The organism is Neiella marina (genome assembly GCF_002165625.1).
GTDB lineage: Bacteria > Pseudomonadota > Gammaproteobacteria > Enterobacterales > Neiellaceae > Neiella > Neiella marina.
On the sequence record NZ_NGNS01000005.1, the window covers coordinates 115,344 to 173,014 of the forward strand.

Sequence of the window (57,671 nt, forward strand, 5' to 3'; positions counted from 1 at the left end):
GTCAAACGGCTTTTAGCTTGGTCTTCGGTTGCCCAAATTGGCTACATTATTCTCGGAGCCAGCTTAGTGACTGTCGCGGGATTAAGTGCCAGTATTTTGCATATTTTCAATCACGCTCTGGCCAAAGGGACGTTGTTTTTGGTGGTTGCTTGCCTCGCACTACAGGTTAGCCAGTTGCGCTTGGGCAGCTTGGCCGGTATTGCCAAAGCGATGCCATGGACCTGCGGGGCGTTTGTTGTTGCCGGATTAAGTTTGATCGGAGTGCCCGGTACCGCTGGGTTTGTTAGCAAGTGGTACTTGATTTCAGCCGTGCTGAGCCTAGGACCATCAGGTATTGCCTTAGCCGCAGTGATTGTGGTCAGTTCGCTGATGGCCGTTGTTTATATCTGGCGTATCGTTGAGCAAATATATTTTCAACCAGCGACCGCAATGACAACCGTGAAAGAAACGCCGATATCATTGTTGGCACTGACATGGCTTGCTGCGCTGGCAAATATCTATTTTGGCCTCAACCCTGAGTTGCCGGTAACGCTCTCGAGCGCTGCTGCAACTGTGTTAATGGGGCACTTACAATGAGTTCATCAAGCTTAATTATTGCCGCGCTATTGATTCCTCTCGCTGGTGCTGTGGCGATTGTTGTCGCCGGTCGTTTGCATGACAACCTCAGAGAGGCCGTCACCCTAGTTACCGCTGGAGCCCTAGCTTGGGTCGTTTGGAGCCTATTGCCCGAGATTCAAGCTGGAAGCCGGCCCGCCGTTAGCATCAGCGAAGTGGTTCCGGGAATCGACATTGCGTTCCGGGTCGAACCCCTTGGAATGTTGTTTGCTGCACTGGCATCGACGTTATGGATTGTTAACTCGATCTACTCGATTGGCTACATGCGCGGCAACAAAGAGAAGAACCAAACGCGCTTTTTCACCTTCTTCGCTATTGCCCTGTCTGCCACCATGGGGATTGCATTCTCGGCCAATTTGTTCACTCTGTTTTTGTTCTATGAGGTACTCACGCTGTCCACTTACCCTTTGGTGTCTCATAAAGGAGATATCAACACGGTGCGCTCGGCACGGGTATATCTCGGAGTTTTGTTGGCGACCTCAATCGGTTTATTCCTCCCTGCAGTTATCTGGACCTATATCGCCGCAGGCTCAGGTGATTTCACCATGGGGGGAATACTGGCGAGCAAAGTTGAAGGTCCTGAAGTTGGCTTACTGTTAGGGTTGTTTGTGTTTGGTATTGGTAAAGCCGCGGTCATGCCGGTACACCGCTGGTTGCCTGCGGCGATGGTGGCGCCAACACCGGTTAGCGCATTACTGCATGCTGTAGCCGTGGTCAAAGCTGGTGTTTTCGCTATTACCAAGATTATTGTCTACATCTTTGGTGTTGATTATCTATTTGCCGAACCATCCAGCAGTTGGTTGGTTTATGTTGCCGCATTTACCATTGTGGCAGCGAGTTTGGTCGCATTAAGACAACAAAACCTCAAGCGTTTATTGGCTTACTCCACCATTGCGCAACTTTCTTATGTGGTGATGGCTGCAGCCATCCTCAAACCGCTGGCGGAAATTGGCGCGGCAGTGCACATGGTGGCCCACGCGTTCGGCAAAATTACCCTGTTCTTTGCCGCTGGGGCAATTTACGTCGCGTCGAAAAAAACCGAGTTACACCAATTGCATGGTATTGGCCGTCGTATGCCCTGGACCATGACTGCGTTTACCATTGGTGCGCTTAGTATGATCGGTGTCCCTCCGACCGGTGGATTTGTCTCCAAGTGGTACATTCTTGCCGGTGCATTCCAGGCTGATAACTACGTTGCTGTAGCAACAATTATTGCCAGTACAGTACTCAATGCAGCTTACTTTCTGCCCATTATTTATCTTGCTTGGTTTGCCGATGAACGGCCAGAAAACGATAACCAACACGGCGAGGCGCCTTTGCTAGCGGTGTTTGCGTTAACCGTTACCGCCTTGCTAACCATCGGCTTTTTCTTGTTTAACGCGACCGTCCTCGATCTTGAACGGCAATTGGTGAGCCAATGAAGGATTCTAAACATCGAGACGACCATTGGCTGGTCCGTCCCAAAACCATACGCCTACTTTGGCTTGCTTTTTCGGTGGTGTTGACATTGACAGTGTTGGCCCAGCTGGTGATTAGTATTAAAGGTTACGTTGGTGTCGATAGTTGGTTTGGTTTCGGCGCTGCCTTTGGCTTCCTGTCCTGTGTGGCAATGGTGTTGTTTGCCAAATTGTTAGGGAAGGTGTTGAAGCGTCGCGAAGACTATTACCGTGAGGGGGCAGACGATGTTTGATTCCCTTCCGCCAGCGTTAATCTTGCTGGCAGGTGCTCTTTTAATTGCGGTATTACGTGGCTACTGGCGAATTGGCGTGGTGCTACTTGCTCCTTTGGCGACCTTACTGGCTGTTTGGCAGGTGCCTGATGGTATCGTCGCCACGCTACCGTTTTTAGATTACACCCTGCAGATAGTGGAAGGCAGCCCGCTACGTCGGTTATTTGCCACTGTTTTTGCTGGTATGGCGCTCGTTGGTGGACTATATGCCTATCGCACTGCCCGCTGGTATGAGTTGAGCGCTGCATACGCTTACGCAGCTGGCGCCATCGGGGTTTGTTTCGCTGGTGATCTGATCACTTTGTTTTTGTATTGGGAACTGATGGCGCTGTTCTCTACCGTCGTTGTGTGGTGTGGCAATAGCGCTGCTGCCAGAGCCGCTGGTATTCGCTATGCCATCATGCATTTGCTCGGCGGCATCATCCTTAAAGTGGGCATCGAAGGGGTTGTCGTCCACACTGGCTCAATTGATATCCAGCCAATGTTGGCAACTAATTTCGATACTTGGATGATTCTGATTGGCATTTTAATCAATGCCGCAGCGCCGCCAGTCTCTGCTTGGCTGGCCGATTCTTATCCTGAATCGAGTCCCACCGGTTCGGTATTTTTGTCAGCCTTTACCACCAAAACCGCAGTGTTGGCGTTGATACTTATGTTCCCAGGCGAAAAAGTATTGATCGGCGTGGGCTTGTTTATGGTGATGTACGGCATTATTTTCGCGCTGCTGGAAAATGACGTCAGGCGAATACTGGCGTACTCCATTGTCAACCAAGTTGGTTTCATGGTGTGTGCAGTGGGAATAGGCACTCAAATGGCGCTAAATGGCGCCGCGGCACATGCTTTTGCCCATATCATCTACAAAGCTTTGTTGTTTATGAGTGCTGGTGTGGTGATTTATCGAACTGGCAAGAACAAGTGTACTGAAGTGGGGGGCTTGTTTCGAACCATGCCAGTCACTGCCTTTTGCGGCATTATTGGTGCGTTGGCTATTTCCGGATTTCCGCTTACGTCTGGCTTTACCACCAAGACCATGATTTCGCAGGCTGCGGCTGATGAGTCTTTGGTCACTGTCTATATGCTACTGGCGGCGGCATCGGCAGGAGTATTTCTCCATGCTGGTATCAAATTCCCATGGTTTGTTTTCTTCCAACGTGATTCTGGCTTACGGCCCAAAGATGCACCTTGGAATATGGCTGCTGCTATGTTTGTTTTGGTCGCGCTGTGTCTTGGTATTGGAGCCTTTCCTGGGTTGTTTTATCAGTTCTTGCCATATCCGGTGGAATACACTCCGTACACCGCTAGTAAGGTGCTGTTCTATCTGCAACTACTACTGTTCTCGGGGCTAGCGTTCTTCCTTCTTCTGCCTCTGATGCGGCGAACCGAAACCATCAGTCTGGATACCGATTGGCTGTGGCGGGTATTGCTCAACCGTGTTGCTTGCTCGATTGGCGCTTTCATTTCGGCCCTGTTAGCGGCGATTAGCCGAGTTACCGATAAGGTTCTGACGCGATCGAAGAAAGCTTGTGCGAAGCAAATGAACACCGACTTAGACGCGAACGATGACGAGGAACTAGGACTATTTGCTCGCTCTTGGCCCATTGGTCGGACGGCGATGTGGATTGCAGTGCTGCTAACTGGTTATGTTTTTGCTTACTACTTATAGCTGCGTTGTTTATTCACAGCTGAGATTAATGCTGGGGCGAACGATAAACCCTTCCGTTTGTAGGTAGTTAGAAAACCAATTATCGATATACTCTGGCGAAATTTTGATGAGGAGCAACTGATTGTTTGAAGGTAAGTTTGAACAGATGAATGTCAAAGGCGATCTGTTTGGCGGTGTGACGACTGCGATCGTTTCGCTGCCGATGGCGTTGGCCTTTGGTGTTGCCTCCGGAGCAGGTGCCGAAGCCGGCTTATGGGGCGCTATTCTGGTGGGCTTATTTGCTGCACTGTTTGGTGGTTCTCGAACGCTAATTTCTGAGCCAACAGGCCCCATGACGGTTGTCATGGCCGCTGTGCTTACCTCGATGATGGCCAAACACCCCGATGGTGGCTTGGCAATGGCTTTTACCGTGGTGATGATGGCGGGGGCGTTTCAAATCGCCTTGGGTGCGCTCAAGCTCGGCAAATACATTACGCTGATGCCTTACAGCGTTATCTCCGGTTTCATGTCCGGCGTTGGCGTTATTTTGGTGATTTTGCAACTCGGCCCCTTTCTGGGGCAACCGACGCCCGCCGGTGGCGCAATTGGCACCATTCAAGCCTTACCTGATCTCATTCGTAACATTGACTTCGGTGAGTTCCTACTTGGCTCATTGACCCTCGGCGTACTGTTCTTTATGCCGAAAAAATACAAAAAGCAGGTGCCGCCACAATTGGTCGCGCTGGTGGCAGTGACGCTGGTCTCGATGTTGCTGTTTAGTTCCGAAGGCATCCGCCGCATTGGTGAGATCCCAAGTGGTCTGCCATCCATCGTGTGGCCGACGTTCTCTTGGGGATTGCTCAGCGAAATGCTAGTTGATGCGTTAGTACTCGGTACCCTGGGTTGTATTGATACACTGTTGACCGCCGTGATTGCCGATAGCTTGACGCGCAAAGAGCACGATTCCAATCGAGAACTGATGGGGCAGGGGATTGCCAATACCGTATCGGGGTTATTCGGTGGTTTGCCCGGCGCTGGTGCCACCATGGGTACGGTGGTCAACGTTCAAGTTGGCGCTCGCTCGCCGCTTTCCGGCATTGTCCGAGCGGTGATCTTGCTACTCGTTGTGCTGTGGTTTGCGCCACTAATCCAACCTATTCCGCTAGCCGTTCTGGCTGGTATAGCGCTATTCGTTGGTCTTAATATTCTTGATTGGAGCTTTATCAAACGAGCCCACACGGTGTCTTTAGTTCCGACCTGCATCATGTATGGCGTTTTGTTTCTCACTGTGTTCGTCGATTTGATCTATGCCGTAGGCATCGGTGTGTTTTTGGCTAATGTGATTACCATTGAAAAACTCAGCCGAGTCCAAGAAAAGAACGTCAAGGCCATCTCTGATGCCGATGATGGCGTACCATTGAGTGCTGAAGAAAGAGCATTACTGGACCAAGCAAAAGGGCAATTGTTGTTGTTCTATTTGTCTGGGCCAATGATATTCGGCGTTTCTAAGGCCATTGCTCGCCAGCACGCCGCCATTGACCAATACAAAGTGATGGTGTTGGACTTAAGTGCGGTACCCATGATTGACGTTACCGTGGCTTTAGCGTTGGAAAATGCCATGCGTGATGCGAGGGATGCAGGTTGCCAGGTGTATTTGTTCAGCCCCAATGAGCAAACGATGGAACAACTGGAGAAAATGAAGATACGAGATTGGTTGGGTGACGACCATATCGTCAATTCTCGCTACGATGGCCTCAGTAAAGGTCTGGCAGAAGTCCAGAAGCAGGCAAACCCAGTGCAGATCTAACTCAGATTAGTGTTATGGCCTCTCGAAGGTAATCTCTTCAGGGGCCATGGTTCAATACCAATGACATTGCCAGTAACGAAAAAGGCCTGCTCAATGAGCAGGCCTTTTCGATTTGGCTCCCCAGGTTGGATTTGAACCAACGACACATGGATTAACAGTCCACCGCTCTAACCAACTGAGCTACTGGGGAATAAACTTGCTTTTTGATTCCGCCGGAGCCGAATCTGAAAATTTGGCTCCCCAGGTTGGATTTGAACCAACGACACATGGATTAACAGTCCACCGCTCTAACCAACTGAGCTACTGGGGAATTGCTTTTTGCCGACCTATTTCGTCGAAAGCGGGGCGAATCTTAAAGGCATGTCCGTTGGCTGTCAACACCTTCTATGACGATTTTGTTGCCTTCGCTTAAATCTTGTTCGGAGGCCCCATTTTTAGTGGTCAAAATGGCCAAAATGCAGCCACTTGGGCGTCATGACTTTTCTAATCGATTCAATCTGTGTAACGTGGCAGACGACAGTCAGATCACATAATACTTACAATTCAAAATAAATCAGGGAGTGTTCCGTTGGAAACTTTACGTCAATGGATCTTGGCACTGGATAGTGTGCTCGGTTCCGCCGCATATTTTCCGTACTTGTTACTAGGCACAGGTTTGTTCTTTACCTTGTATCTTGGATTTCCGCAGATCCGCTATTTCAACCATGCGTGGAAAGTGGTTCGCGGCAAAGGCAAGTACGATCACAGTAAACTAGAGGGTGATACCTCTCATTTTCAAGCATTATCAACAGCGCTGTCGGGTACGGTCGGCACCGGTAATATCGGCGGTGTCGCGTTTGCCATCTTTTTAGGCGGGCCTGCGGCATTGTTTTGGATGTGGATGACCGCATTCTTCGGTATGACGACCAAGTTTGTCGAAGTCACCTTGTCACACAAGTATCGAGTCAAAACGACTGATGGCACCATGGCTGGCGGCCCTATGTATTTCATGGACCGGCGTCTCAATATGCGATGGTTGGCGATTATCTTTGCCATTGCCACCGTCATTAGTTCGTTTGGTACCGGCAGTTTGCCGCAAATGAATAACATTGCTCAGGGGATGGAAGCGACGTTTGGCATTGACCCTTGGGTTACCGGTGGTGTCCTGGCTATTTTGCTGGCCCTAGTGATTCTTGGTGGCATTAAGCGTATTGCTGCCGTTACTTCTCGGGTTGTACCGTTGATGGCTGTGCTCTATGTCATCGGCGCACTCGCCGTTATTGCCTATAACATTGAAAATCTAGTGCCGTCTTTTGTGTCAGTGTTTAAAGATGCATTTACTGGCTCCGCCGCCGTTGGTGGCTTCTTAGGCGCATCTTTTGCTTATGCGTTTAACCGTGGGGTGAACCGTGGCTTGTTTTCAAACGAAGCCGGCCAAGGCTCTGCACCGATTGCTCACGCCTCCGCTAAGGCTGATGAGCCGGTATCAGAAGGTATGGTTTCGATCTTAGAACCATTCATCGATACCATCATCATCTGTACTCTCACTGGTATGGTCATTTTGTCATCCGGTGTATGGACCGATAAGCACAGCAACGTTTTTGACCGCTCGGATATGACCTTTGTGAGTGGCCAATACACTGACAGCGACCAAGCTGACCGAGAGCAGTTAGGTCGGTTCTTGAATGGTCAGGACAGCGAAGTAACAGCGTTTAACGGTACCTTGTTGATTAACAAGGGACGCAACATGTCGGGTGATGCAACCCTGCTGGCTGCTCGCTCTGTTGCCGAGAATGTTATGTATCGTGCTGGTGGTGTGCCTTATGACGGCGTGTTAGAGGTAAAAAATGGCCGTTTGATTACCCCAATGCAAGATGGTGAGCCGCTGGCGATCACTGTTCGCGGCGATTCTCTGGTGCATTCTGCCAGACTCACCACCATCGCCTTCAAACAAGGTTACTTTGGCGACTACGGCCAGTACATTGTGTCGATTGGTTTGCTGCTGTTTGCGTTTTCCACGGCGATTGCTTGGTCATATTATGGTGACCGAGCAATTATCTACCTCGTTGGTATTCGTGGTGTGATGCCATATCGGGTGTTTTATGTTGCTGGCTTTTTCTGGGCAGCAGTTGCCGATACGTCTTTAGTTTGGGACTTGGCAGCGGTTGCGATTGTATTAATGACGATACCAAACTTGTTTGGCTTGTTGATGCTATCAAAAGAAATGAAGCAAACAGTGAAAGACTACTGGCAAAAGCAAGAGCCGTAACAGCAACACTTTGCTGTCATTGCTTGCGTGACGATCATAGGGGCCGCTATTATGGCCCCTGTTTTTTATCGCTAAAGGTAGTTGTCATGGCATTAATTGAATGCCCCATGTGCGCCAAAAAAATTTCCAGTAAGGCCAAGTCTTGCCCTCACTGTAAAGCCGACTTTGAAAACCTCACCCAAGGCCAACTGGAAGCTCGCCGAGATATTGCCAACATTAAGCGGCAACAAGGGCTAATGACGCAGTCATTCATAGCCATGTTGGTGTTTTGTAGTGGTGTGCTGATGTACTTCTTAGGTGATCACGAAACTTATGTTTGGATGCCATTGGCCGGTCAAATCATCGGTGTGACGGGTTTGGTGTGGTATCTGTCGTTGCGCATTTTCATGGTTGCGCAAAAAGTAAAATCGAAACCCCGTCAAATAGGTTAGGAATCGCAATGAGTATGTCGGTTGAGCAATTAGTTAGTGCCATGACCCCTGATATCTACAATAACCTCAAAACAGCTGTCGAACTCGGCAAGTGGGCCGACGGCACGCCGTTGACCGCTGAACAAAAAGAGCACAGTTTGCAGGCTGTTATTGCCTATCAGGCATTACACATGGATCAGACCGATCACATGACAGTCGCCGCTGGCGGAGAACTTAATGTGAAGTCTAAAGCGGCGTTAAAAACCCAGTTTTCAGATCAGCCGATTGTCGGTGACGACGACATCGGCCGGTTCAAACCATAGCGCTTGTTAGAACGCGCTCAATTCACCGCGCAGGTTTCGTAGCATTTGCTCTTTGACCTGCTGCGGCGTCAAGTCTTGGCTAAGCAAGAAATGCAACTTGGTTAACGTTGCTTCAATGGTCATGTCTTGACCTGAGATTGCGCCGGTATTGGCTAGTTTGTTGCCCGATACATACCCCGCCATATTGACGTGCCCTTTGAGGCATTGGGTGGTATTCACGATCACGATGCCATCATCATCGGCTTTTTTCAGCAACTCCAGCATCTGTTGATTGCCCGGTCCATTACCGACACCATAACTCTGTAAAATTAGTGCCTTGACTGGCTGTCGTAAAATGTTCTCAATGAGTTCGGGCATGATGCCCGGGTAGAGCCGGACTAAGCCAATCGGTTGTGGCGATATCGGCTGGACATTGAGGGGCTCGTTGCTACTGGTTTTACTAATCTTGCCTGCGTTTACTCTGACATCAATACCGACGTTAATCAGTGACGGGTAGTTTGGCGAGGCAAATGCATCAAATGAGTCTGCATCGACCTTGCTACAACGGTTGCCACGATAGAGGGTATTGTTGAAGAACAGACAAACCTCAGCGACCGGATAATTGGCTGCTAGATATAGCGCATTGAGCAAATTTGTTTGGCCATCTGAGCGCAGCTCAGCCAACGGAATCTGCGAGCCGGTTACGATCACTGGTTTATCGAGGTTGGTGAGCATAAAAGACAACGCAGAGGCAGTAAATGCCATGGTGTCAGTGCCGTGCAGGACGATAAAGCCATCGTAACGGTGATAGTTCGTTTGAATGTCCTCTGCGATACGCTGCCAATCCGCAGGCTCCATCTCCGATGAGTCCAACAACGGCGAATACTCGCGAATGGTGAAGTTTGGCATCTCCTTGCGATGAAACTCGGGCATTGCTGCCACAGCGCCAACTAAGTGGCCGGGAGTTGGCACATAACCGCCAGCAGAGGGACACATACCGATGGTGCCGCCAGTATAGGCGACGTAGATATTCTTTTTCATTTAAATCCCAATGCGACTGAACAGTTGTAGCGTTGATTTTCTAGCATTGACTTTAACTTCAGCTGAATCGGTCGTCTACTAATTGTGACACTGGACAATAAAAAAGAGCCCGCGAGGGGCTCTTTCATCATTTGACTGTTGAACGGTTGATTAAAGGCTGCACTGCAGGCAGAGAGCATAGGTGTGGCCAGGGTCATCCCACTGAGCACTTAATGCTGGGTGCTGCAAAATGCGCTTGGCGAGGCTCATCAACGGCGCAGTGGAGTCGCTAAAGGCAGCATTTGCAGGCAGCATGGCTTGAGCTTGTCCGAAGATTGCCTGTAGCAGCTTATCGCGCTCGGATAGTGGCTTTTCGACAACGTTAACATCATATTTTTCCAAGCCGGCCAGTTCGGCAGCGGCACTAACTGCACTGTTCAAGTCACCTAGCTCATCAACTAAGCCTAGTTCTTGCGCCCGCATGCCACTCCAAACTCGGCCTTGGGCGACGGCATCAACTTCTTCGAGCGTCATGTCTCGATTATCAGCAACCAATTGTAAGAATTGTTGGTAGCCATGTTCGATACTCTGCTGAATGACCCGCTCGAATGACTCGTTCAACGGACGAGCAGGAGAGAAGCCTGCGAGTGGTGTGGTACCAACGCCATCGGCATGAACACCGATATGAGCCAAGCTGTTCTCGAACGTGGTTAACATGCCGAAAATACCAATAGAGCCAGTGATGGTAGCCGGAGAGGCGACAATCTTGTCTGCCGGGGCCGCAATCCAGTAGCCACCCGAGGCCGCTGAGCTGCTCATCGATGCCACAACCGGCTTGCCGGCTTTTTTCAGCTCATCGATTTCCTCGCGAATAACGTCAGAAGCGAATGCACTGCCACCAGGACTATCAATGCGCAGCACCACAGCTTTGATATCGTCATCAAAGCGAGCTTGACGGAGCAGACGGGCAGTGCTGTCGCCACCAATCTTGCCTGGTGGTTGATAACCATTGACGATGACGCCTTTAGCTACCACGATGCCAACTTGGTCTTGTGACGACGGGTGGACAATGTCTTGCCGCGTTAGGTCAAGATAAGATTTGAAGTGAATTTGCTTGAACGAATGATGGTCGTCATCGTAGCCAACAATATCACCTACGAAATTGCGCATTTGCTGGCGGCTAGTGAGTTCGTCGACCAAGCCCATGGTCATTGCCAAATCGGCTGAATTGCCGCCGTGCTGTTCCATTAAGTTGGCGTAATCATGAATTGATTCATTCAACTGTTCGCGAGTTAGGCCTCGTTGCTCTGACACATCCATCAAATAGAGCTGCCAAAGATCGTCAAGCCACTGCTGATTGGCGAGGCGGGCTGCGTCAGACATATCATCGCGAAGAAAGGGTTCTACGGCTGACTTGTAGGTGCCGACACGAAATACATGAGTGCTGACTTTGAGCTTCTCCAGCATTGATTTGAAGAATAATTGATAGGCACCGTAACCCTCGAGCATCAGCATGCCGTTTGGATTCATCAATACGGTATCAGCATGACTGGCTAAGTAATACTGGTCTTGCGAATACCAATCGCCAATGGCAATGACTGGCTTGTCGGCAGTTTTGAATTCCTCTAGTGCGGCACCAATTTCCTGCAATTTACTCAGTCCGCTTGGCATCATCTTGCCAGCATTGATAACCAGCGCTTTGACTCGACGGTCATGGCGGGCGTTATCAATCACGCGGATAACATCGGCGAGCAGTATTTCTGGCTCTTCGTCTTTTCCGCCCATGGCTTCTTTGAAGAATTGCGACATTGGATCGATGGCTCGGGTTTGTTCAACAATTCGGCCGTCGAGGGTTAGAACCAACGCGCCTTCTTCAAATTGTGAGCCTTTTTCTTGGGTGGAGAGGGCGACAATGACGGTCACCACGATGAGCAAGAAAACTAAGTTAATGAGTGCCTTGCGCGCCCAATTGAGGATGCGCCAACACCAACCGAAAAAACCTCGAATAAACTTCATCAATACTCTATCTCACGTCTGCTAATAACTAAATTTGTTAGCTTTTTTCATACGCCAACTTTAACGCGCACGATTGTCTACGGCCAATCTAAGTTGTAAATAAATGTAATCTGTCGCACACCCTTGAGTACTGGATGTTTTCATCTGGTAGGACCAGTGCTAGGTTTCAATGCAACTGACCTCCGCAATGATAATGAAACAGTTATGGCTGATCACAATAAACCTGCAATCGAAAAATACAGCAACATGCTGGCGCCATTGGACTTGGGTTTTACCGTTTTACGCAATCGCGTGTTGATGGGCTCAATGCACACGGGCTTAGAAGAGGAGCGCGGCGGCTTTGACAAGTTAGCCGAATTTTATCGTGCCCGCGCAGAAGGTGGGGTCGGCTTGATTGTGACAGGCGGAATAGCGCCCAATTTTCGCGGCCGACTGGCGCCCAATGGCTGCCAGTTGAGTTTTCCTTGGCAGCTTGGTAAGCACCGCAAAGTAACCACAGCAGTGCATCAGGGCGGTGGCAAAATCTGTCTTCAGATACTTCACGCAGGGCGATATGGCTATCATCCATTAAGCGTCTCAGCGAGTGCGATTAAAGCGCCTATTTCACCCTTCAAGCCGTCTGAATTATCAGTTCGAGGGATTAGCAAAACCATCAAAGACTTCGCCAATACAGCAAAGCTGGCTCAGCGCGCGGGTTACGATGGCGTCGAAATCATGGGATCAGAAGGCTATCTGATCAATCAGTTCATTTGCGCCAGAACCAACCAACGGCAAGATGAGTGGGGCGGAAGCTATCAAAATCGGATTCGCTTAGCTTTAGAAATAGTTGCAGCAACGCGTCGAAAAGTTGGTACTGATTTCATCATTATCTTCCGCCTAAGCATGTTGGATTTAGTCGAACAGGGCAGCTCATGGGATGAAGTTATCGAGCTTGCCAAAGCGCTTGAGCACGCTGGTGTCACTATTATCAACACAGGTATTGGCTGGCACGAAGCACGGATCCCAACAATTGCGACCAGCGTTCCTAGGGCTGCATTTAGCTGGGTCACTGAAAAACTTAAGCCCCATGTATCGATTCCTCTGGTGACCACTAATCGGATCAATGATCCACAGGTGGCAGAAGATATTCTGCGCCAAGGGCAGGCAGATATGGTGTCTATGGCAAGGCCTATGCTGGCAGATCCTGAGTTTGTTAACAAAGCAGCCCGTGATGAAGCTGACCTTATTAATACTTGTATAGCCTGCAACCAAGCTTGCCTAGATCACGTCTTCAAAGGCAAACGGGCCTCCTGTTTGGTCAACCCGTTGGCCTGTTATGAAACTGAATTGCTGATGACGCCAGCTACTAAGCGTAAGGCGATTGGTGTCATTGGGGCCGGGCCAGCAGGACTGGCAGTAAGCTGCTACGCCGCTGAGCGAGGGCATCAAGTAGTGTTAATGGACAAAGCCGATGATATTGGGGGCCAGTTTAATATTGCCAAGCAGATCCCCGGCAAAGAAGAATTCTATGAAACATTACGTTACTTTCGTAACCGGCTGCGGCAACTTGGTGTCGACGTGCGCTTGGGACAAGTTCAAAGCGTTGATTCGCTCAAAGCTCTGGGCTTAGACGAACTCGTTGTAGCGACCGGTATTGAGCCGCGGATGCCTGATATTGAAGGCATTGAACATGACTCGGTGTTGAGTTACTTGCAAGTGATTAGAGACAAATGTCCGGTAGGAGAGCGCGTTGCCATTATTGGTGCTGGCGGTATCGGTTTTGATGTTGCCGAATATCTTGTCCAGCACGGCGAGTCCAGCACTTTAAAGCCACAACAGTGGTTAGACGAATGGCAGATTGATCCAGCACTGGCACAACGCGGCGGACTGAAAAATGACAGTGGCAGCAGCATTCAAGCCGCCCGCAAAGTTTACCTATTGCAGCGTAAAACCTCCAAAGTAGGCGCTGGCTTGGGCAAAACCACAGGTTGGATTCACCGAGAATCGCTGAAAAAACATGGCGTCGAAATGATTGCCGGGGCGCAGTATCAACGTATCGACGAACAAGGTTTGCACTTGGCGATCAACGGCGAGCCGCGTTTATTGGAGGTCGATAGTGTGATTGTGTGTGCGGGTCAGAAGCCAGATCGCAATCTTTATCATGCCCTGCAGCAAGCTGGTTTTGCCCCGCACTTGATTGGCGGTGCAGATGAAGCGGCAGAGCTGGATGCCAAACGCGCTATTCGTCAGGGCGCAGAATTGGCGGCCAAGCTATAGCCAAATAGCGCAAAAACAGTGGGCCATAGTTATTGGCCCACTGTCGCTTGCTCATGAACAACAACGATAGGGAACCTTTTACGGTCCCCGAAGTCCATCTAAGGCCCAAACTTTCAACTTGTTCGCAATTCGTGCCAAACTTCGGCCTGATGGACTTATCTGAGGACTTTTTTCGATGAATTTTGCTGAGTCAGCGTGGTCGCTGTTACCGCCGTTTTTAGCGCTGAGTGCTGCGGTTGTGAGCCGACGCGTGGTGCCGTCGCTGGCTCTCGGTATCCTTGCCGGAGTTGGCTTGCTAGCTGGCGGTGATCTGTTGCGAAGCGTTGACCTGCTGTGGAGCAAAGTAACGGGGCTGGTTTGGGCTGACGGCGAACTGAATAGCTGGAATCTCTATATCGTTGGTTTTTTGCTGCTGCTCGGCATGCTCACCAGTTTGTTATCATTGAGTGGCGCGACTCAGGCGTTTGCCAATTGGGCCATCAAGCGGATTCAAACTGCCCGCGGCGCTCGCTTAACGACGGTGTTCCTAGGAATTGTGATCTTTATTGATGACTACTTTAATAGTTTAGCGGTTGGTAGCGTCAGCCGCCCAATCACAGACAAACTCCGAACTTCCCGGGCCAAGTTGGCCTACTTACTTGATTCGACGGCGGCGCCAATGTGTGTGCTAATGCCGATATCGAGCTGGGGAGCTTACATCATCGCTGTCATTGGCGGCATCCTGCTCACTCATAACGTTACAGATATCTCGCCATTGCATGCCTTTGTCGCCATGATCCCAATGAACTTCTATGCCATTTTTGCCATCGCTTTGGTGGTGGTTGTGGCGATTTGGCCGATTAACTTGGGGGCCATGAAGGCCTGTGAGCGCAAAGCACTAAGTGGCGATGTTGGTGGTATTCAGCAAACGCTCGCTGATGATCAGCTGCCGCCTTTAGCAAACGGTCATGTTGCAGGGCTACTGGTGCCGATTGCTGTGCTGGTCATGGCGACTGTCGTGGCATTGATTGCAACTGGCACTCAAACGGTGTTGGCTGATGGCGGTGAACTAACGGCGTTAACCGCGTTGGAGAACACTGACGTTGGTTTGTCGTTGATTATTGGTGGCGTGGTCGCACTTATTGTCGCTATTGCCATGCTGGTGCCCCAACAACCTAAACTGAGCCAGCTTGGTAACAGCTTGGTTGTTGGTGCTAATTCTATGCGTGGCGCCATTATCGTATTGTGTTTTGCTTGGTGTATTGGCTCGGTGATTAGCGACCTCAAAACCGGCGCCTACTTGGCGTCGTTTGTTGGTGATTCGATTGCTTCAAACTGGCTGCCAACATTGCTGTTTGTGCTCGCCGGTATCATGGCTTTTGCCACTGGTACTAGCTGGGGTACCTTCGGCATCATGTTGCCAATTGCCGGCGACATGGCGGCGGCCACAGACATTGCGATGATGCTGCCATTGTTAGCGGCGGTGCTGGCTGGTGCGGTGTTCGGCGACCATTGCTCTCCTATCTCGGATACTACTATCTTGTCGTCGACAGGCGCGGGCTGCGATCATATTGAACACGTTCGGACTCAGCTGCCTTATGCTGTTCTTGTCGCTATTGTTAGCGCCGTTGGTTATGCCGTGATGGGCACGAGTGGCTCGGTAACTGCTGGACTAATGACATCAAGCTTGGTTTTTGCCCTGCTCGTGTGGGGCTTAAAACGCGGGGTCCGAGAGGTTTAACGTGAATTTTTAATGGCGAGTGCGGTTGTAATCAAAACTATCCGTAAAACGCCAATAAATCACTACTGTCGCTGTTGTTTTTGCACAGGCAATGGTAGATGATTAGCGGTCGTAATTTTGCTTAGTAGTTAGTTAGAGGATATCCCATGTCAGAGGCGGCTCCTGCGCCAAAGCCAAGCAACTTCATCCGTCAAATCATTGATCGTGATTTGGCTGAAGGTAAGCATTCAAGCGTACACACACGCTTTCCTCCTGAGCCCAATGGCTATTTACACATCGGCCATGCTAAGTCGATTTGTTTAAACTTTGGCATTGCTGAAGATTATCAGGGCCAATGCAACCTGAGGTTCGATGACACCAATCCTGAGAAAGAAGAACAGCACTTTGTTGATAGTATCAAGCGCGACGTTAGCTGGTTGGGATACGAGTGGAGTGGTGATGTTTGCTACTCCTCCAACTACTTTGACCAATTGCATCAGTACGCCATTGAGCTAATTGAGAAAGGCTTAGCCTATGTCGACTTCCTGACGCCTGAGCAAATCCGTGAATATCGCGGCACGCTCAAAGAGCCCGGCAAGAACAGTCCTTATCGCGATACTCCAATTGAGGACAATTTGGCGGCATTTACTGGTATGCGCAATGGCGAATACAAAGAGGGTGAGTGCTGCTTGCGAGCCAAAATTGACATGTCGAGCCCGATTATCTGCATGCGCGATCCGGTGATCTATCGCATCCGCTTTGCTGACCATCATCAAACGGGCAGCAAGTGGTGCATCTATCCGATGTATGACTTTACCCACTGCATTTCGGATGCCTTGGAAGATATCACTCATTCGCTCTGTACTCTGGAATTTCAAGATAACCGGGCGTTGTATGATTGGGTGTTGGACAACATCACCATCGACAGTCGTCCGCGTCAGTACGAATTCTCAAGGCTAAACCTTGAATACACAGTGATGTCGAAGCGTCGACTCAGTGCCTTGGTCCAAGATGGTCACGTAGAGGGTTGGGATGATCCCCGAATGCCAACCATTGCTGGCTTACGCCGCCGAGGTTATACACCGGCTAGCCTGCGTGAATTTGCTGCTCGTATTGGTGTGACCAAGCAAGAGAATATGGTTGAAATGGCCATGCTTGAAGCCTGTATTCGCGAGGATCTCAATGACAATGCGCCCCGCGCTATGGCGGTTATCGATCCCATCAAGGTAGTGATTGAAAACTACCCTGAAGGGCAAACTGAAACCCTCCAAGCGCCAGTTCATCCAACCAAGGAAGAACTGGGTGAGCGGCAGCTACCTTTTGGCCGCGAGCTGTTTATTGATCGTGACGATTTCAGAGAATCGGCCAACAAGAAGTACAAGCGACTAGTACTGGGCAAAGAAGTGCGATTGCGCAATGCCTATGTGATCAAAGCTGAGCGCTTTGACACCGATGAATGCGGCCAAGTAACGACGGTTTATTGTACGTATGACCAAGATACTTTAGGCAAAAATCCTGCCGATGGTCGTAAGGTCAAAGGCGTCATTCATTGGGTTTCTGCCGAGCACGGCCTGCAAGCCGAAGTGCGTCTGTACGATCGCTTGTTTACCGTTCCAAACCCTGGCGCGGAAGATAATTTTTCATCGGTGTTGAACAGTGATTCATTGGTCATCAAACATGCTGTCATCGAACCGAGCTTAGCCGATGCAGGAGCTGAAATAGCCTATCAGTTTGAGCGCGAGGGCTATTTTTGTCGCGATAGTGCCAACATGGATCGGCTGGTGTTTAACCGTACCGTTGGTTTGCGCGATACTTGGGCCAAGATCGGTGGCTAATCACTAGCGCATAGGGGCGTTGTCTGCCCCTTTGCGATTTCGATAGCCAGCTTGCAAGGAAAGTCGATTATGGAATTGGAAAGCGACGTCAAACAACAAGACGAAGTTCAGTACGCTGGCTTTTGGCTCCGCCTGGTGGCGGTGCTGATTGACAGTGCCTTATTACTGTTAATCTTAGGGCCAGTGCTGGTTCTGCTATTCGGTGTTGAATACTTTGTTCCAGCGGATGTTGAAAAGACGCCGGACTTAACTACTTCAATATTGGATGCGCTGATTAACAACGTCGTGCCTGCGGTACTGACCATCTTCCTCTGGGTTAAGTTTGCTGGTACGCCTGGTAAGCTTTTGCTTGGTTTAGCGGTGGTCGATAAAGACAGTTTTGATTCGATCAGCATCAAACAAGCGGTGTTGCGCTATTTGGGCTACATTCCGTCAACGCTAGTGTTAATGCTTGGTTTTATCTGGGTGGCGTTTGAACAACGCAAACGCGGCTGGCATGATATGATAGGCGGGACAGTGGTGATAAAGCGGCGCAAGTAGCGAATAAAAGACGAAAAAAAAACGGCCATTTCGGCCGTTTTTTTATGCGTTCGATTTATTAGTCACAGTCGCCATGATCACACTGGCCATCAACGCTGCGGCCGTATAGATACAAGCTATGGTTGGTCAAGGTAATATTGTGCTTTTTGGCAATTTCATGCTGACGTTGCTCAATAACATCGTCGGAAAACTCAATCACTTTGCCACAGTCCAGACACACCAAATGGTCGTGGTGATCTTGGCTAGCCAGTTCAAACACTGATTTGCCGCCTTCAAAGTGGTGGCGGGTGACGATGCCTGCATCATCAAACTGGTTCAGCACTCGATACACTGTCGCCAAACCGATTTCTTCGCCTTGATCGATGAGTTTCTTGTATACATCTTCCGCGCTGATGTGCTGATTAGTTGGCACTTGCAGCATTTCCAAAATCTTAATGCGTGGCAGTGTCACTTTCAGGCCCGCTTTTTTAAGGGCCAAGTTTTCATCCGTCATGGTGTTGCCTTTGTGGGGCTCTTCAAGATTGAGCCATTATAGAGGGTGGCTAGCTAAAATAAACCGACAAGCGTTGCGTTTTCTGATTCAGAGCAAATAAAAATTTCTGAATTAGTGCAATAACTTGCGAACAATATGAAACATATTCAGGCGATTACTGTAATTCTTCTAAGCACATTTCTTGGTAAATCTGTGCTGCCCAAGTTTTCACTCGTTCATCAGTCAGTTCCGGCTGACGATCTTCGTCAATGCCAAGTCCGACAAAATGGTTGTCATCTGCTAGGCCTTTAGATGCCTCGAAATCATACCCTTCAGTTGGCCAAAGTCCAACCAGCGTAGCGCCGCGAGCTTCAACGATGTCGCGAATCATACCCATGGCGTCAAGGAAGTACTCGGCGTAGTCTTCCTGATCACCACAACCAAAAATACCAACCAATTTGTCTTCAAACGACAAAGCCTCCAGGTCAGGGAAAAAATCATCCCAGTCACATTGTGCTTCGCCGTAATACCAAGTTGGGATGCCAAACAGCAAAAAGCTGTATTGGTCGATATCTTCTTTTGTTGCCTTGGCGATATCATGGACATCGCAAATATTTTTACCTATTTCTTTTTGCAACATATTGGCGACGTTTTCTGTATTGCCGGTGTCGCTACCGAAAAAAATTCCCACCAGTGACATGGTTCATTCCTGCTTTGTTATCTAGGTACGATCAATATTCTATTTGCTATCGCTGTCATTCATGTTTTGACGCAGTAGCTGCTCTATATATGCCGCTCGACTTAGTCCTAGTGCTTTGGCTTGGTTGTCGAGTTGCTCTACCATATCGGCGTGAAGCTTTAGTTCAACGCGCTTCAGACCATTGTTCTTATCACGACGCAATTGATTGCGTTTATTGATTTTGATCTGCACTTCACGCGGTAGAGGATTCGTTTTCGGCCGGCCTGGCCGCTTTTCTTCACTAAACAGATCTATTGTAGTGCGATCTGCTAATTGTTTTGCCAAGGCTTTAACCTCCCGTTCCGGTCGCGGTGAAAAAAGCCTTAATCACGCCTTTGGCGATAAAACCAGCACAACCGAGAAACAGAACCAGCCAGACAATGGCACGACCAAAAGCAGGCACCTCACCCCGTTTCAGCACATCATAGATGGCCATGCCGATAAAAAAGAATAGTACGGCGAAAAACAGGTATAGGCCCAAAGTTTCGATTTGTTGCCAGTGTTCAATTAGCCAGTTTGACTGCATAGTAAACGATTCAAAAAATGAGAGGCGCGACTATATCACAAGCCCTTGGCTATCATCCATTGGCTGATAAGAAAGTCGCAACAATTCGATTAAAGGCGCCAGGCTTTTGGGCGTGCAACCAGTGGCCCGCGTGACTGATCAGCTTGGCTTTACTGTTGGGAAAATGTCGTCCAATAGCTGGCCGGTGTTCGGCCAAAATGTAGTCAGACTCAGTGCCTTTGATAAACAAGGTTGGGCCTGAGTAACTGTGCTCAGTAGACGGCCAGTCAATGACATCATGATAGCCAGCTAGTACTTGCTCGAGGCGCAGTTTCCAGTGGCATTCTCCATCACGCCAACTGAGGTTTTTCAACAAAAATTGGCGGACACCGACATCATCAACAAAGTCACTCAGCAACTGATCTGCTTGTTGTCGTGTTGAGGTTGGTTGTTGCCACAGTGATTTGAGCCCGGCAATCACCTGCTGATGATGGCTCTGGTATGGCACCGGGGCAATATCTGCGACCACTAATTGCTGCACTTGCTGTGGGTTTGCCAGGGCATAGGCCATGGCAATTTTACCACCCATCGAATGACCAACCAGACTGACGGATTGTAGCTCCAGAGTGGTAATTAACTCGGCCAGATCATCGGCCTGTTGCAGGTATGTCATACCTGCAATTGTTGGTGATAAGCCATGGTTTCTGGTATCCAACTGAATCACACGATAGTTGTTAGCGAGTAATTCACGCGCCAGATTGCCTAAGTTGTTGAGGTCACCGAACAGGCCATGAATGAGGATCACAGCAGGTCCCGAGCCGGAGTCTTTGAAGTGCAGCATTGATCATTAGCAGTGACATATTTGCCCAGTATTATGACGATTTATCACTTGGCAGCAATGATAATTGGTCAATGTCTAATTGTGTTTGGGGCTCGCATGCAACTATGTATAATTAGGAGCCATTCGACCGAACCCATTCGTAATCCAGAGTCCAACGTATGAAAACCATTGAAGTTGATGATGATTTGTATCAGTACATTGCCAGCCAAACCCAACAAATTGGCGAGAGCGCTTCGGATATCCTCCGTCGCTTACTGATGCCCACGACTTCGACTGAAACGGCTCCGCAACCACCGGTAGTAGAGACAGAGCAAGTTGAAACGCCTGCTGTCCACTTCGATTGCGCTGATCTTGATGAGCAAACTCTCGCTAGTCAGAAAGGTGTGGTTGGCCGATTCTTAATCATTTTGTCGCACCTGCATCAGCAATCCCCGGCCGCTTTTGCTGCCGTGTTATCGATTCGCGGGCGTGACCGACTATATTTTGCTGCAAGCAAAAATGAATTGTTAGCTGCTGGCAGCAGTACTAACCCCAAGGCGATTGAAGGTTCGCCATATTGGGTTGTCACTAATAACAATACCGATAAGAAAAAAGCGATTCTTTCAGAGGTGTGTCAAGTGCTTGGCCTGGATGCTACGCGACAATCACAGCTGATCAACTATTTGTAAAAAAATCCAAGGAAACTCCATGGCTATTCATCCAAGAGCAGGGCAAAAAGCTCAAACTCAAGATTTGTGTAGTATTCCCCGTTTGTTAACGGACTATTACCTGTCTAAACCTGATCCGAAAAATGGTGAACATAAAGTGGCATTCGGCACTTCTGGTCACCGTGGCACTAGTTTGAAGCAGTCGTTTACTGAAACTCACATCCTTGCCATCAGCCAAGCGATTGTTGACTATCGCAATGAGCAGGGTACTAAAGGCCCGCTGTACTTGGGGATGGACACTCACGCACTGTCTGAAGCCGCATTCTGTACTGCCATCGAAGTATTTGTCGGCAATGGTGTTGAAGTGCGGGTACAAGAAGGACGTGGTTACACGCCAACACCTGTGATTTCGCACGCCATTTTGACCTACAACGCCAATAAGCCAGAAGGGTTGGCTGACGGCGTGGTGATTACACCATCTCACAATCCGCCACAGGATGGCGGTTTCAAGTACAATCCACCAAATGGCGGCCCAGCCGACAGCACCGCAACCAAGTGGATTCAAGATCGCGCCAATGAGCTTATCGCTGCTGATCTTGAAGGCATTGGTTACACCCCATTTGATGAGGCTTGGGAATCACTTCAGTGTGTCGAGTACGACTATGTCACACCTTATGTGGCTGATTTAAAGAACGTCATTGATATGGAAGCGATTAAAAAAGCTGGCGTTAAAATTGGTGTTGATCCAATGGGTGGTTCAGGTATCGCGTTTTGGCCTGCTATTGCTGAAGCCTATGGCTTGGACATCCAAGTCGTCAACGATCGAGTCGACCCTACCTTTAGCTTTATGACACTCGACAAAGACGGCAAGATCCGGATGGATTGTTCATCGCCATATGCGATGGCCAGCTTGATTGACCTGAAAGATGATTTTGACGTCGCGGTATCAAACGACCCAGACTACGATCGCCACGGTATCGTGACTAAATCAGTCGGTTTGATGAACCCAAACCATTATCTTGCCGTTGCCATTCAGTACCTCTACACCAATCGTCCGCAATGGGCAGATGATCTAGCGATCGGCAAAACTTTGGTTTCCAGTTCGATGATTGACTACGTTGCCGATGCGTTGAACAAAAACCTTAAAGAAGTTCCTGTAGGCTTTAAGTGGTTTGTTGATGGCCTCTACACCGGCGACTTTGGTTTTGGCGGTGAAGAGAGTGCGGGTGCTTCGTTCTTACGCAAGGATGGCACGGTTTGGAGTACCGATAAAGACGGCATTATTTTAGCACTGTTGGCGGCCGAAATTACTGCGGTTACCGGTAAAGATCCTGGCCAACATTACCTTGATTTAGTAGAAAAATTTGGTGCGCCAGTCTATAAACGAATTGATGCCCCGGCGAGCTCTGCGCAAAAAGATGTGTTGTCAAACTTGTCCGCAGATATGGTTGAAGCAGATAGCCTTGCAGGTGATGCGATTACGGCTAAGCTTACCCATGCTCCTGGCAATGGTGCAGCGATAGGCGGCTTGAAAGTTGTGACAGAAAAAGGCTGGTTTGCCGCCCGTCCATCCGGTACTGAAGAAATCTACAAAATCTATGCAGAGAGTTTTGTTGGTGAAGAGCACTTGGCTCAAATCCAGCAGGAAGCCCAAGAAATCGTGGCTGCCGCTTTCGCCAAAGCAGGGTTGTAATCATTTGAACCCTTAGCTAAACCAAAAACAACCACTTCATCAATTGCTGTGGTTGTTTTTGGTTGTTGTAAGTTGATTTTTGAGTGATCAAAGTCACTTGCGGCGCCGGATATGCCGTCTATTATGTTGCCAGCAGTATTTAGATTGGAACTGGAACTGATGTTCCTCCTCTAAATCCCCAGTTTTAGGTAATCATCTATTAGGACGGTACTTGGTATGGCAACGAAAAAGGCTACTGGCACTACTACTGCCAGCAAGAAAACTACGACCACCAAAAAAACAACCACTGCAAAAAAAGCGGCCCCAGCTCCAGCAGCTGAAGGTTTCGCTCTTGATGTTTCTGTTGAACAATTTAAAGAAAGTATTGTTCGTAACCTCAACACCACTTTGGGTACTGATGCTGAAAAAGCATCTGACAAAGCATGGTGGGGTGCTACTGCAGCAGCGGTGAACGAACTTGTCTTTTCACGTCTAAGCCAAACTCAAAAAACTCACCTCAACAAAGATACTCGTGCGGTTCACTACCTGTCACTTGAGTTCTTAATGGGTCGTTTGATGGGTAACAACCTGCAAAGCCTTGGCCTGTTTGAAAATGCTGCGCAAGCATTGAAAGAACTGGGTCACGAAATTACTGATCTGGCTGAAGAAGAGCCAGATATGGCTTTGGGTAACGGTGGCTTGGGCCGTTTGGCTGCTTGCTTCATCGATTCTTTGGCAAGCTTGAACTACCCAGCAATTGGTTACGGCATCCATTACGAGCATGGTTTGTTCCGCCAAACTATCCAACAAGGCCGTCAGATTGAGCGCCCAGATTCTTGGCGTGAGTACGGTAACCCATGGGAAATCTGCCGCCCAGAATCAACTCAAGAAGTACCGCTATTCGGTTACGTTGAGACAGTATTTGAAAACGATGGTAGCCTGCGCAAAGTATGGCACCCAGGTAGCGTCATCAAAGGTGTGCCATGGGATATTCCAATCGTTGGCTACAAAGGCACGACCGTCAACATTCTGCGTTTGTGGGAAAGCCGCGCGTCAGAATTCTTTGACTGGGATGCATTCAACGCTGGTGCATACAAAGATGCACAAGGCGAGCAAAACCTGGCTGAAACTGTTTCTAAAGTTCTTTACCCGAACGATGAAACTGAAGCTGGTAAGCAATTGCGTTTGGTTCAGCAGTACTTCTTCTGTGCCTGTTCACTAAAAGACATCATGCGTCGCTACAAGCGTGCTCATGGCGATGACTTCAGCAAGTATGCTGAGCAAATCGTGATTCAGTTGAACGATACTCACCCAACAGTGGCGATTCCTGAACTGATGCGCGTCTTTATGGACGAAGAAGGTTTGAACTGGGAAGACGCTTGGGCAATTTGTCAGCAGTCGTTCGCTTACACCAACCACACTTTGCTGCCAGAAGCATTAGAGAAGTGGCCTGTGTACCTGTTCGAGCGCGTGTTGCCACGTCACTTGGAAATCATTTACGAAATCAACCGCCGCTTCTTGGACGAAGTAGAAGCTCAATGGCCAGGCGATGACGCCAAGAAGATCAAGTTGTCACTGATCGAAGAAGGCGCGCAACGCATGATCCGCATGGGTAACCTGTGTGTGGTTGGTTCTTACAAAGTTAACGGTGTTGCTGCGGTTCACTCAGAATTGGTTAAAGCTGACTTGTTCCCAGAGTTCTACGAAATGTGGCCTGAGAAATTCGTTAACGTAACTAATGGTGTAACTCCTCGTCGTTGGTTGAAAGCTTGTAACCCACGCTTGTCTTCGCTCATCAGCGACACAATCGGTAGCGACTGGCCTGGTCAGCTCGACAAACTGGTTGCGTTGAAGCCATATGCTGATAAAGCAGCATTCCAGAAAAAGTACATGCAAGCCAAGCGTGAGAACAAACTGGAATTGGTTAACACGATTCGTGAATTGACCGGTGTAGAAGTATCGCCAGATGCAATCTTTGACGTTCTGATTAAGCGTTTGCACGAGTACAAACGTCAGCACTTGAACCTGCTGCACATTTTGGCTTTGTACCGTCGCTTGTTGGAAAATCCAAACATGGACTTCCACCCAATGGTATTCCTGTTTGGTGCCAAGGCTGCTCCTGGTTACAAGTTAGCGAAAGAAATCATCTTCGCTATCAACAAAGTTGCTGACCGTATCAACAACGATCCACGCATCAAAGACAAGTTGAAAGTGGTATTCCTGCCGAACTACCGCGTCAGCTTGGCTGAGAAGCTGATCCCAGCGGCTGATTTGTCAGAGCAAATCTCAACTGCCGGTTACGAAGCATCTGGTACTGGTAACATGAAGATGGCGCTGAACGGTGCCCTGACTATGGGTACGATGGACGGTGCGAACATCGAAATCGCCGAAGAAGCTGGCGAAGAAAACATGTTCATCTTCGGTCTATCAGTTGATGAAGTGAAAGAAACCAAAGCCAAGGGCTACAACCCATGGGATTACTACTACGGTAACCCAGAAATCAAAGCCGTTCTGGACTGGTTGGATACCGACTACTTCACACCAGGTGAACCAGGCGCATTGTCTGCTATCAAGCGCAGCTTGCTAGACGGTGGCGACCCATACCTAGTATTGGCTGACTTTGAAAGCTACTCTGAAGCACACAAACGTGCCAACGAGATGTACAAAGATCAGAAAGCTTGGGCCAAGAGCGCGATTCTGAACACTGCGCAAATGGGTAAATTCACTTCAGACCGTTCGATTGAAGACTATGTCGATCGCATCTGGAGCTTGAAAAAGTGTGACGTCAAATAAGACGTCCCTGAATGACTAAAAAGCCACCTTCGGGTGGCTTTTTTTATGGTTACAGTTCCATCATGATTGCGAACTTAGAGTGAGCACTCAAATTTCAAGCAGCAACTGGTGTGACCGGCTTCTATAATAACGTCCTAAAGGTGTTGGAAAGTTGTGTTCGAGCGCCGAACATGGCAATTTCATCTATTGAATCATTTTCCTTATCGCAGCTCAGGGCCTAATGGAATTGAAAAACAGCGCGCCTCATCGAAGTAGTAACAAGCTTGGACGCAAAGTTCTGATTTATATCATTATCTGCAGCTCGATTCTGTCGCTGTTTTCGACTGCGGCGCAAATTTACCGCGATTATGTTTATGACCTTGAGAACATCAAATTGCGGTTTGAATCCATTGAATCGAGTCAGCTCGAATCGTTGATTCTCAACCTTTGGGACTTCAACGACGACATCGTGGCTCAGCACCTGATTGGCATCGTCAATCTGCCTGATATTAGTTACGCCAAAATTACCTCGCCATTGGGGCAAGTCTATGAAGCTGGTGATGGTACCTTGCGGACTGACGTCGCAAAGTCATTTGAGCTGCTGTACGAAGGCCAGCACATCGGTACCTTGCTGGTTGAAGCGCATTATGGCGACATTTATAACCAGTTGAAAACTAAAGCAGGTTTTATCCTGCTCAGCCAGTTTAGTACCACTTTGATTGTGGCGCTGTTTATTGGCGCATTGGTGTATTACCTGATCACTCGTCACGTCTACCGAATCGCCAGCTATAGTCGCGAATTGAGCATCGATAATCTCAGTAAACCATTGACCTTAGATCGGCGCCGGATCGGCACTGATGAACTCGATGAACTCGCCCAATCCATTAATCAGATGCGAGAAACACTGCGCCGAGATGTGGTGCGGCGGCAACAGGCTGAGGCACAAGTGCAACAAATGAATGTTCGACTTGAGGCCAAAGTTCAGGAGCGTACTCGCTTGCTCGAGGAGTCGATTGAAGAGCTCAAAATGGCCCAGGATAGCTTGATTCAATCTGAGAAAATGGCTTCGTTAGGTAGCTTGGTTGCCGGTGTTTCCCATGAAATTAATACGCCATTAGGGGTTTGTGTCACCGCTAATTCCAATGTCACTGCGCGATTGCAGAACATCGTTTCAGACATGGAGCAGGGCACGCTCACCAAAGGCAAGCTCAATAGTTTTCTGTCATTGCAAACTGAATCCTGCGACATGATCGATAACAGTTTGCGTCGGGCGGTGGAGTTAATCAGCAATTTCAAATCGGTTGCGGTCAATCAATCTAATGACACCTTGCTTGATTGCAACATGAAAGAGCTACTGCTCGAGAGTGTGGCGACTATTCGTACTGTGTTTAAGCGAGAGAATTACCATATCAGTGTCGATGTTGCCGACAATATTGAGCTCACCACATACCCAGGTGTTTGGCATCAAATACTGACTAATCTAATGGTCAATTCGCACAAGCATGGCTTTGAAGGTATCAGTGAAGGCCAAATCGATATGGCGTTGACGGTAAACGACGAAGGTATGTGTTTTACCTATCGCGATGATGGCCATGGCATTGCTCCGGAAATCATTGACCGGGTGTTTGATCCATTTGTCACTTCCAAACGCGGCCAAGGTGGTTCTGGATTGGGCATGAATATCTTGTTTAACTTGGTTCATGCCAAGCTAAATGGCCGGGTATCAGTGGCTAATTTGGACAAGGGCTGTCAGTTTGTCATTCAGTTTCCGGCGCAACACCGAGCGATTGACGAGTAATAGGACCAATAGGGCATTAAAAAGGGCGCCAATCGGCGCCCTTTTCAGTTGGTGGCAAGATTAGATGATTTCAGCCACTAAGCTTCGACTGACCGCTTTGATTTCACTGAGGCGGACTTTCACCGCATCGGCCAAGCGGTACTTCACTTCACCTTCAATCGATATCAAGCCTTCATCGGCATTGGCCTGAACTTGTTTTTTGTCCGAATGTAGCGTCGGGGCTGGAATGAATACCATGGCGCCATTGGCAATCAAGCGGGCTCTCATGCCACCGCGGTTGATATCAAAGATCTCAGCATCAAACTCGGTTTTGTCACTCAGCGCAGTGTGTAAGTATTGAGTGTACAAGAAGTCTGAGAGGTCGCGTTCCGCGAAACGGTTGCGCTTGCGGCGCTCTGTCAGATGCTCAGCATCAACTTCACTTGGCAAAGTTAACTCAGCGTCCTGACGCAGTACCGCTTTGATTAAACGGTGATTGATCATGTCGCCATACTTGCGAATCGGTGATGTCCAAGTGCCATAGCAGTTTAAGCCCATACCAAAGTGAGGCCCTGCTTGGATCGCCACTTCGCTGAAACTTTGGAACTTTCGTAAACGCGAGTCGAGGTAACCTGTCTCTTGCTCGTTTAACCAACGGCGTAAGCGGCAGAAACCATCCAATGACTTCAATGATTCGCTGGTTGCATCACCACCATTTTCGGTGATTAAGGTCACTGCAGTGTCCAGCTGTTCATCTTCAAAACCGAGATGAACATTGTAAATGCCGCCTTGTGCTTTTTGTTGCAGCCAAGTTGACACCGCAATATTGGCAACGATCATCGACTCTTCAATCATGCTGTTGGCGATACGGCGATGATCGGCATGAATTGCCTTCACCGTGGCATCGTCATTCAACTCAAAACGGTAGTCGGGGCGATCAGGGAAGGTGATGGCATGCTCATTGCGCCACGCCACCCGAGCCTTGGTCATCGCCTGCAAGGCCTCAAGTTGCGCTTTGATGTCGTCATTGGCCGGTTGCCAACTACCGCTTTGTTCGAGCCAATCTGATACCTCATCATAGGCTAGCTTGTAATGAGAGCGGACGGTGGCCAAACAGATTTGTGGTTCGCCGATAAGCGCACCATCGCTCGCAATATCGAGCGTTGCAACTACGGCAGGGCGATCTTCATTGGCTACCAGAGAGCACAGCTCCTCACTTAACCGAGAAGGAATCATGCTGATGTTGCGAGCGGGCAAATAAACGGTAAAAGCACGCTCTTTCGCCGCTTCATCAAGTGTTGAACCTGCCTCGATGTATGCGGTTGGATCGGCAATTGCGACGGTTAGCCGCCAGCCATTGTCGGTCGTTTCAATAGCGAGGGCGTCATCCATATCACGAGTTGACGCGCTATCAATGGTGAACATTTGCACAGCCGTGAGGTCTTGACGCGGCAAGCCTTCGTCAATGATATCCAATTGCTCTGGTAGTTCAGGCTCAACCACAGGTAAATCATGGCGTGCCAAGGTACATTGCCACGCGGCGTAAGGATCGTTTTTATCGGCCACTTTATGGACAATGTGGGCGTAAAAACTATTGTCGCCGTTAAGAGGGTGACGCTTTAACTCGGCCAGAACCCAATCGCCATCGGCCAATTTAGCAGGTACTTGAAGATCCGCTCTGGCGTTGATGTTGAGGTTAATGTTGTGATTTTCTGGGGTCACAAACCACTTGCCGTTGCGACTACCAAGTGTTGCCACAAAACGGGTTACTGATTGTTGCAGCAGTTTTTCAGGCTCAGCTTGAGTTTTACCATTTTCGGTGCGAATCACAGCACTGACTTTGTCGCCATGCATGACCTTTCGCATAAAAGGTGGAGCGATAAAGTGACTGGTTTTTCGGTCTACTTCCAAAAAGCCATAGCCTTTTGCTGTCGCTTTGATGGTACCTTCTGCGGTTGGCAGAGTTTCACGTATTTCTTGTTTCAGCTGCGCCAGCAGCGGATTGTCTTTAAACATGTGGCTATGGTTATCTGGCTATTGTTTTTGGTCAAAGGCGCAACTATACCGTTATGAGCTCGGGGCTGAAAGCACTGGCCAGTGAATTTTACTTGTCATTTGGTCGTTACATTAAAAACAGCAATCATTTGTCAAGATCCCGTACATACCGTGACTTTGTTGTAACATTAATATGGCTTGATAAAGCGATTGAGCAACGACGCTCCAGTATTGGCTACTTGTGGAAAGAGGAAGAACAAATCATGAAGGCATTTGATTTGTTGGAAGCCACCTTAGGTCATGAGATGACTCCGGGTGAATCATGGCAGGATGACATTAATCTATGGCAGTGGCTCGACGAAGGCGTGTTGCTGGTCGAACCGGCAAGATCGGCTGATAGTCGCAATTGTGACCGTGCCATTGTGCTGTCTTGTGGTATTCATGGCAATGAAACGGCGCCCATTGAATTGCTCGTGGCGATGATTAAGCAGCTATCGCAAGTCCCTCGTCGACTGCAATCTCGGGTGCTGTTTATCCTCGGAAACCCGAAAGCCGTGGCGCAAGGTAGCCGCTTTATTGATGAAAACTTAAATCGCTTGTTCAGCCCGCAACAAAAGCAATTGCAACCGGCCAACCCAGAGCAACGCAGAGCGGCCGAGTTGATGTGGATGGTGGACCAATTTTTTAGTCTGTCGGCGCCGCACCAACGTCGCGTTCACTATGATTTGCACACTGCCATTCGCGATTCCGAGCACCCTTTTTTTGCTGTCTACCCATACAGCGAAGAGGGCTTTAGTCTTAGCGCAGTTGCGCGCTTACAAGCAGCGGATGTGGATACTGTGCTGCTATCCCATGCGCCAGCCACAACATTCAGTCACTATAGTCACGCCTATCATCAAGCCGAAGCATTTACCATTGAGCTAGGGAAGGTAAAGCCATTTGGTGATAATGACATGAGCAAGCTAGAGCCGCTGAAGCAGCTGCTTGAACAAATGCTATTTGGCCAATGGCCGACGCCGGCGTTGAATGAACAGACCATCAAACTGTTTGGCGTCACTAGAGCCATTCATCGTCAACAGCAAGATTTCTCGCTGTGCTTTGCCGATGACTTGGCCAATTTCAGTCGTTTTAAAAAAGGCCAACAACTGGCACAAGACGGCAACGTCGTGATTGTTGCCGAGCATGATGGCGAAGCGATCGTGTTTCCAAACCGTAACGTGGCGGTGGGGCAACGTGCATTGCTAACGGTTATCCAATCTGATCCGTCGATATTGAAAGACTAACTTTGATCTACGCCGGTCTTGATCTACTCCGGCCTGTGGCCGTAACACTGGTGAAAAAGCGGCGTATTTGCTAGATTGTGCGCCTGATTTTTCGCCGGTGTTGACGTGAGCCGACGCCGCCATAGAACATGTTTCCAACATGACCGCTGGAGTGCTTTCGTGTCCGATCAAACCACTATTCCTTATTTGCCGCCTCAGGCATCTGTTGAGCCGCTTTACATTCGTTATCTGGACGAACTTAAACGGGCCGGATTTAGTGGTGACATAGAAACCAGTTATGGCGCTCGTCTTAGCCTTGCTACAGACAATAGTGTATACCAACAACTCCCTCAGGCTGCGGTGTTCCCGCGCTCAACTGCTGATGTGCAATTAGTCGGTCAAATCGCTTCGCGCGCGGAATTTGATGCAGTCCGCTTTGGTCCTCGTGGCGGCGGTACTGGTACCAATGGACAATCGTTGACGCCCGGATTGGTAGTCGATCTGTCGCGCCACATGAATCAAGTGCTCGAAGTGAACCCTGAGCAAAACTGGGTCACGGTGCAAGGTGGCTTGGTGAAAGACAAGCTTAATGATGCATTACGTCCTCATGGCTTCTTCTTTGCCCCAGATTTATCAACCTCAAACCGAGCAACCGTTGGCGGCATGATCAACACTGACGCATCCGGCCAAGGGTCGTTGGTTTACGGTAAAACTAGCGATCACTTGCTGGCGGTGAAAGCCGTACTTGCTGATGGTTCCTTACTCGAAACCCAAGCCATGTCACTGGCTGAAGCACGAGCTAAAGCGGCTGGCGAGGGCTCCGAAGCGCAGGTTTATCGGCAAGTGCTGGCAAGCTGCGAGCAGCAACGTGAGTTGATCGAGCAAACTTTTCCACCACTCAATCGCTTTTTGACCGGCTATGATCTCAAACACGCCATTGATTGGGAGCAAGAGCAGGTTGACGTTGGCCGTCTGATTGCAGGCTCCGAAGGTTCGCTGGCATTTGTTTGTGAAGCCAAGTTCAACATCACACCGTTACCCAAAATCCGCACCCTAGTGAACGTCAAATACTCAGACTTTGAAGCGGCACTGCGCAATGCACCGGCTATGGTCGAAGCCAACGCGACTAGCGTTGAGACCGTCGATTCAAAAGTGTTGAATCTGGCGCGGCAAGATGTGGTGTGGCATTCGGTCAGCGATCTCATTGAAGATGTCGCTGGTCATGATATGCAGGGACTCAACATGGTCGAGTATGCCGACCAAGATGAGCAAGCCCATCAACAGAAAGTTGCCGCACTGACAGCCAAGCTTGACGCCATGATCGCCAACCAGCAAGCCGGTGTCATCGGTTATCAGCTGACCAGTGATTTGGCGAGTATCAACCGTATTTATGGCATGCGCAAAAAGGCCGTGGGATTGCTGGGCAAAGCCAAAGGCAGTCGCAAGCCAATTGCTTTTGCCGAAGATACCTGTGTGCCGCCGGAAAATTTAGCCGATTTCATTATGGAGTTTCGTGCCTTGCTCGATTCTCATGATCTGCAATACGGCATGTTTGGTCACGTTGATGCCGGCGTACTGCATGTTCGCCCAGCAATGGATATGTGCGACCCAGAGCAAGAAGTGTTGCTGCGCCAGATCTCCGATCAGGTGGTGGCACTGACCGCCAAGTATCGCGGCTTGATGTGGGGCGAGCACGGCAAAGGGTATCGCTCAGAATACGGTCCAGAATTTTTTGGCGAGCAGTTGTTTAGCGAGCTTCGTAAAATCAAAGGCGCGTTCGATCCACTGAATCGAATGAACCCAGGCAAAATTGCGACACCGTTTGACTCCGATGAACAGTTAGTGTCGGTTGATGCCAAGAAACGCGGTGGTTATGACCGCCAGATCCCAGTGAATGTCCGCGATAGCTTTACCCAAAGCGTTGACTGCAACGGCAATGGCTTGTGCTTTAACTACGATGTCACTTCGCCAATGTGTCCGTCATACAAGGTCACCGCTGATCGCCGCCATAGCCCCAAAGGGCGCGCTGGTTTAATGCGCGAATGGCTGCGACAAGTGACGGAACTCGGTGCTGATCCAACAACCCTTGAGCAGCAGTCCAGCTCCTTAACGGCGCAAGCGAAAGCGACATTCGCCAAGTGGAAGCGGAGCTTTTTCGAGCCTGCCAGCGATGACTTTAATCATGAAGTGATGGACGCCATGAAGGGCTGCTTGGCCTGTAAGGCCTGTACTACGGCGTGTCCAATTAACGTTGATGTGCCAACCTTCCGGGCGCGCTTTATGAACCTTTATTATCAGCGTTACCAGCGGCCGGCGCGGGATTACGTGATTGCCACCTCAGAGTGGTACACGCCACTGATGGCCAAAGCGCCTCGGTTGGCCAACGCGGTGGTTGGTAATTCGCTCACCAGCTGGCTGAGTGAAAAGACCATTGGTATGGTGGATTTACCATTACTTTCGGTACCGACGTTGAAACAGCGTTTGCACCACAACGCCGCGCTGGCGTTTGAACTTGATGAAATCAAATCATTGTCAGCCGAGGTTCGCAAAGAGCTGGTATTAATCGTCCAAGATCCGTTTACCACTTATTACGATGCTCAAGTGGTCGAAGCGTTGGTGCAGTTTATTTCCGCGATGGGTAAGCAGCCGGTGTTGCTGCCATTCAAACCCAATGGCAAACCGCAGCATATCAAAGGCTTCTTGTCGGCGTTTGCTAAAACCGCCGCCGATGCAGCGGCGTTTCTCAATGAACTCCACGCACTCGATTTACCAATGATTGGACTCGATCCAGCTTTGGTGATGACCTATCGCGATGAATACAAGCATGCGTTGGGCGACGCCCGTGGTGAGTTTAACGTCATGCTGTTGCAAGAGTGGTTGTTGCCGCAATTGTCTGCATTGCCAACGCAAGCGCCATCGAACAAAAGCTATACCTTGTTCGCCCACTGTACCGAAAAATCTTATCTGCCGACCACCCATGGTGATTGGCAAAAAATCTTCAACCACTTTGGCGGTGAGGTGAAAACTCAGCCCGTTGGTTGTTGTGGCATGGCCGGTACCTATGGCCACGAAGCGCCAAATCAGCAAAACAGCAAAGAGCTGTATGCCATGAGCTGGGCCGAACCGATGGCGCAAACGCCGCAACATCAAGTGTTGTCGACCGGCTACAGCTGTCGTTCACAAGTGAAGCGGATGGAAGGCTTTAAACCCAAGCACCCAGTCGAAGCGTTGCTAGAGTTAGTACAAGCGTAACGACTCAATAAACAAGGAAGGGCAGATGAAAGGCGAATGTAATTGTGGCGCCGTCAGTTTCGAAATAACCGCTGAAACCAACGATGTGTACATTTGTCACTGCTCTATCTGTCGCAAAGCCACTGGCAGTGGTGGGATTGCGGTGATTGTGGTGGCCAATGGTAATTTCTATTGGCTCAGCGGCCAAACTGCCATCAAAACTTGGCACAAACCGGAGCATGATTGGCAAACCAGCTTTTGTTGTCACTGTGGTTCGTCATTACCTGGCGCCAATGACAATAAGCGAATGTATGTGCCAGTCGGTTTGCTGTCAGAAGGGGCTGATGATCTCAACGTCGCTCACCATATTTGGGTTGAGTCAAAGGCCAGTTGGGAGCAAATCGGCGATTCAGGACAACAACATCCAAGAGCATTTAAAGGTTAGTTAGTGGGTTGAGCTTCTAGCTCCTGACTCTCACTAATAGTATGGGGCAGGTGTATCGCAAATAGTGCACCTTGATCGGTCGGCAAACAGTTGATCGTGCCTTGCATTTTGTGGGTGACTAGGTTGAAGCAAATGTGCAGCCCCAAGCCAGTGCTACCAGCTTGCCGGTTGGTGGTAAAAAATGGCTCAAAAATTTCCTCTCGTATCTCTTCAGCAATACCTGAACCATTGTCAGCGTAGTGAATGGTAACGCCCAACTTGTCACAATTGGCCGAAATGGTAATGGCTGGCTCAGGTGTCTTACCAAAACCATGAACAGCAGAATTGATCGCTAAGCTAGTAAGGACCTGAGACAACAATCCGGGGTAACTAATCAGCTCAATATTGCCAGGTTCGCAGTGAACTTTTATGACCACTCGTTGTTGCTTAAATTGATGATGAAAATGCTTCACGGTCTGCTCGATAAAGGGAGCTAAAGCGAATTTAGTCGGCATCTCTTTAACTTGGGCAAGAGAAACTTGTTTAAAGGTATGCACCAGCTCTGCGGCTCTATTGAGACTACTGGTCGCCATTTCGGCTGCGGAAATCTGACCATCAAGCGCTTCTTTTAACGAAGAACGTTTTAGCGTATTCGAGTGAAAATCTGCTAGCAGTGCCTCGGTGGTTTGAGATAAATAGCTGGTGGCCGTTATAGCGACTCCCAGCGGTGTATTAATTTCGTGCGCAACACCGGCCACTAATTTTGCCAACGATGCCATTTTTTGCGCTTCGACTAACTGTTGTTGGGCGCTAACAAGTTGGGTATTTACTTCAGCTAGTTCGGCGTTTTTTTGCTCCAATAATCGATTCATCACTTGCTTGCGATTTGCTAAACGCCACAGCAAGGCGGCGACCGATGCAATCAGTAATAGCCCTGCAACGGCAAGCACTAGCGCAGTGGTCTGCCGCTCGAGCAAATCGCTTTGCAGATCCAAAGCGGTGCTCGATTCGATCACGGTTTGTTCAAGCTCGGTAAGTACCAGTTGCTGGTGCTCGATTTGCTGTTGATTGGCTTCAATCTGCTCCGATAAAGCTGATTTATCGATTGATATCTGCGCTACTTCGTTCTGTTTTGTTTCTAGCTCTTGTCGTTTACTGGCGAGAAGCTGAGTCGTTTCATCCAGTTGTCGGCGGTCATTTTGTAGCGCTTGGTTAAGATCGCTGACGGTTGTTTCTAGCCGCAAGAGTTTGCTCGAAGCGTTGTCATAATCTGCATTGATTTGTTCAAGCTGCTGGTTTTTGTCAGCTAGCAGACGTTCCTTAGTGTTTAATGCCCTTTGGCGTTGAACGACCGATTCATCCAGCTGCTGTACCCGTTGATTGAGTTTAGCGATCAAGTCGCTCGATTCGGATAACCTGAGAGCCATTTCTCGGACCATGGTCGCGACATCAATTTCTGAGCCGCCGAGTAACACAATTTGCTGATCGACCGATAACCCTTGGTACACCAGATTGTAGCGATTGAGGTTAAATGAGATGGTGTTCTGCTCCGTGGTGGTGAAATTAATCCCTATCTGGGTTTGATCAAGCAAATCTTCAGTGATCAGCAGGGTTGGTGACTGGCTGATGGTATGATTAATTCGGCCAACATCATTGTTGTGACTGCCTGCAACAACGAGTATGTGGGGCGAATCAATATCATTGATGCTACGGAGCCGGTTGAGACTAAATTGTTGTTGTCGAGATGATTTATTTGCCAATTTATTCAAACTCAGCCAAAGCGCTTCATCGTCACCAAGATAGCTAATTGCAAGAGGTTGTGGATTACCCGGCCAACTGACAAATTCAGTAAACTTAGCGACCAGCGCAGCTTTGACATCCGATTCGTTAACCGCGCCGAAAACGTCCCGGGCCGTCAATTGCATCAGCGCTATCAGTACTACCTGAAAGAAAATTCGCTTCATATCTGTTTGCTAATTAGTCAAATGATCGTGTGACTTCAACGACCCAGTGACGTCCTTTGTTAGGTACACCGTTCAAGTCATCGGCAATCGATGGGTTGGTGTGCTGTTTGTCCTCGAGATTATTTATAGCCAAACTTACGCCCCATTGAGAGGAGAACACGTACCGAAGTTGAGCGTTCCATGCCCAGTAGCTATCAATCTTGATAAAGTCACCGCTACTGGTCAGTGATTGGCGATCCGAACGGTATGTACCGCTGAGGCCGAGTTGCAAATCGCCGACTTGTTGGTTGATTTGCACACTCGCCAAGGTATCTGATTCGCGAAACGCTGAATCTGGCAAGTCATAGAAATGAGTTGCCGACAGGCGAATTCGACTATTGCGCCAGCCACTCCAAATCAACTCTGATTCAACGCCTTTACTTTGCTCATCATCACCATTTGTCAGGCTGGTGCGACCATCTATTTCGGCGCTAACGATGGGGTCCGAGTAGCGATTATAAAACCCATTGATGGTGACCATCATCGATGGGTCGACATATTGAGCGATGAGGTCAAAGGTCTTTATTTTCTCGCTGTCCAGATCTTTGTTGCCAGCGCGGCTGATCCCCGTGAACAAGCCCGTTTCACTCAATTCAGGCGCTCTGAATGCTTCGCCGTAGAGCGCTTTGAACTGCCATGTTGTTGACGGTACATAGACTGCACCAACACGCGGTGAAAATTGGTTGCCGAAATCGCGATAGTGATCTAATCGTCCTCCTGCTATCCAGTTAAAATCGCCAGTACTGGTTTGCAGTTGAACATAGGCACCATAGAGCGTTGCAGAGTCCTCTGCGCCGACTTTGACCAAACTGTCACGGCCGGGATAGGAGCGGATAGGGATTTGCTGATTTAACACATCATCGACGCTGAAGTTGGTATAACCCTCGGCACGAGTTTCTTCGCTGCGCTGCCAATCAATACCAAATTGAGCATTGCTGTGGTCGGTGATTTGCCAATTGTTATGCCAACCCAGTTTGAATCGATTTGATTCGAGATAGCCTGTGCCGTGAAGAGGCTCCTCGCTGGCTGGTTCACTAATTGCTGCAAACGAACCTGCTGGTGTGCTTTGATTACTGTTTTCGATATCAGTGTAAATCGCATCAAAGATAAAGGTCGATTGCACTGTATCGAACAACAGCACGTCGTGTTCGGCTAGCAAAAACATCGACTCATATCGGGATTGGTTGTAACGGTTGCTGATCCGGCTGGCGTGATAAAAATCATCCATATCCAATCGGCGGTGATGCCACAGTACTGAAGATGAGCCTGCGGTGAGTTTGAGCTGATATGAAAACTGTGAGTATGGATCGGATGTGGTGATTTGCTCTGACGAGAAGGTATCGTCGAGGCGATAGCTGTCGCCGTCAGAATCGGTAATGTTGGCTTGAAGATCAACAGAGAAATTGTCTTGCTCAATGCGGTGCATGGCAAACAAATCGCCGTTGAGCTCATTGCCTGTGGCGAGCGATACCTGTGGCGTTGATTGGCGGGTAATGAGGTTGACGACGCCAGTAAATGCATTACTGCCGTAGATTGACGAACCGGGGCCACGGATCACTTCAATGCGTTCTATGTGGTGTAAGGCGAAATTGGCCAGATTAACCGAGTTTCCGGAGCGAGGATCGTTGACTGCGTGGCCGTCAAGCAGAAACAGTATCTTTTTTGATGAAGAACCGTCGCTCAGAGCTCTTGCGCTTGCTGAGTATTCGTAAGGGTGAACGGTGTAGCGAGCGACCTGATATCCGGGTACGTATGCCAATACCTGGTGAAGATATCGAGCGCCCAATGACTCAATGTCGCTGCGAGTGAACACAGTGATAGGGGCAGGGATGGTCTGAACGCTTTTTTCGTCTAGGGTATTGGTGGTGATTTTTACCTGTAGCAGCTCATCAAGCGACAACTCGAACACATCAACGTCATCGGCATTCACTGAAAGAGGGCAGCAAACGCTCAATAGACAACCAGAGGTAGCAATGTGTTTTATGGCACCACGCATGTTCCAAGGCCGATCGCAACAAAGCAGGAATTGATTTCAATCGCTGTCGCAACGAGGCAGTGGCGATGCAGCAAATTGCACTCTAATCAAATAACTATAGCTGGTCGGCAAGTGTTCGTAGCGACTCGATCTGGTGTTGAGTTCACAAAGCTTGCTGCAATCTAACATTCACGCTGATAGCGGTTTATGACTGAGGTGATTGCGAGGCGAATGATTTGGGCGTCGCAAAGTCTCTCGGAAACACGCCGTTTAGCAAAATGGACTCAACGATTTGTTGATAGCCGGAGATATCGATTTGCTGCGCTGCCCGCCATTCGGGGTTGTAGTATGTATCTAAGTAACGATCACCGGCATCACAAATCATGCTCAACATGCTGATTGGCTCGCAACGCTTCGGCATGCTCGCTAATAGCTGTAAGGTGGCATACACGTTAGTACCCGTCGAGGCACCAACTTTACGGTTGAGCAATTTTTCAAGTACATGAATGGTGGCGATTGAGGCAGCATCTGGCACTCGAATCATTTCGTCGACCACGGTTGGAATAAATGAAGGTTCAACGCGTGGTCTGCCAATTCCTTCAATGCGTGGCTGTTTGTTTGTGGTGATTGAATCATCGCCATTGATGAAGTAATCGAAGAACATCGAATTCTCCGGATCAGCAACGCACAGGCGACTATTGATTTGTTGATAGCGAATGTGGCGTCCAATCGTTGCAGCGGTGCCGCCAGTGCCCGCGCTGACTATTACCCAATCTGGCACAGGACTTGGCTCGCGGCTTAACTGACGAAACATCGATTCAGCAACATTGTTATTGCCGCGCCAGTCTGTTGCCCGTTCGGCATAGGTAAATTGATCAATGTAATGACCGTCAAGTTTGGCAGCTAGATCTCGCGAAGCCTGATAGACATCGCTGTGATCGATCAAGTGACAAATGCCACCATAGTGCTCAATTTGCTGAATCTTTTGTTTTGATGTGCAAGCGGGCATCACGGCGTAAAAAGGCAATCCCAACAAACGCGCAAAGTAAGCTTCTGATACCGCGGTACTGCCAGAAGAACTCTCTATCACCGGCCGATCTTGACGGATCCAACCATTGACCAAACCATACAAAAACAATGACCGTGCTAGCCGGTGTTTGAGGCTTCCTGTTGGGTGAGTCGACTCATCTTTCAGGTATAACGTGGCGTTAAGTGCTGGTGGTAAATCGAGTTTGATCAGGTGGGTATCCGCTGAGCGTTGGTAATCGGCTTCGATCAGCTGAATGGCTTGTTGGGTCCAAAGATTTGACTGCATAACAAATTCGGTCCGTCAGATGGCTGGCTTAAACCTGCGCGGAATGCGCCTGATTCACTGGATTACTATCCGCTTGTTGCGCCTGCTCAACCAGTGCTGCCGTTTTATCGAGCATGGTGATCAGCAACTTGGGAAGTTGCTCCCAGTCTACTGCATCCAGCATGTTTTTTGCCGCTAAACCTAGCTCGGTGTCACCAGCAATCGATAATCGGCGACGGAAGAATAGGGTATCTGGGTCGGTCCGGCGCGCTGCCACAAGCAACAAGTCGGCACTATCACCAGCAAAAACAACGTCGGCATCAGTCGATGGTGGCAGGACTTGGAGCTGATCATCATCAAGGGTAATGATAAAAGCCAATGACAGATCTGATACTTCGACTTGTAAGGTTCGCTGCTCTAAAAAATCAAGTTCGCCTTCGGCTAGTTGTTCTTTAAGTAATTGCTGTAAAGCGAGTTGCAGTGGTCGGCTGTACCAGTCAAAAGGAAGTTTTTGAATTGGCAATCGAACAATTTTCGGTGCTTGTAAAACGGCGCGGTGAAGCAATGATTTGAGCATGGTGATTAGAGCTGACAAAAACAATGGCGCCATTATAGGCATGATTGGCCAGCGTGCTGACGGGGTCAAATCAAAAAACAACTGCAGAGCAGCCGTTACAATCGGGCCTCTTTATCAGTTATGGAACCTGACATGATGGAACTGCTGAGTCCAGCCGGTTCACTTCCCGCATTAAAAGCCGCGATTGATCATGGAGCCGACGCCATTTATCTCGGCCTAAAAGATGATACCAATGCCCGCCATTTTGCTGGCCTGAATTTTAACGACAAACGCTTGCAGCAGGCGGTTGATTACACCACTAAGCACCGCCGCCAGCTGCATATTGCTATTAATACTTTTGCTCACCCGGGACAGGAGCATCGTTGGCAATATGCCGCTGATACTGCCGTTAACAGTGGTGCGGATGCATTGATTGTTGCTGACATTGGTGTACTTGATTACATCGCCAATAAATATCCGCAGACTGAGCTCCATTTATCGGTCCAAGCCAGCGCCACCAGTAGTGCGGCGATTCGTTATTATCAGAACGAATTTAACGTCAAGCGAGTGGTGTTGCCCAGAGTCCTGTCGATGAAGCAAGTTCAGCAGCTGGCGGACACCGTTGATGTTGAACTGGAAGTCTTCGCCTTCGGCAGTTTGTGCATCATGTCCGAAGGGCGCTGCTATTTGTCGTCCTACCTGACGGGGGAGTCGCCTAATACGGTTGGCGCCTGCTCGCCAGCCAAGTACGTACGCTGGCAGCCGTTGGATAATGGTGGCATGCAAACACGGTTAAACGACTTACTGATTGACCAGTTTGGCCCTGACGAACAGGCTGGCTACCCAACGTTGTGCAAGGGGCGTTTTGATGTTGATGGTGAGGTTTATCATGCCTTGGAAGAGCCGACTAGCCTCAACACCATGGAATTGCTACCACAACTGATGAAAGCGGGGATTGCCGCGGTGAAGATTGAAGGCAGGCAACGAAGCCCGGCCTACGTCGCGGAAGTAACAAAAGCTTGGCGTACGGCGATTGACCGCTGTAAAGCCGACCCAGAACATTATCAATTGGATCCTGTGCTTGATTCGTCAATGGCACAGCTGAGTGAAGGTTGCCAGACAACTCTGGGTGCCTACCACCGAACATGGAAGTAACGGAATTACGATGACTATGCAAATTTCTCTTGGGGCCAACCAATACTATTGGCCAAAATCAACCATTGAACAGTTTTATCGCGACATTGCAGATAGCTCAGTGCAGCGAGTTTACTTGGGCGAAGCGGTCTGCAGTAAACGTAAAGAGTTGCGCTTAACCGACTGGCTCGCCATTGCCAAGGAATTGATACAAGCGGGCAAGCAGGTCAGGTTGTCGACGCTGGCTTTGATTGAAGCGCCGCAAGAGCTGGATATGATCATGCCCTACCTAGAGCAGCAAGACTTAGTGGTAGAGGCCAATGATATTGCCGTCGTGCAATTGGCCAAGGAACGCCAACTGCCGTTTGTCGCAGGCTCTGCGCTTAATATCTATAACATGAGTGCGCTAAAACGTATGCTCGATGCCGGCATGGTGAGTTGGGTCATGCCTGTGGAGCTGTCACGAGATTGGCTCAAAGGTGTGCTAGATGAAGCGCAAGCAGAAGGTGTTCGTGATCGCTTTGATGTTGAAGTACTTGGTTACGGTCATTTGCCATTGGCCTTTTCTGCGCGCTGCTTTACTGCCCGCTCACTCGATCGACCGAAAGATCAGTGCAAGAAATGCTGTATTGACTACCCTGATGGTCGGTTGGTTAAAAATCTCGAAGACAAACCGATGTTCGTACTCAATGGCATCCAAACCCAGTCGGGGTATTGTTATGACTTGAGCAATGATATTGCGTCGATGCAAGGGTTAGTCGATTGGTTCCGCATCAGCCCCCAATCTGACAATATGAAAGCGATCATTGATCACATCTCAACGCAATTAACAGAGCCACTGCATCAGCCTTTGGCGCCAGATCATTGCAATGGTTACTGGTGGTCAGTTGCGGGTAAAGAGCTTGTTGCAGAAAACAGCTATTAATGCTTTGAGATACGAATAAATTGTTATCAAAATGCTACCTGACGCTTTATTTTTTACTTGCGTCGGAAGGCGATGCGCTATAACGTGGCTGGGTTTGCGAGTGTTAGAAATAGGACGACGCTCGCTGATGTAACACCCCTCTCGCGTCAGGATACGCAGTTCATCAATGTAACGGATACGAACAATAAACATAACCGTCTCAGAGGTGTTAGTTTGATCAATGTGTTTCTAGTAGACGACCACGAGCTCGTCCGAACTGGAATTAAGCGTATTCTCGAAGAAGTTCGCGGTATTAAAGTTATCGGCGAAGCAGAATCTGGTGAAACCGCTGTTAAGTGGTGTCGGGAGCATGAGCCTGACGTCATCCTAATGGACATGGACATGCCTGGTATTGGCGGTATTGAAGCCACTAAAAAGATTCTCCGATACAACCCTGATATCAAAATCATGGTGCTGACGATTCATACCGAAGATCCACTGCCCAGCAAGGTGATGCAAGCAGGTGCGTTTGGTTACCTGTCAAAAAATGCTTGTCCAGACGAAGTGATTAATGCCATTCGCCAAGTACACACCGGCCAGCGTTACATTACACCAGAAATTGCCCAACAAATTGCGCTGTATCGAATCCAGCCGGGCGCCAGTGATAACCCATTCCATGATTTGTCTGACCGCGAGTTGCAAATCATGATGATGATCACTCGAGGTGAAAAAGTTCAGGACATTTCTGAGCAGCTAAACCTCAGCCCTAAAACCGTCAACAGCTATCGCTATCGTTTGTTTAATAAGCTTGAGATTAGTGGTGATGTTGAATTGACTCACTTGGCGATTCGCCACGGCATGCTCGACAGCACCAAGCTCTAAACGATGTCGGCGCAAGCCTCAGAGTTCGATTCCAAATCCTTTCTACGCCGGGTGACTCAGTCACCCGGCGTTTATCGTATGTACGATAGCGAACGTGAAATTATTTACGTTGGCAAAGCACGCAATCTAAAAAATCGCCTCAGCAGTTACTTTCGAACGCAGCAGCTCAACCGCAAAACGCGTGCGCTGGTGGCACAAATTGCTTCCATCGAAGTGACGGTAACATTGAGCGAAGCCGATGCCTTGATCTTGGAAAACAACCTGATCAAAGCCCATCGGCCCCGTTACAACGTGTTGATGCGCGACGATAAGTCCTATCCCTATATCTTGTTAAGCGAACACCGCCATCCAAGGCTAGCGTTTCATCGTGGACCGAAGCGACACAAGGGCAGTTACTTTGGTCCGTTTCCGTCCGGTGGCGCGGTGCGTCACAGCCTCAAATTGCTGCAAAAAGTCTTTGCTGTTCGTCAGTGTGAGGACTCTTACTATGCCAATCGCTCGCGCCCTTGTTTGCAATACCAGTTGAAACGATGCTCGGGCCCATGTGTAGCAGGACTAGTGTCGGATGACGACTACCTCAAGCAAGTCGAACACACGCAACTGTTTTTACAAGGTAAACACCAGCAACTGATTGAGCAGCTGATGAGCGCCATGGAACAGGCGTCAATGGCGTTGGAGTTTGAGCGCGCCGCTCAAATCCGCGACCAAATTCAGTCACTACGAACGATACAAGAACAACAAGGGGTTAGTGGTGAAACCGAAGAAATTGATGTTTTTGCCACGGCTTATGAACATGGCTTGTGTTGTATTCAAGTGTTGTCGATCCGCAATGGCCAGCTACTCGGTAGTCGCAGTTACTTTCCTAAAATTCCGGCCGAAACGGAGCATGATGAGATCCTAGAAAGCTTCATCATGCAGTATTACCTCAGCCATAATAGTGAGCGCCACGTTCCTGCCATTGTGGTCACCGAGCTACCATCGGACCGTAACTCCATTATTGCTGAAGCCCTTGCGACAGTGACCGAGCGCAGTATTCAGCTGCGTCAGGGCCAGCGTGGTGAAGCTAAGAAATATTTAGAGTTGGCTAAAACCAATGCCAATACCACCTTAGCCAATAAGTTGGCCGACCGCACCACCGCAGAGCAGCGCTTTAGTCAGCTTCAGCAGTTACTTGAGTTGGAAAAGCCCATCCATCGTATGGAGTGTTTTGATATTAGTCATACCCAGGGCGATCAGACGGTGGCCTCGTGCGTGGTGTTTAACGGCCAAGGCCCCGCTAATGGCGAATACCGTCGCTATAACATCAAGGGGATTACTGCTGGCGATGATTATGCCGCCATGGCTCAAGTCTTAACACGGCGATTCAAAAAACTCGATGATCCAAGCAAAGTACCTGATTTGCTCATCGTCGATGGTGGTAAAGGCCAACTTGGTAAAGCGCAAGAAGTGTTGGAGCAAGTCTCTTGGCCAAACGGTTGTGAGGCACCACTGCTGATTGGTATCAAAAAGGGTGATAAGCGAAAAGCTCAGTTTGACTCCTTGTTGTTATCCGAAACATGGGAAACCATTGCTGTTGACGCCACCGAGCCAGCCATGCATTTGGTGCAGCATATTCGTGATGAGGCCCACCGCTTTGCCATCAGTGGCCACCGTCAGCAGCGTGGTAAAGTGAAACGCACCTCGACGCTGGAACAAATTCCTGGAGTTGGCGACAGAAGGCGCCAAGCGTTGCTGAAAAACTTTGGCGGTTTGCAAGGCATCAAGGCCGCTAGCGTCGATACTTTGAGTAAGGTGCCGGGTATATCGAAATCATTGGCCCAGCAAATCTACGATCATTTTCACCCAGAATAGGGCGTGTCAGAACGCCATTGTTAGTGTATAAAGGGGGCTGCTGAAACCCGTTATTTGCATTATGTTTACGCTCCCAAATATTCTGACTCTTTTTCGCATTTTTCTAATCCCCGTTTTCGTGGTGATGTTTTATCTGCCGGTAGGCGATCAGAACTTCTATGCCATGTTGGTATTCCTGATTGCTTCACTGACCGATTACGCTGATGGCTACCTTGCAAGAAAGCTTCAGCAAACATCGCCTTTCGGCGCTTTCCTTGATCCCGTTGCCGATAAGCTCATGGTGGTTGTCGCACTGGTGCTGGTTGCCGTTGATTTCAACAGCCTTTGGATCACCATTCCGGCGATTGTCATGATTGGTCGCGAGATTGTCATTTCGGCGCTGCGAGAGTGGATGGCCGAGCTCGGTGAGCGAGCAGCAGTTGCTGTCGGTAACATTGGTAAATGGAAAACCATGGTGCAGATGTTGTCGCTAGGTGGCCTCGTTTGGCAACAATCTGAATATATGGTTTATTTGGCCATTGCACTGTTTTATGTCGCAGCGCTGCTAACCCTGTGGTCTATGATGATCTACTTGGCGAGCGCATGGCGCTTTATGAAGAAAAGGACATAAAACAGCCAGTTTGTTCAGTTTCTGACTAAACGCCCCAAAAACATAAAAAACTTAAACTGGAGTGGTTGACTGCAAGGTAAATACGGGTAGAATGCCCTCCACGTTTTGAGCACACCACCGCTCAAAAATGTAACGCGGCACTAGCTCAGTTGGTAGAGCGCGACCTTGCCAAGGTCGAGGTCATCGGTTCGAACCCGATGTGCCGCTCCAAACTTTCTTCTTAAGTTTGGTTCTGAACGTCTGTGATGGCGGGTTGGCAGAGTGGCTATGCAGCGGATTGCAAATCCGTGGACCTCGGTTCGACTCCGGGACCCGCCTCCATCACAACTTCCTTGATGCCCGGGTGGTGAAATTGGTAGACACAAGGGATTTAAAATCCCTCGCTGGTAACAGCGTGCCGGTTCAAGTCCGGCCCCGGGCACCACTTACGTTTTTCTTTATTACCCCTACATATTTAAGCATTTATAAGCTTATCTATTTCCTTGCGACAGCGTTGCTCCCTTTTTAACTAACTATTGAAGAAACTGAATCCAAAACTATTATTATCTTCGCTTTCAAGAAAGTCTTTTTATTAAGTGCTTGTTTAATCGAGTTTCTGCCAACGCTAAAGTGTCAACAAATGCTCTCAAGGGAATTATCCGCGTGAAACGATTAGTTTGTTTGTCATCATTGCCTTTGCTCTCTTTGTTACTTTCTTCAGTTGCTTTAGCGACCAATGGCGAGGTCAAAGTTGTTGCTGCAAGTGATATTAAATGGGGTTATCTGAATCCATTGAGAGGTAAGCTCAGTCCCGGTGCTGCAGACCTTTGGGGCGATCGCACCATCGATACTGCAACCGGCATGTTGGTGCGATTCAATAGGGGGTTTGAGTCTCCGCCGCACATCCATAACATCACTTACCGTGGCATCGTGATTGACGGGCTATTACATAATGATGATCCAACGGCGGCAAAAATGTGGATGCCCGCTGGGTCATTTTGGACGCAACCAGCTGGCGAAGATCACACCACTGCGGCAAATGCCGAGACAAACTTAATCTATTTGGAGATCGATTCTGGTCCTTACTTAGTGCAACCGTCCCAACAGAGTTTTGATAATGGCGAGCGGCCGTTAAACGTTCACAAGGACAATATTGTCTGGCTCAATCACAGTGAGCTACATGATATTAATGCCAGTGGTGTTGATTTCACATACGTTTGGCAAACCGCATCTGACATCAGTGGTTCAATGATTAAATTACCACCAAACTTTGATGGCGCTATTCGAACCGAAGCGAGCGAATTCAGAGCCGTTGTCATAGCTGGGGAACTAGCGCACTCAACTGATAACGACAAATCGACCCGATTAACTGCAGGCAGTTACATTGAATCCGATGGTGGTTTCACCCATAAATTGACCAATCGCGGTGATAGCGAGGCCATTGTTTACATTCGTAGTAACGGCCGGTATTCAGTTGATTAAACAATCATTAATTGAAGCCCGGCATCGCCGGGCTTTTGCTACTCGAGTTTTCTATTACTCAAGACTTGAAATAGTGCTCAAGAAAAGTCATTCACCTATTGGTTGTAAGAGCCATTCAATTTCCAAGGGTCAGCAACAAGTATCTAAACTGTTCGATTTAGTCGTCAGTGGCTAAATATCACCAATTAGCCCAAAATGGCTAAAATTGAGTTTTTAGCCATAAACGGCTAAATTGTTATCTGGTTACTAAGCGGAGTGCTAATGTGGAACCTGATAAAAAACCTATCGCAGTGATCAGTGGCGATGTAGTCAATTCGACCGGACTCACTTCAGAGCAGTTTGAGCTGCTACTGAAGAGAATCAAAGACATCCAACAATGGATCACTGAAGAAAATACATCAAATGCCCACAGCATTGATCGTGGCGATGAATTTCAGACCCTAGTTCACGATGTCGAACACGCTTTGAGATACACCATTATTTATCGAGTTGGAATTAAAGCTCTTGGTAAAGAGTTTGATAGCCGCATCAGCTTTGCGATTGCCGCCAACGCCGACTTACGTGAATCGATTTCTGAGTCGATGGGTGATGCATTTGTTCTTTCTGGTCGTGGACTCCAAGCGATGAAAACTAGCCAGCTCGTTTTTAACTCTGATCGCTCTGAACTCTGCGAACAGTTCGACTTACTGTTTAAGTACCTTGATCGCCAGCTCACTGAATTGACCTCGCGTCAATGTGAAGTGCTAATTCCGATGTTGCGAACGAGTGAAAGTTTGTCTGTGAATGAGTTAGCAGCGCAACTCAATGTCGCTACCGCCACGGTTAGCAAGTCACTGAAAGCGTCCGGTTGGCAGCTGATGAGCGAGCTAAATTGGCGATTCGTCAACCAGGTGGTAGGGCTTAGGTATGCCTGACTTTTTAGCGGCTCTGATACCCTTCTTCATCATCCACATCATTTGTGATTTTTACCTTCAACCAAAGCGATGGGTCGAAGCAAAACAACTGCACAAATATCGCGCTCCTGAACTGTATTACCACTCAGCATTGCACGGTATCGCGTTAATTATTCCTGCTCTAGCGCTAGATCTTGATTGGCGCTCAACTCTTTGCCTGATAGGCATCGTTGCGGTCAGCCATTTTGTGATTGATCTATGGAAGGTGACAACTCGGAATGGCGAAACGTTTTCCTATTTTGTTATTGATCAGGCTTTGCACCTATCGGTACTGACCGCGATAGTTTTTCATATGTCCGATGGCGTTACGATTGATGCTCTGTTAACGCATGAGAAGTTCTCCGAAGGCCTGATGGTGGTGTTTGCTTACTTAGTCATTCTCAAACCCACTTCGGTGTTGATTAGTCGTATCTTAAGTAAGCACCCAATATCAGGTTCGGAAGATAGCAATAACCCAAACATCACGGGTCTTGTCGCTGGAGGAGAACTGATCGGGTATTTAGAACGCGTGTTGATACTGACCTTTACGCTTGTTGGCTGCTATGCCGCGGTGGGGTTTGTATTGGCTGCTAAATCTATATTTCGGTTTGGCGAGTTGAACAAGTCAAACGATCGAAGTATGACTGAGTACGTGCTGATTGGATCGTTAGTATCGGTGGTGATCACGACACTGGTTGGAACGCTCGTATCACTTGGTTTGGATGTGAAAATTAAGTGACCTCAACCGGTTGACTGGTTCAGCGATGACTGAACTTGCGCCGAATAGTATCTATAAAAACAGCGTCGCCGTTCGGAACTACTAGAAAACAAGGCGGCCCCAAAGGGCCGCTGTTGTTTGTGCCTGCTACTGGCTAACAAGCATTTCTGCCTACTTGAACCAGTACATAACGGATGAGGTGGACAGCATTATTTCCAGGTTATCTTCAACGAGTCTAGTTTTGATGCCTCTGCTCGTTGGTTTGCCTAGAAGTGGAGCACTTGAAAAGTCAATTTGACCCTGATGATTTAACCGTCTGAGCTGATATTTAACATCACTATTCGAAAAATCATGTTCATCACCAACTTGAGTTGCTAGCAGCAGGGCTTGATTGTTAGTTTTGCTGTGATCTGGGTGGATATCTAAGATGGTAAATTGAAACTCCAATTTCTCACTAAGAGAAAATTCATCGTTGCTAAGTTCAAATATGTTGATGATGCTTCCTACGCTGGACCAGTAATCTTGAGCTTCAAGGCAGGCAAGTTCAGGTTTTGCATCGTCATCAAAGTTAACGAGTTCGATGCGCATACAGGGCTTGGCGACTTGACTCACTTCAGATAAACCAGTGCCAGTCACTCTAAATAAGGTAGTTGTGTTTTCCGTTGATATCACTGCATATGTGTTGTTGGTGTGGTAAAAGCCGATATCGCGTATAGTCGAATCCATGTTGTGGTTCGTTAGAAAGACTTGGTTGGTAACGTCCACCACTTTCAATGCAGAACCATCGACATAAGCCATGTCGTCAAACCCATCATTATTGGCATCAAACGCCATAATGACGCCAATGTTTGAGTAATAGTCCCCGCTTAATGACCATATTTCTGAATAATCAGCTAGCTCGATTACGCCAACGGAGCCATCATAAGTCGAGGTCGTTGGCAAAAATGCATCACCTATACCGTCGTTGTCGAAATCTGTAACGGTGGCATGTTGACTCCCGTCCCAATTACTTGAGATCTCGTTACTAAGCTCGTAATGTCCCTTGCTATCCATGGTTAATAAGCGACTGCCGTTATATCCATTACTTGTTCTAGGTATAAAAAATACTGCCCGGTCATTGTTGCCATCGGTTGAAGCCCAACCCATTGAACTATAGCTATCAAGCTGAGTTTCGATGGATGTTTGGTTTATTACTGCAGAGTTGTTACTCAAGTCGGCAACCACAAACATGTTTTCGCCACTATGGCTTTGCCCTGTTCCCCAAAAAACTTCAGGTGCGCCATCATTGTCAATATCACCATAGGCCACTGATTTGGAGCCATGGCTTTGCATGTCGAGTGCCCATTTTGATGTCAATTTGTTATCAGTTAAGTCGTATGCAGTAACATTGCCCCACTGACAGTCGCCAACGAGGAGTTCATCTTGGTTATCATCATCAATGTTGCCAGCAATGATTGAGCACGTATTGAAGTTATCGAAGCTGTCTAGCTGAGTCTTATCGTCGGCGGAAAAAATAGTTACTGAGCCCCAACTTGCAGCTCCTGCTATCTCATCCACGCCATCGCCATCAAAATCGCCAGCTGTTACGTAGCTGCCAAATGTTGAGCTACTCAGCCACTCATTTTGGTAGTTAGCACCATCGTAAATTCGGCCATCAGCCACTATGATTTCAAGCTGACTGTCATCGTCTGTGTTGCCGATAGCAAAATCATAAGAAGACGACACATCAAAGAGTTTGAAAAGTGGTTGGGTCGGGTTGTCCAGTGCAACAACATCCAAATCGAAGGTGCTATATTCATGTTCATTATGCGAATGGACATAAATGAGCTCATCTTTGCCATCGTTATTCAAATCGCGGACATCGAAAGAGTAGATATGGCCTTCTAAAGCGAGTATCTCCTCCGCCATGCTATCCAAACCATCGATTAGACTGAATCCTCTACTGGTTGCTACGAGGATTTCCAATTCTGAGTCGTTATCGTATTGAACAGGCCTGACTTGAATAATTGGGCCTTGCGTCGGCAACGCATAAGGGTAAAGCCATACTTGCTTATAGCCGTCTTCATCCTGACTAAGCAGATACACAACCCTGTTAGAATCGGTAGCCAGAATTTCATTATCGCCATCACCATCAAAATCGCCGGACCACATCGATTTGTTATAAGACGGAACGCTGCGATTGGATCTCACTAACGGATGAGGTGTATTCGATTTAACGGTTATGGTTTTAACAAATTCGCCGTCTGGTGCGGCAGCCGATGCGAACACGAATTCAAATTCTTGGGTTGAAAAGAGTAGATCGGCGGCAGGTGTCCATGTCACCACACCTTGAGCTGAAACGGTTGCTCCGCTTGGGCCGGAAAGCAGCGTTGCCGCAGCGCCGTCATCATCGGTAATGTCGGGGTCAGTTATTGTTGCGGTGAATTGGAGTGTCTCGCCAACCTCAATATAAGACGGAGAATCCGATATTGTGAGTATTGCAGGAGCGTCAGAGATATCGATTCTAATAGCATCACTTTCGATCGTGCTGGTGCCGTCTGAGACCACCATCGTTACTTTGACGATATCACCATAAACTACTGTAAATGGCTCTAAACGGTCGGTGTGGTTGTCTTCGAGCAATTCGTCATTGATATACCAGTTGTAGCTATAGGTTAATTCTGATTCATCAGAATCTGGATCGATTACGTAACCGGGTGATACTTGAATGCTATCGCTGGTGTAAACATCGTAATAATTGACGAAATAAGGTTGCCCGACCTCTGGAGGCTGCGATAGTTGATCCAACGAAGCCAAAACGATAGAGCTTAAGTCGCCGGATATGAGCGTGAGTTCGGAGCCTAGGTAGGCTCCCATGTCGACTTGGCCATCACCATCTGAGTCCTCTTGGTACTTTACTTGGTTATAGCCAATGAGCACTTCAATGGTTTTATCGCCTTTTAACGCTACCTCGGTGTGATATTCGCCATTTGTTGTATTGGCATGTGAGAAAGTTAGCTTGCCTAACTCTGAATCATAGTATTCGCCGATGTTGTCATCTTTGACCACAACGCCGTCAGTGGATTTAAACTGATAATCTCCAACAACAAGTGATTGTGCGCCTGTTGCCTTGGTTTGCAGAAGCTTATAGTTATAGTTGTACTGGTATTGGTAAGTCGGTGAAAGGGATTCGCTTTGGCTAGTAAGCACATAGCCAGTCAACGACGTTGTGCCATCTTCAACAGGCCAAGATAGGTTGTCAAAAAATAGCTCGGACGAGGCTGGGAAATCCGAGTATACGTCTTGCTGAACTACAATCACGCCCGTTAACGCCGGCAGGTAAGACGCAGAGCGACAAGCGGACATCGATACCGACACTTTAGCAATATCGGTGGGCTCTAACTTGACTGAGTAGCTCGCTGATCCGCCATACTCACAATCAAGCTTTTTGTTTTTTACTTCTGAGACTTTGGTGAAGCCTGATATGTCGTGTAAATAAAAGTCAGGAATGCCTAGTTCTGAATCACCAAATAAATCAAAGTACACCTGCTGCGTAGTCTCAAGGCTCAGGCTCGCAGTCGATTTGGTGCCGTCGTAACGCTGGTCGGCCAGTCCTCCGACATGGTTTTTGAGTTGCGTGACGCTGTAGTTGTATGGTTTCAGCATCATGTCTTGATTGGGGGTGGTGTTCCCGCCCTGGTTGGTCGAGGTTGAATTTGAGCTTCCGCCCCCTCCACCACATGCCGTCATGAGAAAACAGGTCACTACAAGCGGCAGGGCTTTGATTTTTAGCATAACTACTCATCCTTAAGCTTTGTTGTCTATGTTCGATGCCGTTTTACGGCTATGTTTATGTTGTTGCAATCCAGGTTGAAAATAGGCTGATTTAACAATGTATTGTGACCATATATTGTTTCGCCAACGGTATTCAACTACAAGTATTATTGGTTGATCTTGAGCGCAAATATGATCCAGTCAGCACCATATCAGGACATTTACACTGCCGGCCGGCGGTTTGAGCTGCTGTTCTCTGCCTCTGACAGCATAAATTGACCCAAGGTTGTCCATATAGTCGTAGCAAATGAACGATAAAAAGCCCGCTATCGGTGATTCGATAGCGGGCTTTGTCGCATTAACCGGCTTGTTAATCTGGTTTTGCTATCACTTGCACATTGTCGATTGCCGCATCGACCATTTGGCCATCGCTGTTGGCAAAGGTCACTCGGAGTTGATAGAAGTGGCCTGCTGGTAACTGATCACTTGGCGTTAAATCATCAAGCGCAAAGTCCATTGACGATTGACCGGCTGTTGTTTTTAGTACCGACGCATCGGTTTTAACCACATCTTTTGCCGGGATCCACTTGTACTTGAAGTGGCGTAACCAAAAGCGCATGCCGCCTTCATCTGAAGCAATCACTGTGTTGCCGCTGCCAGCGTGATAATCAACATCAACACGGATGTTGTCGCCAACAGTGAGTACTTTAAGAGCATCGGCATTTTTAATGGTGACGTACGGCTCTATGTACGGCTCGACATTTATCGTAAGCGTTTGCGCCAGATCGGCATTTGCTTGCGGGGTAACGTTAATGGTTGCTTGGCCGCTGGCGATGGCGTTGATCACTCCTTGTTGGTCGACCGTGGCGATCTCTGGGTTGCTGGAGCGCCAAATCAAGTGACTGTCGTCGGCGTCTTCTGGCTCCAGATTAGCTTCAATTTGGATTTGATCGCCAACGACTAAGTTGGATGTTGGGGAACTGATGACCAATGCTTGCAACGGATTTGGATACCATTGCTCGATGCTCAAGGTGAGACTGGCTGACAATTGATTGGCGGCGCTGGTGGCCGTGATGGTTGCCTGTTCATTTGCCTGACCAACGGCGGTGACGCGGCCATGTTGATCGACGGCTAACACCGACTCATTACTCGAGTGCCAAGATAGGCTTGGATCGGCATTGGCTGGCAACATGGTGATGGCCAGCGCTTTGCTAACGCCTTGGCGAATGCTGTCGTTAGCCTCGCTAAATTGCAGCGATTGCGGATCTAGTCTATTGGTGTCAAACACTTGGTTGACTGCTTTGTCGGTTAACTCTGCGGTTTCACCATTGCGCCAGCGCACGGTAATGCGCGATATATTTTCAGCATCGCCGAGGCCAAAGTGAACGATGTTGAGCAAACTCTGCGAGAACACGGAGCCGGCCGAACCAACACGTTTGCGGTATGTGGCGTGATCTGTTTCTACAACCACTTCAGCAGAGATGGCATCGACATTTGCTTGGGGTGAATAGCCCACTCGAACTAAGGCATAGTTGCCAGCAAGTTCAGTGTTGTTTTGATAGAGATACCATTCTCCATTTTCGCTGCCACTGAGTAGGTCAACTCGGCCATCAAGATCAAAGTCGAAAGCTTGGCCCATATCACCGTTACCTGGGCCACCAACATCAGCGGCGCCATGCATGGTGACTGTATCGAACCCGCCTTGGCCATTATTAAGCAGTAAGTAGTCAGAAATACGATGACTGATCAGTCCCCAACGATACACCAACAAGTCTTGATGGCTGTCGTTGTTAAAGTCACCTGCAGTCACGCCAAGTGAGTTGCCAACGGGCATGACACCCCATTGTTCAGTGACATCAACAAATTTATCGCCGTCATTGCGGAGCAAGTAATCAGCTTCATTGCGGTTTTGTAATTCAAACTGAGGTTGAAATTCAGTGACTCCGGAGAGGCTGAATTTGAAACCCCAGAATTTCATTTCATCACGCACTAATGCCGCGCGCCATTTACCGTTACCTAAGTAACCGAAATAGACGCCATCTTCGGAGATGTCATCTGGCCAGCCGGTAGCTGTTGCTGGATCGATCGACATATCTCCGCCAGAGGGCAGGGCTGTGCGCAATTTGTCGCGGCCAACAAAAATTGGGTACTCGCGGTCGCGATACATCCCAAGAGGCAAGAAGTAGTAATTGCCAAACTCAATTGAACCGTTGGCAGTAAAATCAAATTGGTCAACGCCTTTAAAGCCGCGGGTCTTGTATGACATCACCTGATTGATGGGATCAAAATCGGCCCATGGCTTTTCGCCTCGACCATTTTCAAACTCTTTGCCACGCGCCAAGTAAAGATCTAAATCGCCATCATTGTCGATGTCGATATCGACAATGCCAGAAATCTGCCCTTTATTGGCCAGTTCGCTGGGCACACGATGGGAGACATTGGTAAAGGTAAAATCGCCGTTGCCTTGCCATAGTTCAAGTGGTCCGTACATCACTAGATCGTCAATGTGGTCGCCGTTGAAGTCAGTGATAAGCACCCGAGACTGATGAATGTCTTGAATGCCTTCGACCGACTTGAATCGAAAATTGCTGTTACCGATGTTTTCGTAAAAGAAGTGCTGAGGTTTGCTTTGCGCCAGACTTGTTTCGTTGATGAGCAGCAGATCTAAGTCGCCATCTAAATCCATGTCCAACCATTTAGCCCCGCGCCCGCGACCACCACGGTCAATGCCGACGTCGCCGGTAGTTAACACCAGAGTGCCATCTTTATTGGTATAGAAGTTGGTTTTTGAGGGGTTAGTACCATTGCCGCCACCTTGGGTTACGATCAGATCGAGGTCACCATCATTGTCGTAATCGCCAGCCGCGGTACCGTGAAGATCATGCATAAACCAACGGGCTAAATCATAGTCGTGACGAGTGACGGTACCATCGCCATTGTTCCAATACAGCTTGCTACTCTCAGCATTATGGTTGTTGACGATAAAGTCATAGTCACCGTCATTGTCCATATCAGCAATGGTGGGCCCGCCATATTTAATCGAAGTGACCTTATCAATGCCTGCTTGCTCGGATATGTCAGAAAACTTGGGCAGCACAACGCCATCGGCCGGCTCCAAGCTGAGCTGAGTGATGGTCAGATCGGCGTTGTTGCTGCGGACTTCCAACTTGGCTAAACCATTACTTTCAAATGCGACTAGGGCGCTGATCGTTTGCTGGCCTTGCTTAGGGATATCCAAGTTATCGATGAGCAAACGATCACCGTGATACAAGCTGATATTGGCGTAATCGGCAGGGTTGTCGAGTTCGATAATGACTCGTTTGGTCAACTCCCCAGCGATTGGGTAGTCAAACAATGTGGGCTGAGCAGGTGTGACCTTAGCGGCGACGGTTGGCGATTCAGCGTCAATACAACCACTGATGAGCGCCGAAGAAGCAAAAGTGAGCGTTACTAGTTTAAGTAAGTTATTCATTTTATTTGATTAACCATGGAATGCGACAACAACAACGAAGATAAAAGCGAAACCCCCGAACCGAATCAGGGCTTTGTAGTTTACAGATTTAAAAAGTTGTTTATTGTTAACAATGTTTGATTTTGGTCGATGATTTCCGTGCGGAAGTTGTTTGGGAAGGCGGTAAATGGTTGATCAATTAAGCTAAGTGTTGTGTTGCTTGTCTGACACTCTCAGTTAGCGATTGCATATCCAAGTTGGGTATTTCACCGTCTTTTACCACCACATTGCCCTGACACATCACCATAGCGGGTGTCGCTTGGCCGCTAATAATCGGGCCGTAGATCGGTTCATGGAGACCTAAGTGGGCGACATGATCGAGTCGATACATGGTTAAGTCGGCAGCCATCCCAGGTTTGAGTTGTCCAACTTGGTCCAGTCCCAACACCTTCGCTCCCCCGGCACTGCCCCAGCGAACCACTTGTTCGACTGTGATGTGATCGGGGCGCCGAGTCGCGGCGCGCTGTATTAACCACGCTAATCTCAACTCAGCCAACATGCTGGCTTGTTCATTTGATGCCGCTCCGTCAACACCAACGGATATGTTTGCTCCGGCTTGCTGCATTTGCCAAATGGGCGCAATGCCGCTGCCAAGTCGGCCATTGGAAGCAGGGCAGTGGGCAATTCCTGTTTGAGTCGCGCCAAGTAATTCGAATTCCTGCTCAGTGACGTGAACCATGTGAGCAAACCAAACATCATCACCGAGCCAACCATGTTGGTTAACAAACTCAACCGGTAAACAACCATGGGTTTGTTGGCAAAATTCAACATAGTTTTCTGTTTCCGATAAGTGCGAGTGCATTCGCAGACCCAAACCGCGAGCAAAATCAGCAAGCGACTTCAATTCGTTCGGTGTCATTGAAAAAGTCGGCGTATTGGGCGCGACAACAATGCGGCGCATCGCATCGCCACTGCTTTGATGATACAGCTGGGTTAAGCGCTTAATGTCGTTTTGGTACTGAACCATGGTTTCCGGTTGAGTCCGGCTTGGGTAGTCGCGATTGACTTGTTGCTGCAGTTGGCCCCCGCGGCAGAGTACCAGTCGCATGCCTAACTGCTCTGCTTCATCGAATAAGAGATCGGCCATTACCGGATCAAGCGCACGGTGATAGATATAGTGATGATCAGCGCAGGTCGTGGTGCCGCTGAGTAGTAATTCAGCAAGCCCAAGGCGAACGCCAGCCCGCAGCGTTTGCTCAGTTACTCGATCAACGCGCGGAAACGTCACCTGATTAAGCCAGCCAAACAAGCGCTCATTGATACCAACGGCGAGCCCTTTGAGTACCGACTGAAACAAATGGTGGTGGGTGTTTACCCACCCCGGATAGATCACCAGGCCAGAGGCATCAATATGTTGATCGCCGGGTTGTGGCAACACGCTTGCGCCAACGGACTCAATGTGGCCGTTAACAATGCGCATGCCATAACCAGCAGGCGAGGTTGCAGCTGAGTTGCCACTGCCGTCAATTAGATACTGAATGTTGTCTATAAAGATAGCTTGCACGCCGAGTTACTCCGATGTTCGATAAATACTTCCTTTACTGATTGCTTGAGCAAAATGCGGGCCGAACAACTCCTTTGCCGGAATGTTGGTTTTGTACTGGCTCATTAAAAGCTGTCTAAGCGGACAG

42 protein-coding genes and 5 tRNA genes (1 of these 47 only partly in view) are annotated in these 57,671 nt (G+C 48.7%); 30 read left to right on the top strand and 17 right to left on the bottom strand.

The features are described from left to right. The 5 genes from CBE68_RS06455 to CBE68_RS06475 form a co-directional block, all read left to right on the top strand. Positions 1–576, top strand: partial view of a monovalent cation/H+ antiporter subunit D family protein gene (locus CBE68_RS06455; RefSeq protein ID WP_087505252.1) — the 3' end only. Its footprint begins 912 nt before the window's first position; only the last 576 of its 1,488 coding nucleotides appear in the window; the start codon falls outside the window, past its left edge; its stop codon occupies positions 574–576. Next, positions 573–2,036 carry a monovalent cation/H+ antiporter subunit D family protein gene (locus CBE68_RS06460; protein WP_087505253.1) on the top strand — a complete coding sequence of 488 codons (1,464 nt, stop codon included), beginning with the start codon at positions 573–575 and terminating at the stop codon, positions 2,034–2,036. The genes CBE68_RS06455 and CBE68_RS06460 overlap by 4 nt, the downstream gene beginning before the upstream one ends. Beyond that, a complete protein-coding gene (locus CBE68_RS06465; protein ID WP_087505254.1) occupies positions 2,033–2,305 on the top strand; it encodes a hypothetical protein in 273 nt (90 codons plus the stop codon). The genes CBE68_RS06460 and CBE68_RS06465 overlap by 4 nt, the downstream gene beginning before the upstream one ends. Further along, positions 2,298–4,007: a Na(+)/H(+) antiporter subunit D gene (locus CBE68_RS06470; RefSeq protein ID WP_087505255.1), complete on the top strand. Its 1,710-nt coding sequence runs from the start codon at positions 2,298–2,300 to the stop codon at positions 4,005–4,007. The genes CBE68_RS06465 and CBE68_RS06470 overlap by 8 nt, the downstream gene beginning before the upstream one ends. 145 nt (positions 4,008–4,152) lie before the next feature. Then, positions 4,153–5,793 carry a SulP family inorganic anion transporter gene (locus tag CBE68_RS06475; RefSeq protein ID WP_087505332.1) on the top strand — a complete coding sequence of 547 codons (1,641 nt, stop codon included), beginning with the start codon at positions 4,153–4,155 and terminating at the stop codon, positions 5,791–5,793. Between the two features lie 113 nt (positions 5,794–5,906). Here CBE68_RS06475 and CBE68_RS06480 read toward each other — a convergent pair. Then, positions 5,907–5,983 (bottom strand) — tRNA-Asn (locus CBE68_RS06480). Positions 5,984–6,026: 43 nt separating this feature from the next. Beyond that, positions 6,027–6,103, bottom strand: a tRNA-Asn gene (locus tag CBE68_RS06485). 258 nt (positions 6,104–6,361) lie between these two features. Here CBE68_RS06485 and CBE68_RS06490 point away from each other — a divergent pair. The 3 genes from CBE68_RS06490 (at position 6,362) to CBE68_RS06500 (ending at position 8,774) form a co-directional block, all read left to right on the top strand. Beyond that, positions 6,362–8,041, top strand: a complete 1,680-nt coding sequence (locus CBE68_RS06490; RefSeq protein WP_087505256.1) for an alanine/glycine:cation symporter family protein — start codon at positions 6,362–6,364, stop codon at positions 8,039–8,041. 86 nt (positions 8,042–8,127) lie between these two features. Further along, the gene (locus CBE68_RS06495; RefSeq protein WP_087505257.1) at positions 8,128–8,472 is read left to right on the top strand and encodes a hypothetical protein; all 345 of its coding nucleotides are present in this window, start codon (positions 8,128–8,130) and stop codon (positions 8,470–8,472) included. An 8-nt stretch (positions 8,473–8,480) separates the two neighbouring features. After that, the gene (locus CBE68_RS06500; RefSeq protein WP_229744673.1) at positions 8,481–8,774 is read left to right on the top strand and encodes a YeaC family protein; all 294 of its coding nucleotides are present in this window, start codon (positions 8,481–8,483) and stop codon (positions 8,772–8,774) included. A 6-nt stretch (positions 8,775–8,780) separates the two neighbouring features. Here the strand turns inward: CBE68_RS06500 and ansA are convergent, their stop codons facing one another. Both ansA and sppA read right to left on the bottom strand, forming a co-directional pair. After that, on the bottom strand, positions 8,781–9,794 hold the full coding sequence (gene ansA / locus CBE68_RS06505) for an asparaginase (protein ID WP_087505259.1): 1,014 nt from the start codon (positions 9,792–9,794) through the stop codon (positions 8,781–8,783). 150 nt (positions 9,795–9,944) lie between these two features. Then, on the bottom strand, positions 9,945–11,789 hold the full coding sequence (sppA, locus tag CBE68_RS06510) for a signal peptide peptidase SppA (RefSeq protein WP_087505260.1): 1,845 nt from the start codon (positions 11,787–11,789) through the stop codon (positions 9,945–9,947). A 204-nt stretch (positions 11,790–11,993) separates the two neighbouring features. On the opposite strand from sppA, the gene CBE68_RS06515 reads away from it, so the two are divergent. The 4 genes from CBE68_RS06515 to CBE68_RS06530 all read left to right on the top strand — a co-directional run bounded on the left by CBE68_RS06515 (position 11,994) and on the right by CBE68_RS06530 (position 18,119). Continuing rightward, entirely contained in the window at positions 11,994–14,045 is a 2,052-nt protein-coding gene (locus tag CBE68_RS06515; protein WP_188708106.1) for an oxidoreductase, read from the top strand. 175 nt (positions 14,046–14,220) lie between these two features. Beyond that, positions 14,221–15,765 carry a Na+/H+ antiporter NhaC family protein gene (locus CBE68_RS06520; protein ID WP_087505261.1) on the top strand — a complete coding sequence of 515 codons (1,545 nt, stop codon included), beginning with the start codon at positions 14,221–14,223 and terminating at the stop codon, positions 15,763–15,765. A 146-nt stretch (positions 15,766–15,911) separates the two neighbouring features. Next, positions 15,912–17,579 carry a glutamine--tRNA ligase gene (gene glnS, locus CBE68_RS06525; RefSeq protein ID WP_087505262.1) on the top strand — a complete coding sequence of 556 codons (1,668 nt, stop codon included), beginning with the start codon at positions 15,912–15,914 and terminating at the stop codon, positions 17,577–17,579. Positions 17,580–17,648: 69 nt separating this feature from the next. Then, the gene (locus tag CBE68_RS06530) at positions 17,649–18,119 is read left to right on the top strand and encodes an RDD family protein (RefSeq protein ID WP_087505263.1); all 471 of its coding nucleotides are present in this window, start codon (positions 17,649–17,651) and stop codon (positions 18,117–18,119) included. A 58-nt stretch (positions 18,120–18,177) separates the two neighbouring features. Here the strand turns inward: CBE68_RS06530 and fur are convergent, their stop codons facing one another. The 5 genes from fur to CBE68_RS06555 all read right to left on the bottom strand — a co-directional run bounded on the left by fur (position 18,178) and on the right by CBE68_RS06555 (position 20,676). Beyond that, entirely contained in the window at positions 18,178–18,612 is a 435-nt protein-coding gene (gene fur, locus CBE68_RS06535) for a ferric iron uptake transcriptional regulator (protein ID WP_087505264.1), read from the bottom strand. Positions 18,613–18,766: 154 nt separating this feature from the next. Further along, a complete protein-coding gene (fldA, locus tag CBE68_RS06540) occupies positions 18,767–19,291 on the bottom strand; it encodes a flavodoxin FldA (protein ID WP_087505265.1) in 525 nt (174 codons plus the stop codon). A gap of 39 nt (positions 19,292–19,330) precedes the next feature. Beyond that, positions 19,331–19,615: a LexA regulated protein gene (gene ybfE, locus CBE68_RS06545; protein ID WP_087505266.1), complete on the bottom strand. Its 285-nt coding sequence runs from the start codon at positions 19,613–19,615 to the stop codon at positions 19,331–19,333. 4 nt (positions 19,616–19,619) lie between these two features. Further along, complete coding sequence (locus CBE68_RS06550) at positions 19,620–19,856, bottom strand: DUF2788 domain-containing protein (protein WP_087505267.1); 237 nt, start codon at positions 19,854–19,856, stop codon at positions 19,620–19,622. 52 nt (positions 19,857–19,908) lie between these two features. Beyond that, on the bottom strand, positions 19,909–20,676 hold the full coding sequence (locus CBE68_RS06555; protein WP_087505268.1) for an alpha/beta fold hydrolase: 768 nt from the start codon (positions 20,674–20,676) through the stop codon (positions 19,909–19,911). Positions 20,677–20,834: 158 nt separating this feature from the next. Between CBE68_RS06555 and seqA the strand changes: the two genes are divergently transcribed. From seqA to CBE68_RS06575, 4 genes are all read left to right on the top strand, one after another. Beyond that, positions 20,835–21,344, top strand: coding sequence for a replication initiation negative regulator SeqA (gene seqA / locus CBE68_RS06560; RefSeq protein ID WP_087505269.1), 510 nt, complete (start codon positions 20,835–20,837; stop codon positions 21,342–21,344). A 19-nt stretch (positions 21,345–21,363) separates the two neighbouring features. Next, entirely contained in the window at positions 21,364–23,016 is a 1,653-nt protein-coding gene (gene pgm / locus CBE68_RS06565; protein ID WP_087505270.1) for a phosphoglucomutase (alpha-D-glucose-1,6-bisphosphate-dependent), read from the top strand. A gap of 216 nt (positions 23,017–23,232) precedes the next feature. After that, positions 23,233–25,788 carry a glycogen/starch/alpha-glucan phosphorylase gene (locus CBE68_RS06570; protein ID WP_087505271.1) on the top strand — a complete coding sequence of 852 codons (2,556 nt, stop codon included), beginning with the start codon at positions 23,233–23,235 and terminating at the stop codon, positions 25,786–25,788. Between the two features lie 220 nt (positions 25,789–26,008). Then, positions 26,009–27,565: a sensor histidine kinase gene (locus tag CBE68_RS06575; protein WP_087505272.1), complete on the top strand. Its 1,557-nt coding sequence runs from the start codon at positions 26,009–26,011 to the stop codon at positions 27,563–27,565. 60 nt (positions 27,566–27,625) lie between these two features. Here CBE68_RS06575 and CBE68_RS06580 read toward each other — a convergent pair whose 3' ends face one another. Then, entirely contained in the window at positions 27,626–29,560 is a 1,935-nt protein-coding gene (locus CBE68_RS06580) for an exoribonuclease II (protein WP_087505273.1), read from the bottom strand. Between the two features lie 128 nt (positions 29,561–29,688). Here CBE68_RS06580 and astE point away from each other — a divergent pair, with 128 nt between their 5' ends. From astE to CBE68_RS06595, 3 genes are all read left to right on the top strand, one after another. Next, complete coding sequence (astE, locus tag CBE68_RS06585) at positions 29,689–30,822, top strand: succinylglutamate desuccinylase (RefSeq protein WP_158100515.1); 1,134 nt, start codon at positions 29,689–29,691, stop codon at positions 30,820–30,822. 159 nt (positions 30,823–30,981) lie between these two features. Beyond that, positions 30,982–34,053: a D-2-hydroxyglutarate dehydrogenase YdiJ gene (gene ydiJ / locus CBE68_RS06590; RefSeq protein WP_229744672.1), complete on the top strand. Its 3,072-nt coding sequence runs from the start codon at positions 30,982–30,984 to the stop codon at positions 34,051–34,053. Positions 34,054–34,078: 25 nt separating this feature from the next. Next, a complete protein-coding gene (locus CBE68_RS06595) occupies positions 34,079–34,477 on the top strand; it encodes a GFA family protein (RefSeq protein ID WP_087505275.1) in 399 nt (132 codons plus the stop codon). Here the strand turns inward: CBE68_RS06595 and CBE68_RS06600 are convergent. The 4 genes from CBE68_RS06600 to ubiT form a co-directional block, all read right to left on the bottom strand. Further along, on the bottom strand, positions 34,474–36,420 hold the full coding sequence (locus CBE68_RS06600; RefSeq protein ID WP_087505276.1) for a YfiR/HmsC family protein: 1,947 nt from the start codon (positions 36,418–36,420) through the stop codon (positions 34,474–34,476). The two genes, CBE68_RS06595 and CBE68_RS06600, sit on opposite strands and share 4 nt — an antisense overlap. Before the next feature lie 13 nt (positions 36,421–36,433). Beyond that, a complete protein-coding gene (locus CBE68_RS06605) occupies positions 36,434–38,455 on the bottom strand; it encodes a TonB-dependent receptor plug domain-containing protein (RefSeq protein WP_087505277.1) in 2,022 nt (673 codons plus the stop codon). A 184-nt stretch (positions 38,456–38,639) separates the two neighbouring features. Then, entirely contained in the window at positions 38,640–39,749 is a 1,110-nt protein-coding gene (locus CBE68_RS06610; RefSeq protein WP_087505278.1) for a PLP-dependent cysteine synthase family protein, read from the bottom strand. A gap of 28 nt (positions 39,750–39,777) precedes the next feature. After that, positions 39,778–40,323, bottom strand: coding sequence for a ubiquinone anaerobic biosynthesis accessory factor UbiT (gene ubiT / locus CBE68_RS06615; RefSeq protein ID WP_229744671.1), 546 nt, complete (start codon positions 40,321–40,323; stop codon positions 39,778–39,780). A gap of 117 nt (positions 40,324–40,440) precedes the next feature. Here ubiT and ubiU point away from each other — a divergent pair, with 117 nt between their 5' ends. From ubiU to CBE68_RS06670, 11 genes are all read left to right on the top strand, one after another. After that, a complete protein-coding gene (gene ubiU, locus CBE68_RS06620; protein ID WP_087505280.1) occupies positions 40,441–41,439 on the top strand; it encodes a ubiquinone anaerobic biosynthesis protein UbiU in 999 nt (332 codons plus the stop codon). 10 nt (positions 41,440–41,449) lie between these two features. Next, positions 41,450–42,343 carry a U32 family peptidase gene (locus CBE68_RS06625; protein WP_229744670.1) on the top strand — a complete coding sequence of 298 codons (894 nt, stop codon included), beginning with the start codon at positions 41,450–41,452 and terminating at the stop codon, positions 42,341–42,343. Positions 42,344–42,556: 213 nt separating this feature from the next. Then, complete coding sequence (gene uvrY, locus CBE68_RS06630) at positions 42,557–43,204, top strand: UvrY/SirA/GacA family response regulator transcription factor (protein ID WP_087505281.1); 648 nt, start codon at positions 42,557–42,559, stop codon at positions 43,202–43,204. A gap of 3 nt (positions 43,205–43,207) precedes the next feature. Beyond that, positions 43,208–45,055 (top strand): excinuclease ABC subunit UvrC, encoded by a 1,848-nt coding sequence (uvrC, locus tag CBE68_RS06635; RefSeq protein WP_087505282.1) that lies wholly within the window; start codon positions 43,208–43,210, stop codon positions 45,053–45,055. 61 nt (positions 45,056–45,116) lie between these two features. Further along, positions 45,117–45,665, top strand: a complete 549-nt coding sequence (gene pgsA, locus CBE68_RS06640; protein ID WP_188708103.1) for a CDP-diacylglycerol--glycerol-3-phosphate 3-phosphatidyltransferase — start codon at positions 45,117–45,119, stop codon at positions 45,663–45,665. A 134-nt stretch (positions 45,666–45,799) separates the two neighbouring features. Beyond that, positions 45,800–45,875: transfer RNA gene (locus tag CBE68_RS06645), tRNA-Gly, on the top strand. A 37-nt stretch (positions 45,876–45,912) separates the two neighbouring features. Beyond that, a tRNA-Cys gene (locus CBE68_RS06650) sits at positions 45,913–45,986 on the top strand. Between the two features lie 16 nt (positions 45,987–46,002). Beyond that, positions 46,003–46,089, top strand: a tRNA-Leu gene (locus CBE68_RS06655). 218 nt (positions 46,090–46,307) lie between these two features. Then, positions 46,308–47,126, top strand: coding sequence for a DUF4437 domain-containing protein (locus tag CBE68_RS06660; protein ID WP_188708101.1), 819 nt, complete (start codon positions 46,308–46,310; stop codon positions 47,124–47,126). 263 nt (positions 47,127–47,389) lie between these two features. Then, complete coding sequence (locus tag CBE68_RS06665) at positions 47,390–48,040, top strand: hypothetical protein (RefSeq protein ID WP_087505284.1); 651 nt, start codon at positions 47,390–47,392, stop codon at positions 48,038–48,040. Next, positions 48,033–48,797 carry a DUF3307 domain-containing protein gene (locus CBE68_RS06670; protein ID WP_087505285.1) on the top strand — a complete coding sequence of 255 codons (765 nt, stop codon included), beginning with the start codon at positions 48,033–48,035 and terminating at the stop codon, positions 48,795–48,797. Before CBE68_RS06665 ends, CBE68_RS06670 begins: the two co-directional genes overlap by 8 nt. A gap of 150 nt (positions 48,798–48,947) precedes the next feature. Here CBE68_RS06670 and CBE68_RS06675 read toward each other — a convergent pair whose 3' ends face one another. The 3 genes from CBE68_RS06675 to CBE68_RS06685 all read right to left on the bottom strand — a co-directional run bounded on the left by CBE68_RS06675 (position 48,948) and on the right by CBE68_RS06685 (position 57,544). Next, positions 48,948–52,550, bottom strand: coding sequence for an FG-GAP repeat domain-containing protein (locus CBE68_RS06675; RefSeq protein WP_143824501.1), 3,603 nt, complete (start codon positions 52,548–52,550; stop codon positions 48,948–48,950). 349 nt (positions 52,551–52,899) lie between these two features. After that, positions 52,900–56,001 (bottom strand): FG-GAP-like repeat-containing protein, encoded by a 3,102-nt coding sequence (locus tag CBE68_RS06680; protein WP_087505287.1) that lies wholly within the window; start codon positions 55,999–56,001, stop codon positions 52,900–52,902. Positions 56,002–56,179: 178 nt separating this feature from the next. After that, complete coding sequence (locus CBE68_RS06685) at positions 56,180–57,544, bottom strand: amidohydrolase family protein (RefSeq protein WP_087505288.1); 1,365 nt, start codon at positions 57,542–57,544, stop codon at positions 56,180–56,182. Positions 57,545–57,671 lie beyond the last annotated feature (127 nt).

What these genes read in the sequence shown, in the direction of transcription:
- CBE68_RS06530 (WP_087505263.1), top strand. Translation starts at nt 17,649, where the DNA reads ATGGAATTGGAAAGCGACGTCAAACAACAAGACGAAGTTCAGTACGCT.
- CBE68_RS06550 (WP_087505267.1), bottom strand. Translation starts at nt 19,856, where the DNA reads ATGCAGTCAAACTGGCTAATTGAACACTGGCAACAAATCGAAACTTTG.
- CBE68_RS06575 (WP_087505272.1), top strand. Translation starts at nt 26,009, where the DNA reads ATGGAATTGAAAAACAGCGCGCCTCATCGAAGTAGTAACAAGCTTGGA.
- CBE68_RS06470 (WP_087505255.1), top strand. Translation starts at nt 2,298, where the DNA reads ATGTTTGATTCCCTTCCGCCAGCGTTAATCTTGCTGGCAGGTGCTCTT.
- CBE68_RS06460 (WP_087505253.1), top strand. Translation starts at nt 573, where the DNA reads ATGAGTTCATCAAGCTTAATTATTGCCGCGCTATTGATTCCTCTCGCT.
- pgm (WP_087505270.1), top strand. Translation starts at nt 21,364, where the DNA reads ATGGCTATTCATCCAAGAGCAGGGCAAAAAGCTCAAACTCAAGATTTG.
- CBE68_RS06605 (WP_087505277.1), bottom strand. Translation starts at nt 38,455, where the DNA reads ATGCGTGGTGCCATAAAACACATTGCTACCTCTGGTTGTCTATTGAGC.
- CBE68_RS06500 (WP_229744673.1), top strand. Translation starts at nt 8,481, where the DNA reads ATGAGTATGTCGGTTGAGCAATTAGTTAGTGCCATGACCCCTGATATC.
- uvrC (WP_087505282.1), top strand. Translation starts at nt 43,208, where the DNA reads ATGTCGGCGCAAGCCTCAGAGTTCGATTCCAAATCCTTTCTACGCCGG.
- fur (WP_087505264.1), bottom strand. Translation starts at nt 18,612, where the DNA reads ATGACGGATGAAAACTTGGCCCTTAAAAAAGCGGGCCTGAAAGTGACA.
- pgsA (WP_188708103.1), top strand. Translation starts at nt 45,117, where the DNA reads ATGTTTACGCTCCCAAATATTCTGACTCTTTTTCGCATTTTTCTAATC.
- CBE68_RS06610 (WP_087505278.1), bottom strand. Translation starts at nt 39,749, where the DNA reads ATGCAGTCAAATCTTTGGACCCAACAAGCCATTCAGCTGATCGAAGCC.
- CBE68_RS06475 (WP_087505332.1), top strand. Translation starts at nt 4,153, where the DNA reads ATGAATGTCAAAGGCGATCTGTTTGGCGGTGTGACGACTGCGATCGTT.
- CBE68_RS06465 (WP_087505254.1), top strand. Translation starts at nt 2,033, where the DNA reads ATGAAGGATTCTAAACATCGAGACGACCATTGGCTGGTCCGTCCCAAA.
- CBE68_RS06570 (WP_087505271.1), top strand. Translation starts at nt 23,233, where the DNA reads ATGGCAACGAAAAAGGCTACTGGCACTACTACTGCCAGCAAGAAAACT.
- fldA (WP_087505265.1), bottom strand. Translation starts at nt 19,291, where the DNA reads ATGTCACTGGTGGGAATTTTTTTCGGTAGCGACACCGGCAATACAGAA.
- glnS (WP_087505262.1), top strand. Translation starts at nt 15,912, where the DNA reads ATGTCAGAGGCGGCTCCTGCGCCAAAGCCAAGCAACTTCATCCGTCAA.
- CBE68_RS06675 (WP_143824501.1), bottom strand. Translation starts at nt 52,550, where the DNA reads ATGCTAAAAATCAAAGCCCTGCCGCTTGTAGTGACCTGTTTTCTCATG.
- CBE68_RS06515 (WP_188708106.1), top strand. Translation starts at nt 11,994, where the DNA reads ATGGCTGATCACAATAAACCTGCAATCGAAAAATACAGCAACATGCTG.
- ubiU (WP_087505280.1), top strand. Translation starts at nt 40,441, where the DNA reads ATGGAACTGCTGAGTCCAGCCGGTTCACTTCCCGCATTAAAAGCCGCG.
- CBE68_RS06520 (WP_087505261.1), top strand. Translation starts at nt 14,221, where the DNA reads ATGAATTTTGCTGAGTCAGCGTGGTCGCTGTTACCGCCGTTTTTAGCG.
- seqA (WP_087505269.1), top strand. Translation starts at nt 20,835, where the DNA reads ATGAAAACCATTGAAGTTGATGATGATTTGTATCAGTACATTGCCAGC.
- ansA (WP_087505259.1), bottom strand. Translation starts at nt 9,794, where the DNA reads ATGAAAAAGAATATCTACGTCGCCTATACTGGCGGCACCATCGGTATG.
- CBE68_RS06625 (WP_229744670.1), top strand. Translation starts at nt 41,450, where the DNA reads ATGACTATGCAAATTTCTCTTGGGGCCAACCAATACTATTGGCCAAAA.
- CBE68_RS06580 (WP_087505273.1), bottom strand. Translation starts at nt 29,560, where the DNA reads ATGTTTAAAGACAATCCGCTGCTGGCGCAGCTGAAACAAGAAATACGT.
- sppA (WP_087505260.1), bottom strand. Translation starts at nt 11,789, where the DNA reads ATGAAGTTTATTCGAGGTTTTTTCGGTTGGTGTTGGCGCATCCTCAAT.
- CBE68_RS06670 (WP_087505285.1), top strand. Translation starts at nt 48,033, where the DNA reads ATGCCTGACTTTTTAGCGGCTCTGATACCCTTCTTCATCATCCACATC.
- CBE68_RS06595 (WP_087505275.1), top strand. Translation starts at nt 34,079, where the DNA reads ATGAAAGGCGAATGTAATTGTGGCGCCGTCAGTTTCGAAATAACCGCT.
- CBE68_RS06680 (WP_087505287.1), bottom strand. Translation starts at nt 56,001, where the DNA reads ATGAATAACTTACTTAAACTAGTAACGCTCACTTTTGCTTCTTCGGCG.
- CBE68_RS06600 (WP_087505276.1), bottom strand. Translation starts at nt 36,420, where the DNA reads ATGAAGCGAATTTTCTTTCAGGTAGTACTGATAGCGCTGATGCAATTG.
- CBE68_RS06495 (WP_087505257.1), top strand. Translation starts at nt 8,128, where the DNA reads ATGGCATTAATTGAATGCCCCATGTGCGCCAAAAAAATTTCCAGTAAG.
- CBE68_RS06555 (WP_087505268.1), bottom strand. Translation starts at nt 20,676, where the DNA reads ATGCTGCACTTCAAAGACTCCGGCTCGGGACCTGCTGTGATCCTCATT.